49 protein-coding genes and 2 pseudogenes (2 of these 51 cut by a window edge) are annotated in these 57,671 nt (G+C 70.1%); 36 read left to right on the top strand and 15 right to left on the bottom strand.

The annotated features are described in order from the left end of the window. On the top strand, positions 1–58 hold the end of the coding sequence (locus tag WBK31_RS28690; RefSeq protein WP_406673450.1) for a hypothetical protein. 1,304 nt of this gene lie to the left of the window's left edge; 58 of the gene's 1,362 nt are visible here — the last part of the coding sequence; its start codon lies beyond the left edge, outside the window; it ends in the stop codon at positions 56–58. Positions 59–150: 92 nt separating this feature from the next. Here WBK31_RS28690 and WBK31_RS28685 read toward each other — a convergent pair whose 3' ends face one another. The 8 genes and pseudogenes from WBK31_RS28685 to WBK31_RS28650 all read right to left on the bottom strand — a co-directional run bounded on the left by WBK31_RS28685 (position 151) and on the right by WBK31_RS28650 (position 10,453). Further along, positions 151–1,743 carry an FAD-dependent monooxygenase gene (locus tag WBK31_RS28685; RefSeq protein ID WP_406673449.1) on the bottom strand — a complete coding sequence of 531 codons (1,593 nt, stop codon included), beginning with the start codon at positions 1,741–1,743 and terminating at the stop codon, positions 151–153. Positions 1,744–3,128: 1,385 nt separating this feature from the next. Further along, positions 3,129–3,419, bottom strand: coding sequence for an MTH1187 family thiamine-binding protein (locus tag WBK31_RS28680; protein ID WP_364060873.1), 291 nt, complete (start codon positions 3,417–3,419; stop codon positions 3,129–3,131). Positions 3,420–4,074: 655 nt separating this feature from the next. Beyond that, a complete protein-coding gene (locus tag WBK31_RS28675; RefSeq protein WP_364060876.1) occupies positions 4,075–4,401 on the bottom strand; it encodes a hypothetical protein in 327 nt (108 codons plus the stop codon). Positions 4,402–4,411: 10 nt separating this feature from the next. Next, entirely contained in the window at positions 4,412–5,089 is a 678-nt protein-coding gene (locus tag WBK31_RS28670; protein WP_364060879.1) for a uracil-DNA glycosylase, read from the bottom strand. A 488-nt stretch (positions 5,090–5,577) separates the two neighbouring features. Then, on the bottom strand, positions 5,578–6,489 hold the full coding sequence (locus tag WBK31_RS28665) for a carbohydrate ABC transporter permease (protein ID WP_364060882.1): 912 nt from the start codon (positions 6,487–6,489) through the stop codon (positions 5,578–5,580). Then, a pseudogene (locus WBK31_RS28660) lies at positions 6,486–7,861 on the bottom strand (carbohydrate ABC transporter permease). The gene WBK31_RS28665 and the pseudogene WBK31_RS28660 overlap by 4 nt, the downstream one beginning before the upstream one ends. Before the next feature lie 12 nt (positions 7,862–7,873). Then, positions 7,874–9,198, bottom strand: a pseudogene (locus tag WBK31_RS28655) (ABC transporter substrate-binding protein). A 7-nt stretch (positions 9,199–9,205) separates the two neighbouring features. Continuing rightward, on the bottom strand, positions 9,206–10,453 hold the full coding sequence (locus tag WBK31_RS28650; protein WP_364060886.1) for an ABC transporter substrate-binding protein: 1,248 nt from the start codon (positions 10,451–10,453) through the stop codon (positions 9,206–9,208). Positions 10,454–10,583: 130 nt separating this feature from the next. Between WBK31_RS28650 and WBK31_RS28645 the strand changes: the two genes are divergently transcribed. Genes WBK31_RS28645 through WBK31_RS28635 form a run of 3 tightly spaced genes read left to right on the top strand, consistent with a single transcriptional unit; the run spans position 10,584 to position 14,079 of the window. Further along, positions 10,584–11,090 (top strand): PadR family transcriptional regulator, encoded by a 507-nt coding sequence (locus WBK31_RS28645; protein ID WP_364060889.1) that lies wholly within the window; start codon positions 10,584–10,586, stop codon positions 11,088–11,090. Continuing rightward, entirely contained in the window at positions 11,087–11,815 is a 729-nt protein-coding gene (locus WBK31_RS28640) for an ABC transporter ATP-binding protein (protein WP_364060892.1), read from the top strand. The genes WBK31_RS28645 and WBK31_RS28640 overlap by 4 nt, the downstream gene beginning before the upstream one ends. Next, positions 11,812–14,079, top strand: a complete 2,268-nt coding sequence (locus WBK31_RS28635; protein WP_406673448.1) for an FtsX-like permease family protein — start codon at positions 11,812–11,814, stop codon at positions 14,077–14,079. Before WBK31_RS28640 ends, WBK31_RS28635 begins: the two co-directional genes overlap by 4 nt. On the opposite strand, the gene treS is transcribed toward WBK31_RS28635, so the two are convergent. Both treS and WBK31_RS28625 read right to left on the bottom strand, forming a co-directional pair. Then, positions 14,066–15,829 carry a maltose alpha-D-glucosyltransferase gene (treS, locus tag WBK31_RS28630; RefSeq protein WP_378790190.1) on the bottom strand — a complete coding sequence of 588 codons (1,764 nt, stop codon included), beginning with the start codon at positions 15,827–15,829 and terminating at the stop codon, positions 14,066–14,068. The two genes, WBK31_RS28635 and treS, sit on opposite strands and share 14 nt — an antisense overlap. 264 nt (positions 15,830–16,093) lie before the next feature. Beyond that, a complete protein-coding gene (locus WBK31_RS28625; protein WP_406673447.1) occupies positions 16,094–17,731 on the bottom strand; it encodes an asparagine synthetase B family protein in 1,638 nt (545 codons plus the stop codon). Between the two features lie 72 nt (positions 17,732–17,803). Between WBK31_RS28625 and WBK31_RS28620 the strand changes: the two genes are divergently transcribed. The 6 genes from WBK31_RS28620 (at position 17,804) to WBK31_RS28595 (ending at position 26,154) form a co-directional block, all read left to right on the top strand. After that, positions 17,804–19,654 (top strand): glycosyltransferase family A protein, encoded by a 1,851-nt coding sequence (locus WBK31_RS28620; RefSeq protein WP_364060902.1) that lies wholly within the window; start codon positions 17,804–17,806, stop codon positions 19,652–19,654. Positions 19,655–19,928: 274 nt separating this feature from the next. After that, complete coding sequence (locus WBK31_RS28615) at positions 19,929–20,540, top strand: anticodon-binding protein (RefSeq protein ID WP_364060905.1); 612 nt, start codon at positions 19,929–19,931, stop codon at positions 20,538–20,540. Positions 20,541–20,660: 120 nt separating this feature from the next. Next, on the top strand, positions 20,661–22,043 hold the full coding sequence (gene lysA, locus WBK31_RS28610) for a diaminopimelate decarboxylase (protein WP_364060908.1): 1,383 nt from the start codon (positions 20,661–20,663) through the stop codon (positions 22,041–22,043). Beyond that, complete coding sequence (locus tag WBK31_RS28605) at positions 22,040–23,335, top strand: homoserine dehydrogenase (RefSeq protein WP_364060911.1); 1,296 nt, start codon at positions 22,040–22,042, stop codon at positions 23,333–23,335. The genes lysA and WBK31_RS28605 overlap by 4 nt, the downstream gene beginning before the upstream one ends. Before the next feature lie 90 nt (positions 23,336–23,425). After that, positions 23,426–24,517 carry a family 2 glycosyl transferase gene (locus tag WBK31_RS28600; RefSeq protein ID WP_364060914.1) on the top strand — a complete coding sequence of 364 codons (1,092 nt, stop codon included), beginning with the start codon at positions 23,426–23,428 and terminating at the stop codon, positions 24,515–24,517. Next, positions 24,514–26,154, top strand: a complete 1,641-nt coding sequence (locus WBK31_RS28595) for a glycosyltransferase (RefSeq protein ID WP_364060917.1) — start codon at positions 24,514–24,516, stop codon at positions 26,152–26,154. The genes WBK31_RS28600 and WBK31_RS28595 overlap by 4 nt, the downstream gene beginning before the upstream one ends. A gap of 270 nt (positions 26,155–26,424) precedes the next feature. On the opposite strand, the gene WBK31_RS28590 is transcribed toward WBK31_RS28595, so the two are convergent. Further along, a complete protein-coding gene (locus WBK31_RS28590) occupies positions 26,425–27,987 on the bottom strand; it encodes a glycosyltransferase (RefSeq protein ID WP_378786772.1) in 1,563 nt (520 codons plus the stop codon). 211 nt (positions 27,988–28,198) lie between these two features. Between WBK31_RS28590 and thrC the strand changes: the two genes are divergently transcribed. The 22 genes from thrC (at position 28,199) to WBK31_RS28480 (ending at position 50,876) form a co-directional block, all read left to right on the top strand. Further along, a complete protein-coding gene (gene thrC / locus WBK31_RS28585; protein WP_364060923.1) occupies positions 28,199–29,257 on the top strand; it encodes a threonine synthase in 1,059 nt (352 codons plus the stop codon). Positions 29,258–29,284: 27 nt separating this feature from the next. Then, entirely contained in the window at positions 29,285–30,205 is a 921-nt protein-coding gene (gene thrB / locus WBK31_RS28580; RefSeq protein ID WP_364060926.1) for a homoserine kinase, read from the top strand. A 457-nt stretch (positions 30,206–30,662) separates the two neighbouring features. Then, entirely contained in the window at positions 30,663–32,585 is a 1,923-nt protein-coding gene (rho, locus tag WBK31_RS28575; RefSeq protein WP_364060929.1) for a transcription termination factor Rho, read from the top strand. Positions 32,586–32,949: 364 nt separating this feature from the next. Continuing rightward, entirely contained in the window at positions 32,950–33,168 is a 219-nt protein-coding gene (gene rpmE / locus WBK31_RS28570) for a 50S ribosomal protein L31 (protein ID WP_364060932.1), read from the top strand. 89 nt (positions 33,169–33,257) lie between these two features. Next, entirely contained in the window at positions 33,258–34,310 is a 1,053-nt protein-coding gene (gene prfA / locus WBK31_RS28565; protein WP_364060935.1) for a peptide chain release factor 1, read from the top strand. Beyond that, on the top strand, positions 34,307–35,161 hold the full coding sequence (prmC, locus tag WBK31_RS28560) for a peptide chain release factor N(5)-glutamine methyltransferase (RefSeq protein WP_364060938.1): 855 nt from the start codon (positions 34,307–34,309) through the stop codon (positions 35,159–35,161). The genes prfA and prmC overlap by 4 nt, the downstream gene beginning before the upstream one ends. 121 nt (positions 35,162–35,282) lie before the next feature. Next, positions 35,283–35,930: an L-threonylcarbamoyladenylate synthase gene (locus tag WBK31_RS28555; RefSeq protein ID WP_378786777.1), complete on the top strand. Its 648-nt coding sequence runs from the start codon at positions 35,283–35,285 to the stop codon at positions 35,928–35,930. 89 nt (positions 35,931–36,019) lie between these two features. Next, a complete protein-coding gene (locus WBK31_RS28550) occupies positions 36,020–38,941 on the top strand; it encodes a hypothetical protein (RefSeq protein WP_406673446.1) in 2,922 nt (973 codons plus the stop codon). Next, on the top strand, positions 38,941–39,318 hold the full coding sequence (locus tag WBK31_RS28545; protein ID WP_364060947.1) for a hypothetical protein: 378 nt from the start codon (positions 38,941–38,943) through the stop codon (positions 39,316–39,318). Before WBK31_RS28550 ends, WBK31_RS28545 begins: the two co-directional genes overlap by 1 nt. 549 nt (positions 39,319–39,867) lie before the next feature. After that, complete coding sequence (glyA, locus tag WBK31_RS28540; RefSeq protein ID WP_406673445.1) at positions 39,868–41,133, top strand: serine hydroxymethyltransferase; 1,266 nt, start codon at positions 39,868–39,870, stop codon at positions 41,131–41,133. Positions 41,134–41,190: 57 nt separating this feature from the next. Continuing rightward, positions 41,191–42,480: an undecaprenyl/decaprenyl-phosphate alpha-N-acetylglucosaminyl 1-phosphate transferase gene (locus WBK31_RS28535; protein WP_378786783.1), complete on the top strand. Its 1,290-nt coding sequence runs from the start codon at positions 41,191–41,193 to the stop codon at positions 42,478–42,480. A gap of 131 nt (positions 42,481–42,611) precedes the next feature. Next, positions 42,612–43,034: a hypothetical protein gene (locus WBK31_RS28530; protein WP_364060956.1), complete on the top strand. Its 423-nt coding sequence runs from the start codon at positions 42,612–42,614 to the stop codon at positions 43,032–43,034. Positions 43,035–43,100: 66 nt separating this feature from the next. Next, on the top strand, positions 43,101–43,316 hold the full coding sequence (locus tag WBK31_RS28525) for an AtpZ/AtpI family protein (protein WP_355429926.1): 216 nt from the start codon (positions 43,101–43,103) through the stop codon (positions 43,314–43,316). Between the two features lie 67 nt (positions 43,317–43,383). Then, positions 43,384–44,181: a F0F1 ATP synthase subunit A gene (atpB, locus tag WBK31_RS28520; protein ID WP_364060960.1), complete on the top strand. Its 798-nt coding sequence runs from the start codon at positions 43,384–43,386 to the stop codon at positions 44,179–44,181. A gap of 78 nt (positions 44,182–44,259) precedes the next feature. Continuing rightward, entirely contained in the window at positions 44,260–44,490 is a 231-nt protein-coding gene (gene atpE / locus WBK31_RS28515) for an ATP synthase F0 subunit C (RefSeq protein WP_138666586.1), read from the top strand. A 28-nt stretch (positions 44,491–44,518) separates the two neighbouring features. After that, positions 44,519–45,067: a F0F1 ATP synthase subunit B gene (locus tag WBK31_RS28510; protein ID WP_364060963.1), complete on the top strand. Its 549-nt coding sequence runs from the start codon at positions 44,519–44,521 to the stop codon at positions 45,065–45,067. An 88-nt stretch (positions 45,068–45,155) separates the two neighbouring features. After that, the gene (locus WBK31_RS28505; protein ID WP_406673444.1) at positions 45,156–45,965 is read left to right on the top strand and encodes a F0F1 ATP synthase subunit delta; all 810 of its coding nucleotides are present in this window, start codon (positions 45,156–45,158) and stop codon (positions 45,963–45,965) included. Between the two features lie 24 nt (positions 45,966–45,989). Beyond that, the gene (gene atpA / locus WBK31_RS28500; protein WP_364060969.1) at positions 45,990–47,639 is read left to right on the top strand and encodes a F0F1 ATP synthase subunit alpha; all 1,650 of its coding nucleotides are present in this window, start codon (positions 45,990–45,992) and stop codon (positions 47,637–47,639) included. A 3-nt stretch (positions 47,640–47,642) separates the two neighbouring features. After that, a complete protein-coding gene (locus WBK31_RS28495) occupies positions 47,643–48,545 on the top strand; it encodes a F0F1 ATP synthase subunit gamma (protein WP_406673443.1) in 903 nt (300 codons plus the stop codon). A gap of 1 nt (position 48,546) precedes the next feature. Further along, complete coding sequence (gene atpD / locus WBK31_RS28490; protein ID WP_406673442.1) at positions 48,547–49,995, top strand: F0F1 ATP synthase subunit beta; 1,449 nt, start codon at positions 48,547–48,549, stop codon at positions 49,993–49,995. 66 nt (positions 49,996–50,061) lie between these two features. After that, a complete protein-coding gene (locus tag WBK31_RS28485; RefSeq protein WP_127940234.1) occupies positions 50,062–50,463 on the top strand; it encodes a F0F1 ATP synthase subunit epsilon in 402 nt (133 codons plus the stop codon). A 32-nt stretch (positions 50,464–50,495) separates the two neighbouring features. Further along, a complete protein-coding gene (locus tag WBK31_RS28480) occupies positions 50,496–50,876 on the top strand; it encodes a DUF2550 domain-containing protein (RefSeq protein WP_364060979.1) in 381 nt (126 codons plus the stop codon). Positions 50,877–51,037: 161 nt separating this feature from the next. Here the strand turns inward: WBK31_RS28480 and WBK31_RS28475 are convergent, their stop codons facing one another. Then, positions 51,038–51,628 carry a cob(I)yrinic acid a,c-diamide adenosyltransferase gene (locus WBK31_RS28475; protein WP_364060982.1) on the bottom strand — a complete coding sequence of 197 codons (591 nt, stop codon included), beginning with the start codon at positions 51,626–51,628 and terminating at the stop codon, positions 51,038–51,040. Between the two features lie 127 nt (positions 51,629–51,755). Here WBK31_RS28475 and WBK31_RS28470 point away from each other — a divergent pair, with 127 nt between their 5' ends. The 4 genes from WBK31_RS28470 to WBK31_RS28455 all read left to right on the top strand — a co-directional run bounded on the left by WBK31_RS28470 (position 51,756) and on the right by WBK31_RS28455 (position 55,126). Then, on the top strand, positions 51,756–52,652 hold the full coding sequence (locus WBK31_RS28470) for an ATP-binding cassette domain-containing protein (protein WP_364060985.1): 897 nt from the start codon (positions 51,756–51,758) through the stop codon (positions 52,650–52,652). Then, a complete protein-coding gene (locus tag WBK31_RS28465; protein ID WP_364060988.1) occupies positions 52,649–53,758 on the top strand; it encodes an ABC transporter permease in 1,110 nt (369 codons plus the stop codon). Before WBK31_RS28470 ends, WBK31_RS28465 begins: the two co-directional genes overlap by 4 nt. Beyond that, a complete protein-coding gene (locus WBK31_RS28460) occupies positions 53,758–54,729 on the top strand; it encodes a sensor histidine kinase (protein ID WP_406673441.1) in 972 nt (323 codons plus the stop codon). Before WBK31_RS28465 ends, WBK31_RS28460 begins: the two co-directional genes overlap by 1 nt. Positions 54,730–54,808: 79 nt before the next feature. Further along, entirely contained in the window at positions 54,809–55,126 is a 318-nt protein-coding gene (locus WBK31_RS28455) for an STAS domain-containing protein (RefSeq protein WP_364060994.1), read from the top strand. A 114-nt stretch (positions 55,127–55,240) separates the two neighbouring features. Here the strand turns inward: WBK31_RS28455 and WBK31_RS28450 are convergent, their stop codons facing one another. The 3 genes from WBK31_RS28450 to nucS all read right to left on the bottom strand — a co-directional run. Then, entirely contained in the window at positions 55,241–55,783 is a 543-nt protein-coding gene (locus WBK31_RS28450) for a TetR/AcrR family transcriptional regulator (RefSeq protein ID WP_364060997.1), read from the bottom strand. 144 nt (positions 55,784–55,927) lie between these two features. Continuing rightward, a complete protein-coding gene (locus tag WBK31_RS28445; RefSeq protein WP_406673440.1) occupies positions 55,928–57,400 on the bottom strand; it encodes an aldehyde dehydrogenase family protein in 1,473 nt (490 codons plus the stop codon). 142 nt (positions 57,401–57,542) lie between these two features. Beyond that, positions 57,543–57,671: the 3' portion of an endonuclease NucS gene (gene nucS, locus WBK31_RS28440; RefSeq protein WP_364061003.1), read on the bottom strand. It continues 534 nt past the right edge of the window; only the last 129 of its 663 coding nucleotides appear in the window; its start codon lies off the right edge, out of view; the stop codon is at positions 57,543–57,545.

Raw genomic sequence — 57,671 nt, 5'->3', positions numbered from 1 at the left:
CGCATGCGACCTGAGCAGGCTGGATCCTGGCGACTTCGACGCCGCCATGGCCGCATGACCCCCTTGGTGAGGGCCCGAACCTGCCGGTCGGCACCCGCCCGCGCAGGACCCCGCAGAGTCTCCTCGATCAGAGGCCGGGCGAGTCCGGACTCAGCGGCTGAGGATGCGGCGGAGGACGCGTTCCAGAGTGCCCATCGGGTCGGGGCCGGCCTCGGGGGAGCGCCAGGCCACGTACCCGTCCGGCCGGACGAGGACGGCCCCGCTCTCGGTCACGCCGTACCGCTCGGTGAAGCGCCCTTCCACGTCGATCAGCTCGTCACCCACGAGCAGCCGGGTGAGGCGGATCCCGAGCCGCTCCTTGACCAGCCGCCCAGCGTCCATCCACGCCTGACCGCCGGGCTTGGCGGCCAGCAGGACGAACCCGGAGCCGAACAGGTCGATGGTGGAGATCCGCTGGCCGGCCCAGTCGAGCACGACGTGCGGGGCGCGGCTGCCGGGCCGCCCGGTCGGGACGCGCGGGTCCTCAAGAAGCGAGCCGTCGTCGCCGGGCTCGTCGATGATGGCCGTGGAGTGGTAGCGGCGGCCGAGGAGCACGCCGACCGGGTCCTTCAAGGGCTCGGGGTAGCCGACGCGGGCCTCGGGCGGCATGCGGACGCCGAGGTTGGCGAGCTGCGCGTCGGCCATCAGCTCGCCGATGGGACGGCGCTCGGCGTCGTAGGTGTCCAGGAAGTCCGGTCCCGCCTGCCCGGTGAGCACGAGCCAGAGCCGCCAGGCCAGGTCGCAGCCGTCCTCGAGGGCGGTGCTGCCGCCCTGCCCGCCGGTGGGCGGCATGGTGTGGGCGGCGTCGCCGGCGAAGAACACCCGCCCGACGCGATAGGTGTCGGCCAGCACGTGGGAGATGCTGAACACGGGCCGGTCGAGGACGCGTACGTCGAGGTCCGGCCGCCCGGTGGCCAGGCGTACCAGCTCGACGCAGCGTTCGTCGGTGAAGTCGGCCTCGGTCTCGCCCTCCTTGAGGTTGACGCCGAGCACGTGGCACCCGGTCCCGGTGCCGGTGACGATCACGCCGGTGAAGACGTCGTTCTGCAGGTACCAGAGGGTGACCTCGCGGTCCCTGACCAGGCCGGACAGGTCGGCGTCGAACATGATCGAGCACAGCCGGCTCAGCGGGCCCTTGCCGGAGGTCGGGACGTTCAGCGCTTTGCGGAGCGGGCTGCGGGAGCCGTCGGCGGCCACCACGTAGTCGGCCCGTACGAGGCGGTCGCCGTCCTTGTCCCTGATCCGCGCGGTCACGCCGGTGCCGTCCTGCTCGAGGGAGATCAGCTCGGTGGAGAAGCGCAGGTCGGCGCCGAGGTCTTCGGCCTTCCTGCGCAGGATCCGCTCGACCTCCGCCTGCGGCGCGCCCACCCTGGGGGCGGGGCTGAGGTCGGACAGGAAGGCGAGATCCTCATCCTCGTGGATGATCATGTGGGGCTGCGGGTCGGCCAGGCTCGAGGCGATCGCGATGCGCATGTCGTCCCCGATGCCCGCCCAGACGGCGTTCAGCTCCTCCTCGATGCCCGGTACGATGCGCAGGAGTTCGAGCGCCTGCGGCCCCACCCCGAACGCCTTGGGCTGCACGGACGTGCTCGCGTGCCGCTCGACCAGCATGACGGGGATCTCGCGCCAGGCCAGGAGCGTCGCCGCGCTCAAGCCCGCGTACCCGCCGCCGACCACCAGGACCGGCACTCGCTCTTGCTCCATTGCCCGCTACCTCCGAGTCGCGTACTATCGCGTTTACGTGAGTCACGATATGTCGCGTGCATTGCGACAGTCAAGATATATCTCGACTTCGGTCTCTGCGATCTTTGGGGACTGCTCGGTGTCGTACGTGCCGTACGGCCCTGGCGTTCTAGCCAGTCCCTGGGCGGAGCGAGCGGCGCACAGCGTTCCCGAGCCGAGCGGAGGAGGTGGCGGTCGGCCCTCCTGTTCGAGACGGGAGCCCACCGGCGGCTTCACCTCGAAAGTCGCGGCTGCCCTGTTCGCGTCAGGGGCTCACCGACGGTTCCGCCTCGGAGGCCGCGGGGTGCCCGGTTCGCAGCAGTTGACCCATCGACGGCTTCCATCTCGAAGGTCGGTCGCAGCGGTCGCGGAGGGGTGCCCGGCGGCGCGAGTCACCGCAGCGCGTCCGGGCGGTACAACGGGAGGCGACGGCGGTGAAGAACGCCATCCGATTGCGGAACGGCAGCGTCCGGTCGAACCTCACGCCGGCAGGCTCGACGTTCCGGTCTTCGTACAAGGGACCTTGGCCGCCTCCTCCTTCGACGCCCGCGGCACGACGACGCGGTCAGCCGACTGCGGCGGCGCGGCGGTGCGGTCAGCCGACTGGGGCGTGGCGGTGCGGTCAGCCGACTGCGGCGTGGCGGTGCGATTAGTCCACCGCGGTGTGGTGTCGGTGCGTTTAGTCCACGGGGGTGTGGTGGCGGGGTCAGCCGACGACGGCATGGCGGTGCGGCCGGCCGATCGTGGCGTGATGGTGAGGTCAGCCGACGGTGACGCGATGGTGGGGTCGGCCGATCGCGGTGTGTCGGTGCGGCCGGCCCACCGTGACGCGAGGGCATGGCCAGCCGGCTCTGGCGTGACGGCGCGCCATCATGATCGGGACGCCACGATCGCCACCATAGAGCGGGTCTGCTCAACGGCGTGTGTGCGACCCTGCTTGTCCTGCGCCGTCGGCCTTGCGATCAGGTCGGTGGTCCGGTCTGAGCGCTCAGGCTACGACCGGTCCGAGCGGTCGGGTTGAACGACCAGTCCGAGCGGTCGGGCCGAGCGGTCGGGCCGAGCGGTCGGGCTGAACGGTCGGTCCGAGCGTCGGGCTGAACGGCCGGTCCGAGCGGTCGGTCCGAGCGTCGGGCTGAACGGCCGGTCCGAGCGCTCGGAGGGAACGCTGGGCGGTTGAGGTGGGCTGAGGGGGCAGACGGCGGGCGCGAGCCCCGGCCACGTATGCGTTCGGCGCGGAGGCCGGCGCGAGGATGGCGAGCCCTTAGATGGCGGCGGTGCAGGTCAGCGCAGTCCCGGTGCTCAGGGGCCAGCCGGCCGAGGAAGGCGGCGATGGCCGTACCGAGCAGGGCTGAGTGCGAGGCCGGAGATCAGGAGAGGTGGCGTTCGAGGGATTCGAGCTTGGACGTCATGCCGTCCGTGACGCCTTCCCTGATGTCGGCCTTCAGTACGAGGCTGACCCGCGGCGCCACCTCGGCCACCGCGTCCACGGCGCGCTTGACGACGTCCATGACCTCGTCCCACTCGCCTTCGATGGTGGTGAACATCGCGTCCGTACGGTTGGGCAGCCCGCTGTCGCGGACGACCTTGACGGCGCGGGCGACGTGCTCGGCGACTCCCTCGCCGACGCCCAGCGGGGTGATGGAGAATGCGACGATCATGGGAGCTTCCTCTCGGCGATCTCAGAAGCAGATCCTAACCAGCGAGCGCCCATGCCCTTCCTGGGGCCGAGTCCTTCTTGCGGGCCGAGGTGCCTCTGTGGGCCGAGGTGCCTCTGTGGGGTGAGGTGCTTCTATGGGCTGAGGCGTTCCTGTGGGCGACGTGGGAAGGCCGTTGCGTCGCCGCAGACCCTCTTTCCGCCAACCCGTCTTCCGATACCGCCTCCTCCGCACTCCCCTTGCTAACGCCTCCTTCGCAGACCACGCTCCCTCGAATTGCGCTCCTGTAGGCCGTCTCGGGTGGGTCGCCGCGGGCCTGGGCCGTGCTCCTGTGGGCTGTTTTCGCGTGGATGGCGTTAGTGCGGTCGTGCTCGCGTGGATCGCGCTGGTGCGGGTCGTGCTCGCGTGGGTGGTGCTGGACGGGCTGTGCTCGCCTGGGTCGTGCTTGTGTGGACCGCGGGCCGTGGCCGGCGCTCCCGTGAATCTTGAGCTCGGCTGGAGAAGCGCACCAAGGTCAGACGGGTGAAGCCGACACCTGTCCTCAGCCGGCCGTCTTGCCTATGCCGGGGGCGTTCGAGTCGGGAAGGGGGGAGTGGGGGGAGGGTGATCGAGCGAAGAGCCACGACGCTCGGAAAACGCCGTGGCCGCCGCCGTACGGTCACGCGTGGTCGTGCTCTTCCTCGTCCTCTTCCTCGCTCGGCCCCTCGGACGGCTCGACGCCGAGGACGGCTTCGCGAGGTTCGATCTCGTCGATGTGGTCGACGAGCTGCAGCACGTGATCGGGTTCGATCAGCCACTGCAGGGCGGAGGCGCCGCTGTCGTCGGATGCGACCAGTTCGGCCTGCTCCGTGCGCTCCTCCTCGGTCAGGTCGGCGTCGGGGTGCCTGATCTCACGCAGCGCCGCCGCCTGAAGCGCGTCCATGTCGAGCACTTCGACGGTCAGCTCGACCGTGAGGCGCAGGAACTTCGGTTCTTCATCACTCATGGCGACGATGCTAGGGCAGCTTCCACTCGACAGGCGCGGCGCCTTGCTGGATGAGGAGCTCATTGGCACGGCTGAAGGGCCGCGAGCCGAAGAAGCCGCTGCGTGCGGAGAGCGGGGAGGGGTGGGCGGACTCGATGCGCGGGACGTCGCCGAGCATGGGGGCCAGGTTGCGGGCGTCGCGGCCCCACAGGATGGCGACCAGGGGCTTGCCCCGGGCGACGAGGGCGCGGATGGCCTGCTCGGTGACCTCTTCCCAGCCCTTGCCGCGGTGGGAGGCGGGCTTGCCCGGCATGACGGTGAGCACCCTGTTGAGCAGCAGCACACCCTGCTCGGCCCACGGGGTGAGGTCGCCGTTGGAGGGGCGGGGCAGGCCGAGGTCGCTCTCCATCTCCTTGAAGATGTTGACCAGGCTGCCCGGCAGCGGCCTGACGTCGGGGGCGACGGAGAACGACAGCCCGACGGGGTGTCCTGGCGTGGGGTAGGGGTCCTGCCCCACGATCAGCACCTTGACGTCATCGAAGGGCTGGTTGAAGGCGCGCAGGACGTTCGCGCCGGCGGGCAGGTACTGCCTGCCTTCGGCGAGCTCCTTGCGGAGGAAGTCGCCCATCTGGGCGATCCGATCTGCGACGGGCTCCAGCGCGCGGGCCCATCCGGCTTCGACGACTTCGTGCAGTGGACGACCGGCCATGAAGGTTGAGCTTAGTCAGGTCTGGTACGGCTTGCCGCCGAAACGTCTGCCCTGGCCGTACCAGAATGATCACAAGGGAGCCCTGCACCGTCCTGGGCGCCGGCCCATCCTCGCAGGCGGCACATCCCGTGCTGGGGGCGAAGACGAGGGTGGAGGAGGTCCTGCGAGGGGCGCGGGCGGCGGGTGCCGGTGACGTACTGACGTCCCAGCGGTGGGTGCCGGTGACGTGCCGACGTCCCGAGACGAGCGAGCGTCCGTATGCGAACGCGCCAAGACGCACCAAGACGCGCCGAACGCGCCAAGACGCGCCGAACGCGCCAAGAGGCGCCCACGCGCCCGAGGCGCACGAACGCCCACTTGCCGAACGTGCCTAAGACGCGTCCACGCGTCGAGCGCGCCCAAGTCGCGCGCCCACAGCCCTCGAAACGTGCGAGCGCCCGCCCACCCCGAGCGGGTGGGCGGGCGCCTCCGTCAGCCGGCGTGGCCCGTCACTTCACGGAGCCGGCCATCATGCCCTGGACGAAGTACCGCTGGAACGCGAAGAACAAGATCAGCGGAATGATCAGCGACATGAACGCGCCCGACGACAGGATGTCGACGTTCGATCCGAACTGCCGCATCTGAGACTGCAGATACTTGGTCATCGGCTGGTTGCCGGTGTTGGCGAAGACCAGCGCGATGAGCATGTCATTCCACACCCACAGGAACTGGAAGATGCCCAGCGAGGCGATGGCGGGCTTGCCCAGCGGGAAGACGACCGAGCGGAAGATCTTCCACTCGGAGGCGCCGTCCATGCGGGCGGCCTCCAGCAGCGAGGCGGGGATGCCGACGAAGAAGTTCCGCAGCAGGAAGATCGCGAACGGCAGGCCGAACGCGACGTGGAACAGCACCACGCCGGGGATCGAGCCGAAGATCCCGGTGGCGCCGTAGAAGGACGCGATGGGGATCAGCGCGATCTGGATCGGCACGATGAGCAGGCCGACCACGACGAGGAAGGCGAGGTCGCGGCCGGGGAAGTCGACCCAGGCGAAGGCGTACGCCGCCATGGCCGCGATGCCGATCACCAGGATCGTGCTGGGCACCGTGATGAGGACGGTGTTCCAGAACGAGGCGGTGAACCCGCTGCCGAGCAGGTTGGCGTAGTTCTGCAGGGTCAGCTCGGCCGGCTTGGTGAAGATCGTCCACCAGCCTTCGGCGTTGTTGACCTGCGTCGTACGCAGCGAGACGACGAGCAGGCCGAGGGTCGGCACCAGCCAGAACAGGCCGAGCAGGATCATGACGACCTGGACGACTCCGCCGCCCACGCGATCGACGATCTTGCCCAGCGTGCCCCGCTGCGGCGCGCCCGAGGCCACCCCCGACGGCGCGCCGGAGGATGCGGTGGCGGTCGCGGTGGTCATGACTCTCCCCTCCGGAACCGTCGGATGTTCATGATCATGAAGGGAAGGACCAGGATGAGCAGGAAGACGGCCAGTGCGCTGCCCAGCCCCTGGTTGTTACCGCCGCCGAACGACACGCGCCACATCTCGAGCGCGACCACGTTCGCCTGCGGCTGCACCGAGGACGGGGCGATGATGAACACCAGGTCGAACACCTTCAGGGTATTGATGATCATCGTCACGAAGACGACGAGCAGGACCGGCGACAGCAGCGGCACGGTGATCTTGCGGAACACCTGCCACTCCGTGGCGCCGTCGATGCGGGCGGCCTCCAGCGCGTCACGCGGGATGCCCGCGAGGCCGGCGGCGATGAGCACCATGGCGAAGCCGGCCAGACCCAGACGAACGCGCCGATGATCGCCGGGGTGATGAGCGTCGGGCCGAGCCAGGTCAGGCCGTTGTAGGCGGCCTCGAAGTTGTCCTTCGGCAGCCGTACGGTGTAGGCGCCGTCGGCCAGGCCCTCGAAGCGGAAGGTGCCGTCGGCGGCGGTCGTGGCGGTGGCCTTGACCTCGCCGTTCTGCACGGCCTCGACGGTCATGCCGGGCAGGCCCTTCTCGGTGCCGTCCACGACGTTGGTCTGGCCGCCGCCGCCCGGCGTGAAGTCGAACCACACCGTTCCGGACAATCCCGGTCCGGCCGTGGCGGCCTTGGCGGGCTCGGCGTCGGCGGGCAGCACGTCCGGCTTGACGCCGACGATCGGGATCAGCACCGGCTGCCCGGTCTGGACGGGCTGCTTGGTGACGACCGCGCCGTTGTCGGCGGCGACGGGCGACTGGTCGCCCTCGCGCGGACGGGCCTCGGGGTAGCCCTGCGAGGAGGAGAACGTGTCGTGGACGGTGGTGAGGATGGCGTTGGCCAGGCCCTTGTCGGGGTTCTCCTCGTAGACGAGGCGGAAGATGACGCCCGCGGCCATCAGGGAGACGGCCATGGGCATGAACACAATCAGCTTGAACGCGGTGGCCCACTTGATCCGCTCGGTCAGCACCGCGAAGATCAGTCCCAGCGTGGTGACGATGATCGGTGCGACGACGACCCAGATGAGGTTGTTGCGGATCGTGGTGAGCATGCCCGAATCGGTGAAGATCGTGGCGTAGTTGCCCAGGCCCACGAATCCGGTGCCCGCGGCGTCGAAGAGGCTCCGGAAGATGGAGTAGACGATCGGATAGACCACCCAGATGCCCAGCAGCAGCGCCGCTGGGAGGAGGAAGGCGATGGCGACCGCCGGGGAGGGGCCGAGGCGTTGTCTCGTGCGGGGGGTTTCAGCCGGTCCGGTGGGAGGCTCGCCCGCGGTGGCCACGGGCGAGTCCTGCCGGCCGTCCAACCGTTCGGTCACGGCCTTACCTCTTTACTTCCAGGCCTTCTTGGCCTCGGCTTCGAGCGCCTCCTGGGTGCCCTTGACATCGCTGGGGTTGCGCAGGAAGTCCTGCAGGACCTTCCACTCGCCCTTGCCGTCCGTGCCACCGAACGCGCTGGGGGCGAGGTCGGACATGTCGTAGCGGACCGCGTCACCGGCGGAGACGATGGTCTGGCCGAGCTGCTTGGTCAGCGGGTCGGGGTAGTTGTCGGGGGAGACGTTCTTGTTGGGCGACAGGTAGCCGGGGAGCTTGGCCCAGACCTCGCCGCCCTCCTTGGAGGCGAGGAACTGCACCAGCGCCATCGCGCCGGGGCTGTCCTTCATCGCCACGGCGACGTCGCCGCCGAGCACGACCGGGGTGGTGTCACCGGCCTTGGGGAACGGGAAGTACTTCGCCTCCTCGCCGACCTTGGCGCCCGACTGGTCGGCCTCGACGGCCACGAAGTCGGCCTCGATGACCATGGCGGCCTTGTCGGTGCCGTACACCTTGCTGACGCAGGTGGGGAAGTCGGTCTGCATGGTGCCGGAGGTGCCGTCGACCAGGAACTCGCTCTTGGAGACGATCTGCTGGATCTTCTCCAGGGCGGTCTTGACGGAGTCGTCGGTCCACGGGATCTCGTGCTTGGAGAGCTTGTCGTAGTTCTCCGGCCGGCGGTGGACAGGTAGACGTTCTCGAAGAGGTCGGTGAGCGTCCAGCCGGAGGCGCCGCAGAACGAGAACGGCGGGGTGCCGGAGTCGGCCAGCGTCTGCGCGGCCTTGACCATCTCGTCCCAGTTGGTGGGCGGCTGCACGCCGGCGTCCTCGAACGCCTGCGAGCGGTACCAGACCAGCGACTTGTGCGCGGCCTTGACCAGCACGCCGTACACCTTGCCGTCGACGGAGCCGAGCTCCTTCCAGTACGGCGTGTAGTTGGCGTCGATCTCCTTGATGACGTCGTCGGTGAGCGGCTTGAGCGCGCCCTGCTCGGCGTACTGCTGGACCAGGCCCGGCTGCGGCAGGATGGCCACGTCGGGCGGGCTGCCGCCCTGGATGCGCGGGCCGAGGTAGGCGCCGGTGTCCTCACCGGTGGAGGCGTAGGTGACCTCGGCGCCGGTCTTGTCGGAGAAGGCCTTGAGCACCTGCTCGAAGTTCTTCTGCTCCGCCCCGGTCCACTTGGCGGCGACTTCGAGCTTCACGCCCTGGAGCGGCTTGGCGCCGCCGTCGGACGCGGAGGCCGACTCCGACGCCGTGGGCTCCGTGGTGGTCGGCGCGTTGCCGCAGGCGGCGACGGCTACCGCGAGCCCGGCCAGGATCGCTGCTGCTCTGCCTTTTCGCATGGCTGCCTCACTGGGTTCTGATGATCTCTTCGAGTTCGGATTTCATGGAGGCCGCCACGTCGTCTGCGGCCCCGGGGGAGGGATTGCTGAGCGCTTCGGCGACCGAACTGGCGATCACGAGGCTCAGCTGGTTGTAGTTGGCGCTCACCGGCCGTGGCCGGGCGGCGAGAATGCTCTCTTTGAGCACGGGCAGGTAGGGGAAGCGCTTGATCAGCGCGGGGTCGTCGTAGAGCTCGGCCCACACGGGCGGGAACGAGCCCTCGGTGAGGACCCGGCGCTCGTTCTCCAGGCTCGTGAAGTAGCGGATGAACTCCTGCGCGGTCTGCTGGTGCTTGGAGAAGGCGCTGACCGCCAGGTTCGCGCCGCCCAGCGTGCTGGAGCCGGGGCCGTTCAGCCCGGGCAGCCGGGTCACGCCCAGCTTGTCGCCCAGCTTGGCCCTGGCCGGTCCGTACGCGTGCGGCCAGTTGCGGGCGAAGGCCAGCCGTCCCTCCTGGAACGCCAGGCGGGACTCCTCTTCCTTGTAGCTCAGCGACTCCCGGGGGATCCATCCCTCGCGCAGGCCCTGGAGCAGGAACTCGATCGCGGTCGCGCCCTTGGCCGGATCGAGGGTCACCTCGGTGCCGTCGCGGTTGACGATCTCGCCGCCGGCCGACTGGACGGCTTCGGAGAAGTTGACCGTGAGCCCCTCGTAGGCCAGGAACTGCCCGGCATAGCCTCCTATGTTGTGCTTTTTCGTGATTTGGCGGGCCTGGTCGCGTAGCTCGGCCCATGTCCTGGGCGGCTTCTTGACCAGGTCCTTCCGGTAATAGAGCAGCCCCGCGTTACTGGTGAACGGGACGGCCCACAGCTTGTCCTTATAGATCGCCGTCTCCACGACGGGCGGCAGGAACCTGTCGAGCGGGAACAACCCGCGCTCCAGGGGGATGATCCAGCCGTTCTCCGCGAATTCGGCGGTCCAGAAGACGTCAAGCCCGAGCACGTCGTACCGGCTGCTCTGGGCCTGGAGGTTCGCCGCCATCTGAGCGCGTTGCTCGTCGGCGGCTTCGGGCAGCTCCAGCAGCGTCACCTTCTCGGCCGGGTGGGCCTGGTTCCAGCGATCCAGCAGGGGTTGCAGGTACGCCGTGGTGTCGCGTCCGGTGGCGAAGGTGATCGGGCCTGTTCCGCTCGTTCCCTTTTCGCCGCCGCCCGCATCGCCCGTCGCCGCGCAGCCGGCCGCCAGGAGCACGGCCAGGAGCAGCGGCAGCGGACGAAGCACCCTGTTTCCTCCGTGTTCAGAGTGTTTTACATACGTGTTAGGTAGATGGATTCATGTTATGCACACCTGTAATCTGTAGGTCAACGGATTGCTTCGTAACGCCTACGTAACAGGACGCGGGGAGGTGGCGGTGCGGCTTCACCTGCTAGCGCTCCTGGCCAAAGAGCCGGCTCACGGCTACGAGCTCAAACAGGCACTGGAGCAGACCTTCGGCAGTGCCTATCCCTCCCCCAACATCGGCCAGATCTACGTCACCCTCGGCAGGCTGGAGAAGGACGGCCTGGTCCGGTCGGTCGACGTCGAGCAGTCCAACCGGCCCAACAAAAAGGTCTACTATCTGACCGCCAAGGGCCGGGAGGTGCTGGAGGCCTGGGTCGACGAGCCGACCGAGGGTCCCCGGGTGCGCGACGAGTTCTTCATGAAGCTCGTGCTCGCCCCCCTCACCGGCATCGCCGACCGGATGGTCCTGATCAACCGCCAGCGCCGCCACTATCTGTCACTCATGAGCGATCTCAACGACCTCCTGGCCGCCACCTCGCCGACGGACCGCGTGGCGATGCTGCTCATCGAAGGAGCCATGCTGCATCTGCAGGCGGATCTTGACTGGCTCGAGAGGTGCCAGGAGGATCTGGCATGAGCTCGGTTGTGAAAACGGTCAATCTGGTCAAAATCTACCAGGATGGCGCGGTGCCGGTTCCCGCGGTGCGCGGGGTGGACCTCCAGGTCGAGCCGGGCGAGTTCGTCGCCATCATGGGGCCGTCGGGCTCGGGGAAGTCCACGCTCGTCCACATGCTGGGCGGGCTCGACGCGCGTACGAGCGGGGAGATCTGGCTCGACGGCAAGCGCGTCGACACGCTGTCGGAGAGCGCCTGGGCGCTGCTGCGCCGCAAGAAGATCGGCTTCGTCTTCCAGTTCTTCAACCTGGTCGCCAACATGACCGTCGGCGACAACGTCGAGCTGCCCGCGCTGCTGGCCGGGGCCTCGCCCAAGGTCGCGCGCGAGCGCCGCGAGACCCTGCTGACCGCGCTCAACCTCAGCGACAAGGCCGACGCCGCGCCCGCCCAGCTCTCCGGCGGCGAGCAGCAGCGGGTGGCCCTCGCCAGAGCGCTGGCCAACCAGCCCAGCCTGCTGCTGGCCGACGAGCCCACGGGCAACCTCGACAGCCGCAACACCCGTGACGTGCTCAACCTGCTCAGCAAGGTCCACAAGGAGGGACAGACCATCGTCATGGTCACCCACGACGCCCGCGTGGCGAGCCTCGCCGACCGGGTGGTGTCGCTGTTCGACGGCGAGATCGTCGACGACGGCCGCATCGCCCGCCGCCGTACCCGCACCGCGGGCGAGGTGATCGACCTCCGATGAGCGCGTCACTGGCCGGAAGCCGGTGGATCAGGGCCGATCTACGGGCGAGGAAGGGCCAGGCCGCGCTGACCGTGCTGGTCGTGGCCGGCATCGTCGCCGCGCTGATCACCGCGGCGACCCTGCTCGAAGAGGGCACGAACCCGTGGCGCAGCCTGTTCGCCCAGACCGACGGCGCGCACGTGTGGCTCTACACCAAGGACAGCCCCCAGGTCGCCCTGGGCGGCATCGACGGCGTCACCCAGATCGCGGGCCCCTACCGGTCGGCCCCCGTCACCGTGGCGCAGAACGGCAAGAAGGAGCCGGCCGCGCTGCGCGCCATGCCGGCCACCCCGCCCGCCGTCGCGCATCCCGTGGTCTCCGAGGGCAGGTGGCTCGATCCGTCCCAGCCCGACGGGGTGGTGGTCGAGCGCTCCTTCGCCGAGTCGCTGGGGTTGCGCATCGGCGCCCCGTTCACGATCATCGCGCTCAGCGGCGAGCGGCACACCCTGTACGTACGCGGCATCGCCGACTCCGCCGAGCAGGGCTTCTACCCCGAGTGGACGCCGGGCCTGGCGTACGTGCTGCCGCTCATGCTGGACCGCATCGAGCCCATGCTGGGCCGCAGCGAATGGGTGACCGGGCTGCGCCTGGACGACCCTGAAGCCTCCCAGGTGGTCTCCCAGCGCGTCGTGGTCATGCTGGAGGACCGCCTCCAGCGCGTCTACACCTGGCGCGAGGTACGCGCCGCCATGGAGCTGGACAACCGCCTGCTGGGCACGCTGCTCGCGCTCTTCGGCGTGGTGGGCATCGTGGCCGCCGCGCTCGCGCTGGCCAACGCCGCCGGCGGCCGGGTGCTCGGGCAGCTCCGCGACCTCGCCACGCTCAAGTCCATGGGCTTCACCAGGGGCCAGATCGCGCTGCTGCTCCTGGTCGAGCACGGCGCGCTCGGCCTGCTCGGCGTGGCCGTCGGCACGGTGGCGGGCTGGGCGCTGATGGTCGCCCTGCTCGGCCCCACCTCCGTCGCGCCCGTCCCCGTGCTGGCCATCGTGGCGGGCACGGCCCTGCTCGTGCTGGCCGCCGTCGGCGTGCCCGCCTGGCGGGGCGGCCGTACGCCGCCGATCCCCGCCGCGCCCGCGGCACCGCCCCAGGGCCACCTGTCCAGGCTGGCCCGCCTGGCCCTCCTCGTACGCCTCCCGCCCGCCCTCGTGCTCGGCACCCGTGACGCCTTCACCCGCAGGGTGCCCGCGTTCCTGACGGCGTTCGGGCTCGCCGTGCCGATGATGATGATCACCATCGGGCTGGGCGTGTGGGCCACGCTGGACAACTTCCTCGCGCACCCCGAGCAGGTGGGCCAGCACGCCGCGCTCTACGTACGCCCCGGGAAGATGGAGCCCGCCGCGGCCGAGCGGCTGGCGCAGCAGGACCGCGACGTCAGCGCCGTCTACGCGGGCACCGACGTCAACGCGCTCGCCCCCGGAGAGGCCCGCTCGGTCAGGGTGCGGGCGATCGGCAGCTCCACCGACCCCTACCCGTTCCCGGTGGTCGAGGGCCGCATGTACGACCGCCAGGGCGAGGCCGTGGCCGGTCAGGGCCTGCTCGACCTGCTGGGGGTCAAGATCGGCGACCGGGTGCGGCTCACGGTGGGCGGCACCCCGCTGATCGTCAGGATCGTCGGCAGGACCGTCGAGCCCGAACAGGACGGCGAGGTGCTCTCCGTCGGCATCGACAGCCTGGCGGCCAAGGACTCCGTGCCGCCCGAGTACTACGCGCTGGCGCTCAAGCCCGGCGCCGACCCCGGCGAGGTGCGGGGGAGGCTGCTCGCGGAGTCGGGGGAGAGCCTCGACGTGCAGGTGGCCGTCAACCCGGCGGACCGGCTGTCGATCATCCGCGTGGTGATCGTGGCGATGATCGCCGTGCTGGCCCTCATCGGCCTGGCCAACCTCCTCACCGCCAGCGCGCTCGGCCTGCGCGACCACGCCTTCGACCTGGCCGTGCTCAAGGCCATGGGGCTGACCCCGCGCCAGGTCATGGCCACGCTCGTGACCGGCACGGGCCTGCTGGTCGTGCTCGGCGTGGGCGTGGGCGCGGCGGCGGGGGTCAGCGTCGTCACCGGTCTGATCGACCTTCAGGGCCACAACAGCGGCGTCGGCGCGGGCATCGGCCGCGCGCCGTCGCCGCTGACGCTGGCGGTCACCGTACTGGTGGCCGTGGGCACGGCCCTTGCGGTCGCGCTGATCCCTGCGCGCCGCGCGGCCCGTGCCCAGGTGCCGGTCACTTCCCGCTGACCGTCTCCAGCTCGCCCTCACGCGCCTCAGACGCGGACTGCCCTGACTGCGCCGTCTGCTCGTCCTTCTTGAGCGCGAACCAGTAGAAGCCGTGCCCCGGCAGCGTGAGCAGGTAGGGCAGCTCCCCGATGCGCGGGAACTGCACGCCGCCGCGCGCCTCGACCGGGATCCAGCCCTCGAAGCGGCGCAGGTCCAGCTCCACCGGCTGCGGGAACTTCGACAGGTTGTTGACGCACAGCATCACGTCGTCGCCGTCCTCGCGCACGTACGTCAGCACGCACGGGTTGGACGACCACATCTCCGTATACGCCCCCACGCCGAACACCGGGTGCTGCCGCCTGATGGCCAGCATCCTGCGGGTGAAGTGCAGCAGCGACCCCTCGTGCCGCTGCTGGGCCTCCACGTTGACCGCCTGGTACCCGTAGATCGGGTCCATGACCGCGGGCAGGTAGAGGCGGCCAGGGTCGGCCGTGGAGAAGCCGGCGTTGCGGTCGGGGCTCCACTGCATCGGCGTGCGGACCGAGTCGCGGTCCTCCAGCCAGATGTTGTCGCCCATGCCGATCTCGTCGCCGTAGTAGATGATCGGCGAGCCGGGCAGCGACAGCAGCAGCGCCGTGAACAGCTCGATCCGGTCCCGGTCGTTGTCGAGCAACGGGGCGAGACGCCGCCGGATGCCGAGGTAGGCCCGCATGCGCGGGTCCTTGGCGTACTCCTTGTGCATGTAGTCGCGCTCTTCCTCGGTCACCGTCTCGAGCGTCAGCTCGTCGTGGTTGCGCAGGAAGATGCCCCACTGGCCGTTCTCGGGCAGCTTGGGGGTGCGGGACATGATCTCGGAGATCGGCTCGCGGGTCTCCTTCTTCACCGCCATGTAGATACGCGGCATCAACGGGAAGTGGAACGCCATGTGGCACTCGTCGCCGCCCGTCGTCGGGTCGCCGAAGTACTCCACAACGTCCTCAGGCCAGCCGTTGGCCTCGGCCAGCAGCACGCGGTCGGGGTAGAGGCGGTCGACCTCGGCCCGGATCTTCTTCAGGTACGCGTGCGTCTCCGGCAGCCCGGCGCAGGCCGTGCCCTCACGCTCGAACAGGTACGGCACCGCGTCCAGGCGGAACCCGTCGATGCCCAGGTCCAGCCAGAACCGCAAGACCTCGAGCATGGCCTCCTGCACCGCCGGGTTGTCATAGTTCAGGTCCGGCTGGTGGTGGAAGAAACGGTGCCAGTAGTACTGCTTACGCACCGGGTCGTACGTCCAGTTGGACTCCTCGGCGCCGACGAAGATGATCGGCGCGTCAGGGTAGCCGCCGGGGTGGTCGGCCCACACGTAGAAGTCGCCGTACGGCCCTTCGGGGTCATGCCGGGATGCCTGGAACCAGGGATGCCGGTCGCTGGTGTGATTCATCACGAGGTCCGTGATGATCCGCAGGCCGCGGCTGTGGGCGGCCTCGACCAGCTGTACGAAGTCCCCCAGGTCCCCGAAGTCCGGAAGGATCTTCATGTAGTCCGAGATGTCATAACCGCCGTCGCGCAGCGGCGACTCGTACAACGGCAGCAACCACAGGCAGTCGACACCGAGCCACTTGAGGTAGTCAAGCTTCTCGATGAGACCGCGAAGGTCACCGGTCCCGTCGCCGTTGGAGTCCTTGAACCCCCGGACGAGAACCTCGTAAAACACCGCCCGCTTGTACCAGAGCGGATCCTCCGAGATGAAGTCCTCGGAGACCGGCTCCGGCGTTGGGGATGCGTTGATCATGATGTCGCTCACAGGAAGAGATGTGGGCAGGACGAAGTCACCGGTTACCCCGGCGTTGTTGATTGGTGACCGCGCCGCGTGGGGTCGTCATCCCTGCGAACCCCACTGCCCTGGACGGGACCGGATTTGTGATCTGGTGCCCGTTTGTTGCGGCGCTTACGGGCCGAACACTACCAGCCCGTTGGCTTTCCGGAACCCGCTTCTGCTGTGCGACCGTTAATACCCGAGAGATCCGTATGTAATCGCCCTGTTACCCAGAGTTCACTAAAAAGGTGGCGCGAGGTCCGAGAGGTCGTTCTCGAAGTCGCTCAGCCACAGGCCGAACAGCACAAGACCGCGCACCCAGAACCGGTCGTTCCAGCCGTTGAACCTGGTCAGAGCGTCGGGACCACCGGCGATCACCTCGTGCATCTCGTCCGACAGCAGGGCCGGTATCCGGTCGGCCAGAATCTCCAGCATCCGATGCGAGTAGCTCCGGGCGGGAGCCGCCGTCGATCGCAGCGGCACCCTCCTGAGCGGCTGCTTGATCACGTTCGTCGAGGGCAGAGCGGCCACCCTCGGGTTGGCGGCGTGCAGCACCTCGCGGTAGAACTTGCCCTGGTGCTTGCGGGCCACCCCCACCGACAGCGCCGCGTCGAAGAACTCCGGGTGGATGAACGGCGCCAGGAACGACGCCTCGGGCCCCACGAGGTTCACCGCCGAGCGCGCGATGCCCCGCACGGTCCTGGTGTGCAGCACCGACAGCGGCAGCTCCGCCCGGTGGCCGTGGAACATGGAGGTCGTCGCGAGGAACTGCTCGCGTACGGTCTCCTCCATCCACTCCGCCGCCGACTTCGACAGGAACGGCTGCGACGGCCGTCCGAGCGAGAGCGAGCCCAGCACCGCCGCCGACCGCTCGGCCTGCGTCCTCGCCTCCAGCGCGGCCCCGCTGACCATGAAGTTCTTCAGCAGCGGCCCGCCCGCCAGGCCGTCCACCAGGATCCGGCCCGCGCCGTGCACCTCCTTGGCGAAGGGGGCGTACCAGGCGTGGTGCGGCGTCAGGTACTCCAGCCTGCGCGCCACCTCCATCGCGTCGGACGGATAGGAGGCGGGGTCCTGCGGGATCACCCGGTGCGGGATGCCCAGCTCCCTGGTGATCGCCCTGGCGAAGTCGATGTCGGTGTCGGTGCCGTCGTCGGGGCTGGTCGTCCACGACTCGACGTCCGCGCCCCTGGCCTTGGCCACGCTGGCCAGCAGCCGCGAGTCGTAGCCGCCGCTGACCGGCACCAGCAGCGGCAGGCCGTCGTACTCGGAGTAGACGTGGTCGAGCAGGTCGACGATCTCCTGCGGGCTGATCCACCGCTCGTACGGCTCCGTGCGCAGCCAGCGCGGCAGCCTCCGCTCGGTGGTGAGCCTGCCGTGCTCCCACACCAGCGCGCTCGCCCCCGGCAGCCGTTTGACCTCGGTGTACGGCGTCGCCTCGCCCAGCGGGAACGTCACCTGCAGGATCGAGGCCCACGCCGACCAGTCGATCTCGATGGGCACCAGGGTGAGCAGCGGCTGGATGAGCGACGAGAAGTAGACCGCGTCGTCCAGGCGCACGTAGTAGACGTCCACCAGGCCGAGCCCGCCCGTGTGCAGCGCCACCCGGCGGCCGTCGCCGATCAGTCCGGGCGTCTCGTACGTCTCGGCGACCGTGATCCAGTCCTCCTCGGCCGTCTTCGGCCGGCGCTCGCCCCAGGCGAACGCGTACGCGTCACCGGACCTGTGGTACGGCGGCAGCGGGGTGGAGCTGAACAGCGCGGCCTCGTCCGACTGCAACGCCGGCCAGACCTTCGGCCCCGCGGCGGTCAGCTTGCCGAGCAGGGCGGTATCGATCCGGCCGAGAGCGCCGCAGACGTAGGGCCGTACGTTGAACTGCACCGGATCTCATCCCTTCGAGACGCTTCCCGCAAAAGAGTATCCTTTGCCGGGCTGAGAGAGTGGAGGTCCGGTTTGTCGACTGAGCTGGAGAGTACGCGCCGGGCGTTGCGCGACGCGATCGCGCATGCCGAGCGTGCCGCCGAGCTGGCCAGGCTGCTGGACGACGCCCAGGCCAAGCTGGCCGCGGCCGAGGAGCGCGCCGCGCAGGCCGACGCGCTGGCCGAGAAGCTCAGCGAGACGGAGGAACGGCTGGCGGCCGAGCAGGCCGCCGCCGACAAGCTCCGCAAGGAGCTGGCCGAGCAGCGCTTCCAGGCCGAGGTGGCCAACTGGAAGCTCTCGTCGATCAAGGTCGCCCGCTGGAACCGGCTGGGCGACGCCATCAAGAGCGGCAAGAGCAACCCGGTGCGCCTGGCCAAGGGCATCAAGGGCGCGGCCAAGCCGGTCAAGCGCCCGACGGCGCCCAAGCGCAAGCCGGTGGCCACCACCGCGAACAAGCCCAAGGAGGAGCGTCCCGGCGCCGCCTACCAGGCGACCACGTCGACCAGGACGCTCGAAGGCACCTCGTTCAAGCTCAAGCCGTTCCGCGTCCCGACCGGCCCCAACACCCGGCCGCACCTGACCGCCGCGGTGATCGCCGACCCGCACGCCGAGGCGCTGCTGCGCTACGAGTGGCGGCAGACCACCGGCTTCACGCCCCGCGACTTCGCCAGGGTGCTCCCGCTGGAGGTGCCGCACCTGCTGGTCGTGGAGTCGGTCACGCAGGGCCCGTGGGCCGAGGAGATCATCGGCGAGCCCGGCGAAGGGCTCAAGGCGTTGCTCGCCTGGTGCGCCGAGCGCGGCATCCGCACGGTCTTCTGGCACACCAAGGGCGACGTGTCGGCGTACGCGGCGGCGGCCGACCTGTTCGAGCACCGCTTCACCGCCGACCTGACCGTGGCCTGGCCGCGCCTGCAGTTCGGTGTGCAGCCCAGGGTGCACAACCCGCTGCCGCTGTCCGGCGGCCGCATCGACCGGGTGCTCACGCTCGACCAGCTCCTGCCCGAGCACCTGTCGTACCCGGACGTGCTGACCTCCTACCGCTGGCCGGCCGCCGCCGACTGCCCGCCGGGCACCCCGCAGTGGCGGCTCGCCGAGATCGCCGCCTGCGGCACGCCCATCGGCACCGAGCCGGACTCGCGGCGGGCGCACGTGGCGCTGCGGCGGGCGTACTCGATGGGCACGATGAGCGAGCGCATCGACGAGATGCTGGACGCGATCGGCCTGCCCAGCGCGCGGCCCACGCTCAACACCTCGGTGCTGCTGCCGATCCGCGACCCGTACTCGATGGAGCACGCGCTCGCGCAGGTCGCCCGGCAGTCGGGCGTCGACCAGCTCATCATCATCGGGCCGCCGGAGGCCGAGCTGCGGGCCCGCGACGTGCTGCCGGACGTGGAGGTCGTCTACCGCCGCCCGTCGCCGTCCATGACCGAGGGCGCGATGCTCAACGCCGGGCTCGACCTGTGCGAGGCCGATCTCGTCGCGGTCATGGACCCGCGCGACGTCTACGGCCCCCACTACCTGTCCGACCTGCGCAGGGCGTTCCTGTTCACCACCGCCGACATCGTCGGCAAGGCCGCCTTCTACGCCCACCTGCGCAAGCCGCAGGCCACGCTGCTCAAGCAGCCGGAGGCCGAGTACACCTACCTGCCCGAGATCGCCGGCGGCACCCTGCTCGCCCGCCGCAACGCGATGCGCGAGCTGGGCTTCGCCGACCTGACCGAGGGCTGGGACGAGGTGCTCATGCGGCAGTGCCGCGCCGACGGCGTCAAGGTCTTCTCCGCCGACAGGTTCGGGTACGTGCGGGTGCGCGACGAGGACCGCTGGCTGCTCGGCGCGGCCCAGCTCGTCGAGTACGGCTCCGCCGAGCCGCACGCCCTCATCTGAGCCGCACTCAGCCGAGCCAGAGCACCAGCGCCAGGGCCGTCAGCGCGAAGCCGCCGACCACTCCGGCCCCGGTCCTGGCCGCCGTGCCGAGGCGGAACCTCGCCTGGGCGAGGGCTTCGGCGACGACGGCGAGCGCGAGCCACCGACTCCACGCGATGAGCAGCCACGCCCAGACCGATCTCGGCCGCCAAGCCGTCCCCCTTTACCCCGCTTTCCCCTGCAGAGGGAGACGATCCGCCCGCATGCCGCAGTTCCCTCGCGTAAGGTCGTCGCGATGACGCTCGATGAGCTGGCCGCCGCGCTGGGCGAGCCGCCCGTGCCCGACGGCACGTGGGAGCGCGAGTTCGGCTACGTCTCCGCGGCCGCGCTGCGCCGCCGGATGCCGCCCGAGGACCTGGCCGGCAGGGTGCGCGGGATCGACGGCGTGGTCTCCGTCGAGGTGCGGCGGAACGGGTTCCTGCGCATCGTCGTGGACGACCCGTTCGAGCTGGTCGAGGCCGCGCCCGTGCCGTACGAGCCGTCCTGGCCCGACTTTCCCCGCACCTGGGACAACCCGGGCTTCGTCGTGCGCTACGCACGTGCGCGCGCCTGCGCCGTGCTGCGGTGGGCCGCCGATCTCGGGGTGCCGAGGAGCCAGGCGGGCGTGCCAGGCGATCCGGCGCATCGGCAGGTGCTCAGGGTGCTGGCCGAGCTGCCGGGGCGGCGGGGAAGCAGGGATCCGGGGTGGGAGGCGTACCTGCCGCGGCTGGCGCTGGCCTACCACGACGCGCATGAGCGCGCGCCGGCGGTGCCCGTGGGGGACGAGGCGCCCGGGCCCGAGCACGCCGCGAGGGTGCGGGTCGCGGATGTGGTACGGATCGTGCTTCCCGGCCCCGACCGCCTCTGAGCAGAAGATATCCGGTAAAACGGCGAAAAAGAGTAAAAATTACCCTGCCAGAGCTTGATCGCGTCTCGATACGTGGTCACAGGGTCATGGCTTACTTGCGCTTCCGATAGCCTCGATCGGGTGAGTCGATTCGCCCATCCCGCAGGGGACCGGCACGCCGAGATGCTGCCCCAGGAGCGCCCGCCGCAGGCGCCCGCCGACCTCAACCGGATCAACCCCGCGATCTGGCCCCGAACGTCGAGCCGGACCGACGGGGCGCTGACCGTTGGCGGGGTGGACGTACGCGACCTGGCCCGCGAGCACGGCACCCCGCTCTACGTCATCGACGAGGACGACGTGCGCTCGCGCATGCGCGACTACGCCACGGCCTTCGCCGGCTCCGAGGTCCACTACGCAGGCAAGGCGTTCCTGTGCAAGGAGATCGTGCGCTGGCTGATCGACGAGGGCCTCGGCCTCGACGTCGCCAGCAACGGCGAGCTGGCCGTCGCGCTCAGCGTCGGCTTCCCGCCCGAGCGCATCACCATGCACGGCAACAACAAGTCCACCGCCGAGCTGACCAGGGCGCTTGAGGCCGGCGTCGGCATCATCGTCGTCGACTCCTTCGATGAGATCGCCCGCCTCGGCTACCTCGCCGAGCAGCACGGCAAGCGGCCCAAGGTCATGGTCAGGGTCACCACCGGCGTCGAGGCCCACACCCACGAGTTCATCGCCACGGCACACGACGACCAGAAGTTCGGGCTGTCGCTCAGCTCGGGGGCGGCGGCCGAGGCCGTACGCAGGATCCTCGCCCTGCCCCAGCTCCAGCTCGTCGGCCTGCACTCCCACATCGGCTCCCAGATCGTCGACACGGCCGGGTTCGAGGTCGCCGCGCGGCGGCTGGCCGGCCTGCTCGTGCAGATCAAGGAGGAGCACGGCGTCGTGCTGCCCGAGCTCGACCTCGGCGGCGGCTACGGCATCGCGTACGTCGACGACGACGCCGCCCCCGACATCAAGGAGCTGGCCGACGGGCTGCGCGAGATCGTCACCAAGGTCTGCGCCGACGCCGGCCTGCCCGTGCCGCGCCTCACCGTCGAGCCGGGCCGCACCATCGTCGGCCCCGGCGGCATCACGCTCTACGAGGTCGGCACCATCAAGGACGTCGAGGGCCTGCGCACGTACGTGAGCATCGACGGCGGCATGAGCGACAACGTCCGCACCGCGCTCTACGGCGCCGAGTACACCGCCGTGCTGGCCAGCCGCGCAAGCGACGCCCCGCCCATGCTGAGCCGCCTGGTCGGCAAGCACTGCGAGAGCGGCGACATCATCGTGCGCGACTTCCACCTGCCGTCCGACCTCGCGCCGGGCGACCTCATCGCGGTGGCCGCCACCGGCGCCTACTGCCGCTCGCTTGCCAGCAACTACAACTACCTGCCCAGACCCGCCGTGGTGGCCGTCTCGGGCGGCACCTCGCGCGTGATCGTGCGAGGCGAGACCGAAGAAGACCTGTTGAGGGGGCAGCTGTGAAACCGCTGAAGGTGGCTCTGCTGGGCTGCGGCGTCGTCGGCTCCCAGGTCATCAGGCTCATGCACGAGCAGGCCGCCGACCTGGCCGCCCGCGTCGGGGCGCCGCTCGAGCTCGCCGGGGTGGCCGTGCGCAGGCTGGGCCGCAAGCGCGACGTCGAGATCGACCCCGCGCTGCTCACCACCGACGCCGAGTCACTGGTCACCCGCGACGACATCGACATCGTCGTGGAGGTCATCGGCGGCATCGAACCGGCCCGTTCGCTCATCGTCTCCGCCCTGTCCAAGGGCAAGAGCGTGGTCACCGCCAACAAGGCGCTGCTCGCCGAGGACGGCGCCACCCTCCACGAGGCGGCCAGGGCCGGCAACGGCGACCTCTACTTCGAGGCCAGCGTCGCCGGCGCCATCCCGCTGCTGCGCCCGCTGCGCGAGTCGCTGGCCGGCGACCACGTCAAGCGGGTGCTCGGCATCGTCAACGGCACCACCAACTACATCCTCGACAAGATGGACTCCACCGGCGCCTCCTTCACCGACGCGCTGGAGGAGGCCCAGACGCTCGGCTACGCGGAGGCCGACCCGACCGCCGACGTCGAGGGCTTCGACGCCGCCGCCAAGGCCGCCATCCTCGCCTCGCTCGCCTTCCACAGCCGGGTGCGGGCCGAGCAGGTGCACCGCGAGGGCATCACCGAGATCACCGCCACCGACGTCGCCTCCGCCAAGGCCATGGGCTACGTCATCAAGCTGCTGGCCATCTGCGCGCGCTCCGACGACGGCCGCTCGTTCGGCGTGCGGGTGCACCCGGCGATGATCCCGCGGACCCACCCGCTGGCCGGGGTGCGCGAGGCGTACAACGCGGTCTTCGTCGAGGCCGAGTCGGCGGGCCAGCTCATGTTCTACGGCAAGGGCGCGGGCGGCGCCCCCACCGCATCGGCCGTGCTCGGCGACCTGGTGGCCGTGGGCCGCAACCGCCTGGCCGGCACCCGCGGCCCCGAGGAGTCCACCTACGCCGAGCTGACCGTCCACCCCATGGGCGAGACCGTCACGCGCTGCCATGTGGCGCTCGACGTCGCCGACAAGCCGGGCGTGCTGGCCCGGGTGGCCGAGCTGTTCGCCAAGCACGACGTGTCCATCCAGACCGTCCGCCAGGAGGGCCGCGGCGACGACGCCCAGCTCGTCATCGTCACCCACCGCGCCACCGACGCCGCGCTCTCGGCGACCATGGAGGAGCTGCGCGAGCTCGACATCGTCCGCGCGGTGGCCAGTGTGATGCGCGTGGAGGGCGACGACCCGAGCTGAGCCTCCGGAGGGGGAGTAAGCGTCAGATCGCCGTCGAAACGGGCGTAAGGTAGGCGCCGTTCCGTACCCGCGCCCGAGGAGCACCCAGCGATGTCCGAGACCCCCTGTGGCTTCGCGCGTACGCCGGAGAAGGGGCTGGCCCGCCTCCATTGGGCCGCCGGTGACGGCGGCGCGAGCGGCGAGTGGGCGGTCGACGGCGGGCCGCCCGACGTGCCCGCCCTGCGCCCGCTGCGCGGCCTGGAGGTCGAGTGGCCGGACGAGCAGGTGCCGCTCGACGGGCTGATGCGGCTGGCCGCCGCCGGTGTGCCGCTGACCGCCGCGTCCGCGCCCGCGTGGGTGCCCGCCGACCTGGCCGCGCTGCTCACCGACCGCGACTGGCTCGCACACCCGGCCGACGGCACCGCGCGCTCGCTGGCCGACCTGCGGCGCGAGGAGCACAGCGTACGCCTGCGCCGTCTGGCGCACCCGACGCCCGCTCCCCACGTCAGCATCGTCATGGCGACCAAGCGGCCCGCGCTGGTGGGCGCCGCGCTGGCGCAGATGGAGCGGCAGCGCGACGTCACCGCGGAGGTGGTGCTCGGCCTGCACGGGGTGGCCTTCGACGAGGTGCGCGAGGCGGTCGAGTCCTGCTCGCTGCCCGTGCGCTGGGTGGAGGTGGACGCCTCGGTGCCGTTCGGTGAAGTGCTCAACCGGGCGGCGGCCAAGGCCGAGGGCGACCATCTGGCGAAGTGGGACGACGACGACTGGTACGGCCCCCGCCACCTGGCCGATCTGTTCATGGCGATGACGTACGCGAAGGCCGACGTGGTGGGCACCACGGCCGAGTTCTTCTACCTTGAGCCGCTGGAGGCGACCATCAGGCGCACGACGTTCGCGAGCGGGGCGAGCTATCCGAGCGAGGTCTACTCCGATCACGTGGCGGGCGGCACGATCATGGTGCCTCGGTCGAAATTTCATGACATAGGCGGATTCCCTGCGTTGCCACGGGCCGTCGATCTCGAATTTCTCAAGAAGGCCAAGAGCGCGGACGCCACCATCTACCGCACCCACGGCCTCGGCTACATGCTGCGCCGCGGGCTCAGCCGCGACCACACCTGGCAGCTCCCGCTGGCCCACTTCGTCAAGGTGGCCGCCAACCAGTGGCGGGGCTTCCGCCCGAGCCTGCTGATGGAAGCCGCGTGATCCCCCGCGTACGCGGCAACGACTACCGCGTCCTCACCCTCGACGAACCGCTCGACCCGCGGCTCACGGTCAGCGTCGTCGTGCCCGCCTACGGCGGCCAGGACAAGCTCGACCTGGTGCTCGCCGCCCTCGCCAGGCAGACCTACCCGGGCACGCTCACCGAGGTCATCGTCGTCGACAACGGCAGCGAGCCGCCGCTGCGCCTGCCCGGTGAGCGGCCCGAGCTGACCAGGATCGTGCGCTGCGAACGCCCCGGACGCGCCGCCGCCCGCAACGCCGGCCTCGCCGCCGCCACCGGCGAGGTGATCCACTGGCTCGACTCCGATGTGCTGCTCACCCCCGGCGCGCTCGAGGCGCACATGCGCTGGCACCACGCCGCTCCCTACCTCTCCGTCACCGGCTACCTGCGCTTCACCGAGGCCCCCGTGCCCGCCGAGCTGCCCGACGACCTCGAAGCGGCCTTCGAGCCCGCCGAGCCGCACTCCTGGCTGGTCGACCTCGTCGAGCGCACCGACGGGCTCACCGACAACCCGCAGCGCCCGTTCAGCCTCCACGTGGGCGGCGCGACCTCGGTCAACGCCGCGCTCATCAAGGCCGCCGGGCCGATGGACGACGACCTGGTGCTCGGCCAGGACACCGAGATGGGCTACCGGCTGTGGCAGGCGGGCGCGGTCTTCGTGCCCGAGCCGGCCGCCCGTGCCTACCACATCGGGCCGACCATGCGGATGCGCGACAAGGCGCCCATCGACCGGGTGAGCCACGCGTTCGTCGCCGACCGCATCCCCGCCTACCGGTGGCTGCGCGGGCATCCCGGACGGCAGTGGAAGGTGCCGTACGTCACCGCCGTCGTCGAGGCCGCGCCCGGCTACGACGAGGTGCGCGCCACCGTGGACGCGCTGCTCGCCGGCACGGTGCCCGACGTGTCCGTGCTGCTCGTCGGCCCCTGGGACACTCTCGAACGCGACCGCCGCGCGCCGCTCAAGGATCCGTCGCTCGACCTGGTGCTCATCGAGGGCCACTACCGGCACGAGGGCCGGGTACGCCTGGTCACCGCCGCCGAGGCCGACCCCGCCGTGCCGTACACGCTGCGCCTGCCCGCCGGGTGGATCCCCGGCGACGACACCCTCGCCCGGCTGCTCGACCTCGCCCGCGCGCAGGGGCTCGGGCTGGTGAACGTGCTGCTCGACGAGTCCGCCGACGGCGTCGTCGCGGCCCGGCTCGAACGCACCTCCGCCTTCGCCAGGGCCCGCATCGTCGCCGAGGCGGGCGAGAACCTCGACGACGTGGTGGACGACGTCGCGGGCGTGCTCTGGGTCGACGGGGCCGCCTACGGCTTCGCCGCCGAGGCCGAGCCGCCGCAGGGGCGGCGCAGCGCGTACAAGGAACGCAAGGCCGCGCTGGACGAGGCGGCCAGGCTGCGCAAGGAGACCGAGCGGCTGCGGGCGCAGGTGGCCAAGTGGCGCGACGAGGCCGGCAACTGGCGCAAGTCGGCCGTGGAGCTGCGGCGCGAGGTCGGCACGCTGCGGCGGGAGATCGGCACGTTGCGCCGCCGCATCGCCGCCGCCGACCGCGCCCAGAAGAACCTGCGCTCGATCGTCTCGACGACGTTCCGACGCGCGCTGCGCCGCAAACGCTGACCGCCGTCACCCGGGACGGGGCCGAGGTCGTGGCTTCGGCCCCGTCCGGCGGCTTCGTTCGCCCCGCTGTCCACGGCCCCGCTAACCACGGCCCTGCTGTCCACGGCCCTGCCCGTCGCGGTGCCGCCGACGACCTCACCCGCCCAGCGGCACCTTCGGCCCCTGAAGGCGGCCACCCGCCGGCGCGCGCACGCAGCGATGTCCGCGCGGCGCGCTCCCCACACCTGGCGGGTCGGTGCGGGCCGGTGGCCCCCCTTCCAGCGGGCGGAGTCAGTTGTTGCGGAGGGCCGACTTGATGCGGCGCAGCAGGCGCTTCTGCGGCGGCGCGCTCGGAGTCTGCGCGGCGGCCTTCGGCGCGGCAGACGGGGCTGCGGCACCCTGACCGGGCCGCTTCGGCTGCCCGGACTGCTGCGCCTGGCCGGTTTGCTTCTGCTGCTCGGGCTGTTTCGGCTGGTCGGGCTGTTTGGGAGCGGGCCAGAAGCGGTCGGGCGGCTCGTGCCGTACGCCGTGCGTGACGTCGATGATCTTGTCGACGTCGTCCACGCCGCTCAGGTCGGTCACGCCGTCCGCACCGTCCACGACCGCGCCCGCGCCGGTGAGCAGCAGCGCGCGGCCGAGCGCGGAGGTGCGTTCCAGCCGGGCCGTACGCCCGTCGGGCAGGTCCACGACCAGCACCCCGGTCAGGTCCTTCTGCACCGACTCGATCATCCGCTCCAGCGTCACCCGGTGCAGCGGCACGTCCACCGGCCCCCGGTAGCGGAACGGGATCGGCGCGGGCGAAGGCGCGGCCTCGTCGATGAGCCTGATGCGTTCGTCGTGCGCGAACAGATCCCGCAGCAGCCGCAGGTCGAAGTCCGGGTCCGACAGCGAGTGACGCCCGCCGGCCAGCCGCGACCACGGCCCGACCAGCGTCACCACGACGTCCTGCAGCTTGCCGTCCAGCGCGGCGGACACCGCCTGCCGCACCTCCTGCTCTGACGCGCCCGCGATGTCGTACACGATCTCCACGTACGGCACCAGCCACCGCCGCCCGGGCTCCTTGCGCAGGTCGCGGCGGAGCGGGATGCGGTGCGCCAGGTACGGCTCCACCGCCCGCACCGCGCGCTCCCTGTCGCGGTGCTGCGACGGCAGCCCCAGATGCACGGCCTGGGCGTCCATGTCGGGGATGAAGACCACGCCGTGCATGGCCAGCCGGTAGGAGAACTCGGTGTCCTCGCCCCTGGCGACCGTCGGATCGAGACCGCCCACGGCGTGGAAGACCTCCCTGGGAAGGGCGAAGGTCGGCCCGGTGCACACGTGGTACGGATTGCGGCTCTTGCGCAGACCGTCGGTCTTGGCGATCGTGGCCTCCGTTGAGCTGGCCACCGCCGTCTCCAGGTCGAACAGCTCTCCCAGGTGTCCCGCCCGGAAGACCTGCTCAGGGGTGACGGGAGGCGCGTCCACGAACTTCTTCATGCCGATCGTGACCAGGTAGTCGGTCACGTGATGCCAGCGCGCCAGCGCCTCGATGTGCTCCTTGCAGGCCACCATGTCGGAGTCGAGCCGCTGGATGATCTCGCCGTCGGCGGCCTTGACCCCGGTGTTGACCGCGTTGGAGATGCCCCAGCCGTCGCGCACCCGTACCAGGCGGGTGTTGAACGGGCGGATCTCGGGCAGGCGGATGGGCGGGTCGCTGCCGTCGTCGACGACCAGCACCTCCATGAGGTGCTCCGGATACGTCTGGGCCGCCAGCGCCGCCAGCGTCAGGTCGAGCTTGTCCTGCCCTCCGCGCGCGGGAACGACCACGCTGACGGAAAGGGCGGGTGACCAGGCGCCGAGCCGCGGTGCGGACACCGGTGAATAGTCGTTCTGCCTCAGAGCAGGACGCGCGTTCATGGTCGTTGACCCCCTGGCCGAGACCTTATCGGGAGATGCTGAGTATTTCCTGAATAGTGCGACTGTCCAATGCAGAAGTGCGGCGGGTGTCCGACCCGTGGACGCCGCTCCGCGACCGTCCCCGGCACCCCGTACACTCTGTGCCCAACAGCGCAGGTAGGGAGTCACTATGAGCAGGTCATGGCGTGGCCTCATCGAGGAGTACCGCGAGCGTCTTCCGGTCACCGCGAAGACCCCCGTCATCACGCTGCTCGAAGGCGGCACGCCGCTGGTGCCCGCACATCGCGTCTCCGCGCTCACCGGGTGCGAGGTCTACCTGAAGGTCGAGGGGGCCAACCCGACGGGCAGCTTCAAGGACCGCGGCATGACGATGGCCATCAGCAAGGCCGTCGAAGAGGGGGCCAAGGCCGTCATCTGCGCCTCCACCGGCAACACCTCCGCCTCGGCCGCCGCCTACGCCGTGCGCGCCGGGCTGACCTGCGCCGTGCTGGTGCCGCGGGGGAAGATCGCCATGGGCAAGCTGGCCCAGGCGCTCGTGCACGGCGCCACGCTGCTGCAGGTCGAGGGGTCGTTCGACGACTGCCTTGAGATGACGCGCAAGCTGTCGTCCGAATATCCGATCGCGCTGGTCAACTCCGTCAACCCGTTCCGGCTCCAGGGCCAGAAGACCGCCGCGTTCGAGATCGTCGACGCGCTCGGCGACGCCCCCGACATCCACTGCATCCCCGTCGGCAACGCCGGCAACATCTCGGCCTACTGGATGGGCTACTGCGAATACGCCGAGGACGGGGTGGCCACCAAGCGTCCGCGCATGTTCGGCTTCCAGGCCAGCGGCGCCGCGCCGATCGTGCACGGCGCGCCCGTGTCCCACCCCCACACCATCGCCACCGCCATCCGCATCGGCAACCCGGCGTCCTGGTCGCTGGCCACGGCGGCCCGCGACGAGTCGGGCGGCGTCATCCAGGCGGTGACCGACCGGCAGATCGCGGCGGCGTACAAGCTGCTGGCGCAGGAAGAGGGCGTGTTCGTCGAGCTCGCTTCCGCCGCGAGCGTAGCGGGGTTGCTGCACGCCCACGCGCAGGGCATGGTGGAGGCGGGGCAGCGCATCGTCTGCACGGTTACCGGTAACGGGCTCAAAGACCCGGACTGGGCGATCTCGGGGGCGCCCGCGCCGGTGGTCATCCCCATCGACGTCCACGCCGCCGCGGCGGCGCTCAACCTCGCCTGACGGGGGAGTACGAGGAAAAGTGAACGAATGAGGACCGTTGACATCCGCGTGCCCGCGACGTCGGCCAACCTGGGGCCGGGTTACGACGCGCTCGGGCTCGCGCTGAGCCTCCACGACGAGGTCACGGCCACGCTCACCGGGGAGCGCGGCGTCCACGTCGTCGTGGAGGGCGAGGGGGCGGGGGAGGTCGACACCGGCGAGGGGCATCTGGTCGTCAAGGCCATGCGGGTGGCGTTCGACCGCATGGGAGTGCCTCAGCCGGAGGGCATACGCCTGCACTGCCGTAACCGCATCCCGCACGCACGGGGGCTCGGGTCGTCGTCGGCGGCGGTGTGCGCCGGCATTCTCGCCGCGCGCGCCCTGGCAGGTCCCGACCTGCCGCAGACCGCATTGAGCGACGACGACGTCTACGCGCTGGCCACGGAGATGGAAGGGCATCCCGACAATGTGGCGCCCTGTCTTTCCGGTGGGCTGACCGTCGCGTGGTCCGACCACACCGGGCGGCCGCATAGGCTGAAATTGGTCCCCGACCAGCGCATCCGTCCGGTGGTCTGCGTCCCTTCGACGCGGCTGTCCACGGAGGCCGCACGGGGGCTGCTGCCGAAGGACGTGCCCCACGAGGACGCCTCCTTCAACGCCGGCCGGGCCGCGCTGCTGATCGCCGCGCTGACCCAGCGGCCAGAGCGCGGGCTGTTGCTCGCCGCCACAGAAGATCGGCTCCATCAGCAATACCGCGCGCCTGCCATGCGGCAGAGCGCGGATCTGGTAGAACGTCTCCGTGCAGTGGGCGTGCCTGCGGTCGTTTCGGGAGCGGGTCCCACGGTCCTTGCGTTTTCGTCATCGGATTCGCAGGATTTGATCGCGCCAGAAGTGGGTAATGACTGGCACATCCAGCAAATGGACGTCGACCCGGTCGGTGCGAACGTTCAGTTCCCCGAGACACGCTGAAACCTCTTTAGACCTTCAGGGAATAGCCGTGTGCGCTGGTGATGTTAGGCTGATAGCCGCACCAGATGCCCCCTTGGTGGGTGCGTGCTTGTCAGCCATACATCGCTGCATCATGCTTCACGTCGCGAGGCGTGGGCAGCGCGGCTGTCTCCCCGGAATCCGTTGCCTCCGGTTGGCCCACACCCGGTTGGCGCAACGCGAGGTGGCGACGACGGGGACCTGCGCGTTCGAATCATCTCGACATCTGGTTGGCGACAGCAATCTGGGGGGTGTCAGTCACGCGCCAAGGGCCATCGGCGGCGTTGACGAACCCCTCCCCAAGAGTGGCGGCCGTCTCAAGCGACAGCCGAAGATCGCAGAGTGCACCCCGACCCGGTCTGTCCCGCCGGATCGCAAGCACCTCCGGGACGCCCGGAAGAACAAATCCGGCGCCCGACCCCTGGGAAGGACCTTTTAGTTGAGCGACACCACCGAACTCCTCTCCGACGCATCAGGCGCTGAGCCGGCGTCCGGCGACACCCCCACCCGCGCAGCGGCCAAGCCGCGTGCGCGTCGCTCCGGCACCGGCCTGTCCGCCAAGGTGCTGCCCGAGCTGCAGAAGATCGCAGCGGAGCTGGGCATCAGCGGGACCGGGCGCATGCGGAAGAGCCAGCTCATCGCGGCCATCCAGGAGAAGCAGGGTGGCGGTTCCGGAGAAGGCGCAGCGCAGGCCGCGACGGTGGCCGAGGCCCCCGCGGCCGCTCCTGCGGAGGCGCCCGCGGCCGAGCGACCCACCCGTACGCGCAGGGAACGTTCCCGCGCCAAGACCACCACGGAAGAACCCGCGCAGCAGCCCGCCGCAGCCGCGCCCGAGCCCGCGGCCAGCGCGCCGGAGCCGGTCGCCGCGGCCCCGGCGGAGCCCGTCGTGGAGCAGCAGTCGCAGCCCACCGAGGCCGGCCAGGGCGAGTCGCGCTCCGAGCGCGGCGAGAGCCGTCGCGAGCGCCGCAGCCGCGGTGAGCGCCGCGAGCGGGGCGGCGACCGTAACGGTGAGCGCAGCAGCGAGGGAGGCCGCGATGGGGGTCGCGGCGACCAGCGCGAGCGCGCCGCCGCGGCCGAGTCCGGCAGCCGTTCCGAGCAGCGCACCGAGCAGCGCGGCGAGGAGGAAGAGCGCAGCGGGCGCAGCCGCAGGGGACGTTTCAGGGAGCGCAACCGCGGACGCGGCCGCGACCGCTACGACAGCGGCGAGCCCGTCATCAACGAGGACGACGTCCTCATCCCGATCGCCGGCATCCTCGACATCCTCGACAACTACGCGTTCGTCAGGACGAGCGGCTACCTGCCCGGCAGCAACGACGTCTACGTCTCGCTCTCCCAGATCCGCCGCCACGGCCTGCGCAAGGGCGACGTCATCACCGGCGCCGTGCGCCAGCCGCGCGAGGGCGAGCGCCGCGAGAAGTTCAATGCCCTGGTCCGCCTCGACACCGTCAACGGCATGGACCCGGAGCAGGCCCGCAACCGGCCCGACTTCAACAAGCTGACGCCGCTCTACCCGCAGGAGCGCCTGCGCCTGGAGACCGAGCCCAACGTCCTCACCACGAGGATCATCGACCTGGTCTCGCCCATCGGCAAGGGCCAGCGCGGCCTCATCGTCTCGCCGCCCAAGGCCGGTAAGACGATGGTGCTGCAGGCGATCGCCAACGCGATCACCCGCAACAACCCCGAGTGCCACCTCATGGTCGTGCTCGTGGACGAGCGGCCTGAAGAGGTCACCGACATGCAGCGGTCGGTCAAGGGCGAGGTCATCCACTCGACCTTCGACCGTCCCGCCGAAGACCACACCACGGTCGCCGAGCTCGCCATCGAGCGGGCCAAGCGCCTGGTGGAGCTGGGCCACGACGTCGTCGTCCTGCTCGACTCGATCACCCGGCTCGGCCGCGCCTACAACCTCGCGGCCCCCGCGTCCGGGCGCATCCTGTCGGGTGGTGTCGACTCCACGGCGCTCTACCCGCCCAAGCGCTTCTTCGGCGCCGCCCGCAACATCGAGAACGGCGGCTCGCTGACGATCCTCGCCACGGCCCTGGTCGAGACCGGGTCGAAGATGGACGAGGTCATCTTCGAAGAGTTCAAGGGCACCGGCAACATGGAGCTCAAGCTCAACCGGTCCCTGGCCGACAAGCGCATCTTCCCCGCGGTCGACGTCGACGCGTCCGGCACGCGTAAGGAAGAGATCCTCATGGCCAAGGAGGAGCTGCAGATCGTCTGGAAGCTGCGCAGGGTGCTGCACGCGCTCGACATGCAGCAGGCGCTGGAGCTGCTCCTGGAGAAGATGAAGGAGACCAAGTCCAACGCGGAGTTCCTCCTGCAGGTCCAGACGACCACGGTGAGCAACGACCGCGGCTAGCGCGCGCGTCGTGAGGGGTGGCGGGCCATCCGCCACCCCTCACGCGTGTCCGAGATCGGCCCGCACGTGATCTCGCTTGCGGCCCGCACGGTCGGTCCGCAGGTGATCCCGCTTCCGGCCCCGCACGGCCGGGGTCGCACGTGCTTCCGCAGCCGGTTTCCGTACGTTCCCGCTGCCGGCCCGAGCGTGGCGCCGCGCCCGGACCTCGTGCGCTCCCCGCGCGGCCCTTTGATCAGGGGAGCGGGGAATGCGCGATGGCCTGGGATGGTTTCACGATCTGGCACACTGGTAGCTGACCATTTCGCGGCTCCGGTTCACGCCATGCGTGAAGGCGACCCGGCGGCCGCACCCCGAAAGGACAGCAATGAAGCCCGACATCCACCCTGACTACCACGTGACGCAGGTCTCCTGCTCCTGCGGCAACACCTTCGTCACCCGCAGCACGGCGAAGAACGGCGTGATCCACGCCGACGTGTGCTCGGCCTGCCACCCGTTCTACACGGGCAAGCAGAAGATCCTCGACACCGGCGGCCGGGTGGCCCGTTTCGAGCAGCGCTTCGGCAAGAAGTCCACGGGCAAGTAGCTCCACGTACGCCGGCCCGGACGCACACGCGTGCGCCGGGTCGGCGTTGTTGGTGAAGAGCCCGAACCTCGAAACACAAAGGACCCGCGGTGAACCTCGACGAGTTGCTCAAGGAGTATTCCGAGCTGGAGTCGCAGCTCGCCGACCCCGCCGTGCACGCCGATCAGCAGAAGGCCCGCACGCTTGGCAAGCGCTACTCCCAGCTCACTCCCATCATCGCCACCTACCGCGAGCTCGAGTCGGTCCGCGAAGACCTGACGGCCGCCAAGGAGCTGGCCGGCGAGGACGAAGCGTTCGCGGCCGAGGCCGCCGAGCTCGAAGCGCGCATCCCGCAGCTCGAAGAGCGGCTGCGCCACCTGCTCATCCCGCGCGATCCCAACGATGACAAGGACATCATCATGGAGATCAAGGCGGGCGAGGGCGGCGAGGAGTCCGCGCTGTTCGCCGGCGACCTGCTGCGGATGTACCTCCGCTACGCCGAGCGGCTCGGCTGGAAGACCGAGATCATCGACGCCCAGCCGTCCGACCTCGGCGGCTACAAAGACGTCACGGTCGGCATCCGCGCCAAGGGCGAAGAGGGCGTGTGGTCCCGGCTGAAGTACGAAGGCGGCGTCCACCGCGTGCAGAGGGTGCCCGTCACCGAGTCACAGGGCCGCATCCACACCAGCGCGGCGGGCGTGCTCGTCTACCCGGAGGCGGAGGAGGTCGACGTCCAGATCGACCCCAACGATCTGCGCATCGACGTCTATCGCTCCAGCGGTCCCGGCGGCCAGAGCGTCAACACCACCGACTCCGCGGTCCGCATCACCCACATCCCCACCGGCGTCGTCGTCTCCTGCCAGAACGAGAAGAGCCAGCTCCAGAACAAGGAGTCGGCCATGCGCATCCTGCGCGCCCGGCTGCTCGCCATGGCGCAGGAGGAAGCGGAGGCCGCCGCCCAGGCGGAGCGCAAGTCGCAGGTCCGCACCGTCGACCGCTCCGAGCGTGTCCGCACGTACAACTTCCCGGAAAACCGCATCTCCGACCACCGCGTCGGCTTCAAGGCGTATAACCTCGACCAGGTTCTCGACGGCGAGCTCCACGCCGTCACCCAGGCCCTCATCGACGCCGAGATGGCGGAGAAGCTCGCACAACACTCATGACACTGCTGCTGGACGAGATCGCGCTCGCCACCGCCCGGCTCGCCGAGGCAGGCGTTCCTTCGCCGCGCACCGACGCAGAGGAGATCGCGGCATTCGTCCACGGTGTGCGCAGAAGCGAGCTGCACACCGTCAAAGACTCCGACTTCGACGCGCTGTTCTGGGAGGGCATCGCCAGGCGCGAGGCCCGCGAGCCCCTGCAGCACATCACCGGCCACGCCTACTTCCGCTACCTGGAGCTGGCCGTCGGCCCCGGTGTGTTCGTGCCGCGGCCGGAGACCGAGGTGATGGTCGGCTGGGCCATCGAGACGCTGCGCGCCATGGACGTCACCGCGCCCCTCGTCGTCGACCTCGGCACCGGATCCGGCGCCATCGCGCTGTCCATCGCCCAGGAGGTGGCGCTGGCCGAGGTGCACGCCGTGGAGGTCGACCCCGAGGCGTACACGTGGGCCAAGCGCAACATCTCCGAGCTCGGCCAGGGGCGCACCCACCTGCACCCCGAAGACCTCGCCGAGGCGCTGCCCGAGCTCAACGGCAAGGTGGACCTCGTCATCTCCAACCCGCCCTACATCCCGCCGGGCTCCATCCCGCGCGACCCCGAGGTGCGCGACTACGACCCCTCCAGAGCCCTCTACGGCTCAGGTGAGGACGGGCTCGGCGAGGTGCGCGCCGTCGAGCGCACCGCGCGCCGGCTGCTGCGGCCCGGCGGCTGGGTCGCCGTCGAGCACGCCGACGAGCAGGGCAGGGCCGTCTACCTGACGTTCCCCGAGGATCACGGCTGGCGCGACGTCCGCCTGCGGCAGGACCTCACCAGACGAGACCGCTTCGTCACGGCCAGGCTGGGCCAGGACTAGGATGCAGGCGAAACGGCGCTGCCTGCTCCTGACCGCCGGGGTGCCGCGGCGACCGTACGTGGAGGAAGGAGGGCGCCTCGTCAGCGCCGTTCACCGCTGAGCGGAGCGAGGCTTACCAACCGTGGGACGACGTTTTGACTGCTCCGACCCCGACCAGCGGCAGATCGGGCTGATGGAGGCCGCGGCCGCCGTACGCCGTGGCGACCTGCTGGTGCTGCCCACCGACACCGTCTACGGCATCGGCGCCGACGCCTTCACGCCGGAGGCGGTCGCCAAGCTGCTCGAGGCCAAGGGGCGCGGGCGTGACATGCCGCCGCCGGTGCTGGTCGGCACCGTGCGCGCCGCCACCGCACTCGTCGATGACCTGGGGCCGTACGGGCAGGACCTCATCGACGCCTTCTGGCCGGGGCCGCTGACGCTCATCTGCAAGGCCAACAGGGCGCTGTCGTGGGACCTGGGCGACACGAAGGGGACGGTCGCCGTACGCATGCCGCTCCACCCCGTCGCGCTCGACCTGCTCAAGGAGACCGGGCCCATGGCCGTCTCCAGCGCCAACCGGTCGGGCTCGCCCGCCGCCACCACCGTCGCCGAGGCCGAAGAGCAGCTCGGCGACGCCGTCGAGGTCTATCTCGACGGCGGCAAGAGCACCGACAACACCCCGTCCACCATCCTCGACCTCACCACCGCCGTCCCCCGCCTGTTGCGGCGCGGGGCCATCCCGGTGGAGAAGCTGCGCGGCATCATCGGTTACGTCGCCACCGACGATTAGGTCGTATACCCGCTGCTTATTCCGGCTGCCAAGCCGCTCTCGCCGTGGTTACGTGAGGCGCGGAGCGGCTAGACGTCGGGGAGTGGCGCATGGGCAAGTACGACGGCATGGACCCCAAGCTGGTCCGTGACCTGCTGGCCGAGGTGCAGCGGGCGGCGACGCGGATGCGTACCACCGAACAGCGGGTCCGCAACGCCATGCACCAGGCCGGACTGCCCACGCAGACCACGCACCGTCCCGTGCAGGTCGCCGACGCGATCGACGTGATGGTGCGCGACGTCAACAAGCGGCTGGCCACGCTGGAGAAGCGGGTGGACCCGCCGAAGACGGGCTCGGGCACCGCCGGCGACGACTCCGCGAAACCCGCCAAGCCCGGCGTCCCCGACGAGAAGCCCAGTGACAAGCCCGCGAGGCCCGGCGCCTCCGACGAGAAGCCCGACGACAAGCCCGCGAGGTCCGGCGCGCCTGACGACAAGCCCGACGACAAGCCCGCGAGGTCCGGCGCGCCTGACGACAAGCCCGACGACAAGCCCGCGAAGCCCGACGCCCCTGCGGACAAGCCGGACGCGAAGCCTGCCAAGCCCGGCGTCCCCGACGAGAAGCCCGATGCGAGCGGCAAGCCCGAGGGCAGTGGCAAGCCCGACGCCGGGGAGCGTCATGACTCCAACGGGAAGCCGGACTCCAACGGGCGGTCGGACTCGGGTGAGAAACCGGGCACCGGTGACAAGCCGGGTGTCGGGAACAAGCCTGATGTCGGCGACAAGCCGGGCACGGACGGGAAACCGGGCACGGGCGACAAGCCGGATGCCGGCGGTGAGCGTTGCGAGAACGACCAGAACCGGCGCCCGGACCAAGGCACCCGCCCCGACCAGGGCGGCAACACCGGCCGTGACACCGGAACCGGCCAGGACGGTTCGACGGGCCGGGACGGTTCGACCGGCCGGGACACGGGGACCGGCGGCGACGGCAGGACCGGCGACCAAGCCGCTGATCAGCCCAAGGACGACGGTCTGGACAGCCGCCGCGACCGGGGCACCGACGCCGGCACCCGGGACACGGGCACCGGCACAAGCGGCGACGGAACCACGGGCAGAGGCGGCTCGGACAACGGCACTTCCAGCGACGGGACGTCCAGCGATGGGACGGCGACCGGTCAGCCCGTCGGGGACGGTCAGGACGCGAGCAAGCCGCAGGTCGTGGTGGTCGACGGCGTCAAGGTGCTGCAGGTGCCGCTCGACCCGCCGTCCGCCGCGGTCATCGAGGACATGCTGCGCAACCCCGACAAGGTCCAACCGGCGGAGATGCCGAAGGTCGGCGCCGAGAACGTCACCCTTCCGCCGAACGACGGCTCGTCCACCTCGACCGGCACCGGGAACACCTCGACCGGCACCGCGAACGCCAACGGCTACGCGAACGACGGCAGCGACGTCGTCTCGGCCGAGGCCCGCCGCCCGGACGTGGACGCGTACCAGACGATCGTCGACGACCACCGGAACATCGCACCCCAGGACATGCCCGGCGTGCAGGCCCCGGCGGGCGAGTACGGCAGGGGCGAGTGGGCCGAACGCGCCATCCGTCCCGACGGCCCAGCGGGCTCGATCGACCCCGGCAACCCGGCCGGCGGGGCGGATCCCGTGCGTACGCTCCCGCCCGTCGAAGCGGCCTCAGGCGGTTTTGCGGGGGACGGCCACGTGACGTCGGTGGCAGGTGCGGCAGGAAGCGCGTCTCCAGGAGCGGTGACGGGCGGCTATCCACCCACGGACATGCCCACCGCCGACACCGCGAACGGCACCCAATCCGACGGAACGTGCCCGCCCGCCAAGGACGCCACCCCACCCGCAGGCAACCAGCCCGGCACCGACCAAGCCCCAGGCGACCGCGGCACGGGCACCGGGGACCGAGGTGGTCAGGGTTCCGGTAGTGCGGGTGCCGGCGATCAGGGGACCGGCGACCGGCCGAGCGGCGGCCAGGGTTCTGGCGGCGCAGGGGCCGGAGAGCAGGGAACCGGCGGCAGTGCGACCGGCGATCGCGGCGCCGATGGCACTGGCAACGGGGATCGGTCGGCTGGTGGCGGCGGGACCGGCGATGGCGGCACAGGCGACGCAGGGACGGGAAACCGGGGGACTGGCGGGACCGGGTCCGGTGAGCAGGGCGCCGGCCGGGGTGGCGAGCAGGGCGTTGGTGGTGGGAGTGGAGATCGGGGTGCGGGTGGCGAGGGTCAGGGTGCCGATGGGGGCGGGGGACGAGGCGAGCCGGGTGGTCAGGGTGTCGGTGCCGGGGCTGACGGCCAGAGTGCGGATGGCCGGGGCAGGCCCGTCACGATCCCGCCGACCAACCCGTCCGTCGAACCCCCCAACGGCACCGCCACCGACCCTCCGGGCACAACGTCCGACCGAGGGACCGGTGGCGCACCGCAGGGAAGCGGCCAGAACGGGACAGGACAGGGCTCCAACGCGGGCTCCGCAACGGCACCGGACTCGAACGCGGGGTCCGGCACGGCGTCGGGAGCGGGCGCAGGGGCCGGGGCGGTACCGGGCTCGGACCCGGTACCGGGCTCTGGTGCAGGGGCCGGGGCCGCGACGGGCACCGGGTACGGCTCCGTGGTGGCCCAGGAGGCGAATTACGGCCTCGGCGCAGGTCAAGGGGTCGGTCACGGGGCGGAGGCGGTCTACGACGCTCTGGGACGGGACAGCGAGGGTGCCGGCCAACACCGCGGGGCCGGTGCGTACGACGTGCTGATCGCGTACGACGTCGAACCCGGCCAGGACACCACGGCCGGCCGGCACGGCGGCGGACGGGCGGGTGACGGGGACGAGGCCGTGTCGATCGACGTACGTCCGCCGGACCTGGAGGCCATCGGGACCGTGATCGACCACCACCGCGACATCCGGCCCCAGGAGATGCCGTCCGTGCAGGTCCCGCCCGGCGAGTACGGCAAGGGAGCCTGGGCCCCCGAGGACATCAGGCCGGACGGCCCGCCCGGTGCGGTGGCCCCGGAGAGGAGAGCGTGATGTACGTCGACCCGCCGGCACCCAAGCCGAAGGGGCCTCACGAGACGCCCCCGATCAACACCACCGGCCCGCTCGAGGACCCGCAGCGCGCCTGGCGCTTCAACCCCGACTACGAACGCCTGGTCGTCGCCTGGCAGACGGTCAAGCCGCAGCTCGATGAGCTCAGGACCGTGCTGGACAAGGCGTACCAGCTGGCGACGAGCCCCCAGACGTGGGACGCGCCGGTGGGGAAGCGCTACGTCGAGGACATCAGGGAGTGGCGCAACCGCCTGGCCCTCTACCGGCACGCCGTGCTGACCACGATCAGCGACGAGGCCGCCGACACCCCGCGCTGGCTCCCGACCACCGCCAACGCCCCTCACGCCTACCCGTCCTGACCCGCAGGCAACCGGCTCGGACAGGCACGCGGGGGCACACCCACCACCAGGCGGGGGACACCCACCACACCGCTGGCGGGGCCCACCGCCTTCGAGCCTTCGCCGATGGCCGCGCCTTCGGCGGGTACGCCTCTCGCGCCTTCGACGAACGGCCGTACATCCCGCGCCTCCAACGGAAGCCGCGTCCCCTGCATCTTCCGCGTGCCCCCTGCGCGGGCAGGTGTTCAGCGCGGTGCGAAGGATCCGGACGCCCGTCACGTGCGGGGCGGCCGGAGGGCGCAGCGGTCGTGAGCCCGGTGGCCGGTCTGAGCTGCCGATAAGCGTGTTGCGGGTGGGGGACTGCCGGTGGTCGGGTGGCGGCAGGTGGGACAGCACCGGGCAGGGCAACGCCGGGTGAGGCGGTGCCGGACGAGGCAAGCGGGGCCGGGGCAGCGCCGAGTGGGCGGTGCCGGACGAGGCGAGCGGGGGTGGGGTGGGTTGTCATGAGGGCGGTTTTCGGGGCAGCCATCGTGTATGGGAAAAACGGACATCCGGTCGTACAGTGGGGAAATGGGTGCGGAGCCCTACTACGGCCCGGACTTCGGGCTGCTGCGGGAGCGCGATCCCGAGATCGCGCAGGTGCTGCTCGACGAGCTGGACCGGGTGCGCGGCGGCATCCAGCTCATCGCCAGTGAGAATTTCACCTCGCCCGCGGTGCTGGCCGCCCTGGGCTCCACGTTGACCAACAAGTACGCCGAGGGCTATCCGGGCCGGCGCTATTACGGCGGTTGCGAGGTCGTGGACCGGGCGGAGCACCTGGCGGTGGAGCGGGCCAGGAGGTTGTTCGGGGCGGAGCACGCGAACGTGCAGCCTCATTCGGGGGCGTCGGCGAACCTTGCCGCGTACGCGGCGCTGCTGCAGCCGGGCAACACGATGCTGGCGATGGCGCTGCCGCACGGCGGCCATCTGACGCACGGCTCGAAGGTGAATTTCTCGGGACGCTGGTTCGACGTGGTGTCGTACGGCGTGCGTCGCGACACCGAACTGATCGACTATGACGAGGTGCGTGATCTGGCGTTGCGACGCCGGCCGAAGCTGATCGTGTGCGGGGCGACGGCGTACCCGAGGTTGATCGACTACTCGATTTTCCGCTGCATCGCCGACGAGGTGGGGGCGTGGCTGCTGGCCGATGTGGCGCATCCTGCCGGGTTGATGGCGGGCGGCGCGATCCCGTCGGCGGTGCCGCACGCGGACGTCGTCACGTTCACCACGCACAAGACGCTGAGGGGCCCGCGCGGCGGCGCGATCTTGTGCACGTCGGAGCTGGCCAAGCGGATCGACCGGGCGGTGTTCCCGTTCGTGCAGGGCGGGCCGCTGATGCACGTGGTGGCGGCCAAGGCGGTGGCGTTCGGCGAGGCGATGCGGCAGGAGTTCGCGCGTTACGCGGAGAAGGTGGTGGCGAACGCGCGGGCGCTGGCGGCGTCGCTCGCGGCGGAGGGGCTGCGGCCGGTGTCCGGCGGCACGGACACGCACCTGGCGCTCATCGACCTGCGCGAGGCGGGCGTGACGGGGGCAGAGGCGGAGCGCAGGTGCGCGGCCGCGGGGATCACGCTGAACAGGAACGCGGTCCCGTACGATCCCGAACCCCCGGCGGTGACGTCGGGCATCAGGGTGGGGACGCCGTGCGTGACCACGCAGGGCATGGGCGAGGACGAGCTGGCCGAGGTGGGCAGGCTGGTGGCGTCGGCGGTGCGCAGGCCGAGCACGGCGGGGGAGGTCAGGGAAAGAGTTGCGGCACTTCTGGCCATACATCGCCCATATCTCGGCGAATATTAAGCTGGTCTGTGTCGTTTTCCGGTCACAGCTGGCCGGTGGATCCGGGAAACTAGGGTCGTGCGCGAATACCTGTTCATGGCGCTCATCTCAGCGGCGGTGACCTACCTGCTGGTGCCGTTGGTACGCCGCTTCGCCATCCGCATCGGCGCCATGCCCGAGGTTCGCGAGCGAGATGTGCACACCACACCGACGCCCAGGCTCGGCGGCTTGGCGATGTACGGCGGCCTGGTGGTGGGCCTGCTGGTCGCGAGCCGGCTGCCGCACAGCGGCGCGGCGCTGTCGGAGTACGACGCGAACGTGGTCACGGCGCTCATCGTGGCCGGCGCCCTCATCACGGTCACGGGCTTCCTCGACGACTGGTGGGGCATGGACGCCTTCATCAAGCTCGGCGGGCAGATCGCGGCGGCCGGCGTGCTCGTTGCCTACAACCTGCGGTTGCTGTACATCCCGCTGCCGAAGGACTGGGGCGGCTCGACCAGCCTCGACTACACGCTCAGCACGATCATTACCATCCTGGTGGTGGTGGTGACCATCAACGCGGTCAACTTCGTCGACGGGCTCGACGGTCTCGCGGCCGGCATCGTCGGCATCGCGGCCCTGGCGACCTGGGCCTACTCGATCTTCCTCGCGCAGAGCATGAGCGTGGGCAACATCACCACGACCGCCGCCATCGCGGCCGTGCTCATCGGCACCTGCGTGGGCTTCCTGCCGCACAACTTCCACCCGGCGAAGATCTTCATGGGCGACACGGGCGCCATGCTGATCGGCCTGGTGCTGGCCTCGTCGATCGTCACGGTGACCCCGCTCGACCCGGCGGCCATCGAGAACATGAACAAGTTCGGCGTGCTGCTGCCGCTGATCCTGCCGGCCGCGATCCTGGTGCTGCCGCTGGTCGACCTGATCACCGCGGTGGTGCGGCGCACGTCGCAGGGCCTGTCGCCGTTCGCGCCCGACCGCGGTCACCTGCACCACCGGCTGCTCGACATCGGTCACTCGCAGCGCCGCTCGGTCCTGATCATGTACGCGTGGGCGTTCCTGTTCGCCTTCGTCGTGGTGCTGATGTCCCGCCAGGGTGTGCCGGTGCTGCTGTTCCCGGTCTTCATCGTGCTGGCGCTGGCCGTTCTGGTGCTGATGGCGGCCCCGCGCTGGCGCGGCAGGGGCGGCTCCCGGCCGGCGCCGCGAGGCGACGAGCCGGACGGCGACGACGGCCCGCCCACCGGCCCGATGCCGCCGATCCTTCCAGATCCGCAGGTCAGGCGGCAGATGCCGCCGCCGGGCGGCGCCGCTCAGGAAAAAACGACAGAAGACGGCAATGCGGTCATCACCGCATTTCCGCATCGTTCATGATCGTGAACTAGAAACGGCAGGTAAAAGCGGTCTTCCGTGAGCTTGTGATATCTTTCACGAGCAGGGGCCTCCAGATGCACCGGTTCTGGAGGTAGCAAACGCTCGCTTGATAACTTGCCGATGGAGCATTGATGCAGGCCAACGACGTGCGCGTACTCAAGAGCGCCGCGCTTCCGACTCTCGCGGTCGGGGTGGTCGCCGTGCTCGTGTCCCTCGTGGTGGCAGGTGGCAAGGGAGCGCTCGGCGCAGCCCTCGGCACTGCGCTCGTCGGGGTCTTCTTCAGCATCAGCGTGGTGGTGGTGTCGTACGCCGCCCGCATCTCTCCCCAGATGATGGCGATCGCCGCGATGCTGAGTTACCTCGTCAAGGTCGTCGTCATCATGGTCGTGCTCAACGCGTTCCGTGACACCACGGCGTGGAACACGCTCGCTTTCGCATGGTCGGTGGTGATCTGCACTCTCGTGTGGACCGGCTTCGAGGCCCGCGCCTTCATGAAGACCAAGATGCTGTACGTCGACCCCGAGGCCCGGGTGCCTGGTAGGGGCGACTCATGAACCCTGTTGACCGGGCGGGGTCCGATATGACTAGCCCTCCGTCCGCCTGCTATCGTCGGGGCCGCGATGAGCGCACAGGAACGCCGACCGGAAGAAGACGGTCGCGACTTCGCCGACGCCATGTGGTCAGTCCCCAGCTATCTGCTCGCGGGGATGGCCGTCTACGGCGGTCTCGGGTGGTTGCTGGACCGGTGGTTGGACATGTCCGCGTTCTTCCCCATAGGCGTGGTTCTGGGGGTTGTGCTCGCCGGCTATCTGGCCTACCGCAAGTTCAGTCGCTAACCCGGCGCAGCGATCACTTCGCCGAGGTAACTCTTGTGATCCACTACGACGTTGAAGGGAACGCCGCGTGAGTGCGCTGACGGTCCTCGCTCCACATGGCGATCAGTTCGGGGCGCCTACGCCTGAAGAGCTGTTCGACCTGCCCCCCATCATCGCGGGTGTCGACTGGTTCACCAAGCCGGTCCTGCTCGCGATCCTCACGTCGATCGTCGTGATCGCCGTGTGCTGGGGCGCCTTCGGCAACCCGAAGGTCGTGCCCAGGGGCCTGCAGAACGTCGTCGAGTACGGCTACATGTTCGTCCGCGACCAGGTCGCCCGGCCCTTCCTGGGCAAGGACGCCGACCAGTGGATGGGGCTGCTCGTCTCGATCTTCTTCGTGGTCCTGCTGTGGAACCTCATGGGCGTCATCCCCATCCTGCAGTTCCCGGTGGCCTCGCACATCGCCTTCCCGGCCGTCCTCGCCGGTCTGATCTACATCCTCAAGATCTACCTCGGCATGAAGCACCAGGGTGCGGTCGGCTACTTCAAGAACATGATGTTCCCTCCGGGGCTGCCGAAGTTCATCTACGTCCTGCTTGCCCCGATCGAGTTCCTGTCGAACCTCATCATCGCCCCCTTCACGCACGCTGTCCGACTCTTCGCGAACATGTTCGCCGGCCACATGCTGCTGGCCTTCTTCAGCATGGTCGGCTTCTGGTTCCTGTTCGAGAAGCTGACGCCGCTGGGCGCCCCCGTCGGCGTGATCGGCGTGGTGATGACGATCATCCTGACCGGCTTCGAGATGTTCATCCAGTTCCTGCAGGCCTTCCTGTTCGCGATGCTGGCGGCGATGTACATCGGCAACTCGCTCCACCCGGAGCACTGAGAACCACCGCACGACTCACGGAATGTCCATGACCGGTGATACCCAATCCACCGGCCGTTAAGTAAAGGAATACGAACAATGAGCGTTCTCGCTGAGGTCTCCGGCAACGTCACCGCCATCGGTTACGGTCTCGCCGCCATCGGCCCCGGCATCGGCGTCGGCATCATCTTCGGTCAGGGCGTGCAGGCCATCGCCCGCCAGCCGGAGGCTTACGGCCTGATCCGCCAGAACATGCTCCTCGGCTTCGTCCTCACCGAGGCCCTCGCCCTGATCGGCCTGGTGGCGCCGTTCATCTTCCAGGGCATCTGATCGCCCCTAACTGACGGAAGGCTGCAACATGGTCATCAAGGCAGCTACGCTCCTTGCGGCGGAGTCGAGTCCGCTCATGCCGCACAAGTACGAGCTCGTCGTCGGTATCTTCGCGTTCCTCGTCGTCTTCCTCGTCGTCGGCAAGCTGCTCGTCCCGCGCATCCAGAAGACGCTGGCCGAGCGCACCGACGCCATCGAGGGTGGCATCAAGCGGGCGGAGGAGGCGCAGGCCGAGGCACAGGCCCTGCAGAAGCGCTACCAGGAGCAGCTCGAGGAGGCCCGTCGCGAGGCCGCCAGGCTGCGCGAGGAGGCGCGTGAGCAGGCCGCGCAGATCAAGGCCGAGCTCCGCGAGGAGGCGCAGGCCGAGGCCCGCCGTCTCGTGGAGGCCGCGCACGCCCAGATCGAGGCCGACCGCCAGGCGGCCTTCGCCCAGCTCCGCGCCGAGATCGGCCGTCTGTCGACCGAGCTGGCCGGCCGCATCGTCGGCGAGTCCCTGGAGGACGAGGTCCGCCAGAGCCGCATCGTGGACCGGTTCCTCGACGAGCTGGAGAACAGCAACGCGCAGGCGGTGCGCTGATGCTGGAGCGAACCCCCCGCGGTGAGCGGAGCGGACACGCGCGCGGCGTGCGCGTCCGCGCGGCGAACGAGGAGCGGGTGAGCGATCGATGAGGGGTTTGAGCAGGGCCTCGCTTGTCGAGGTCGAAGAGCGGTTCAACTCGGTCGCGGGCAGCGCCGACCTCGGCGCGCTCTCTGACGAGCTGTTCGCGATCGCGGACCTGCTCGACCGCGAGCACGGCCTGCGCCGTGCCCTGTCCGACCCGGCCAGGCCGGCCGAGCAGAAGGCGGGCGTGCTGCGCTCGCTGCTGCAGGGCAAGGTCGGCGAGGCCGCCCTGGCCACGGCCGAGGCCGCGGTCTCGGCGCGCTGGTCGCGTACGGGCGACCTGGCCGACGTGCTCGAGCGGCTCGGTGTCGTGGCCGCGGCGGCGGAGGCGGAGAGCCAGCGCAGGCTCGACGATGTGGAGGACGAGATCTTCCGCTTCGGCCGCATCGTCGCCGCCAACCCCGACCTGCGCAGGGCGCTCGCCGACGCGTCCGCTCCCGAGGAGGGCAAGCGCGCGCTGCTGCGCGGCCTCCTTGAGGGCAAGGTCGCGCCGACCAGCCTGCGCCTGATCACGCAGCTCGTTGTGCATCCGCGAGGACGTAGTCTGGAAGCCGGCCTGGAAGAAGTCGGCCGACTGGTCGCCCAGCAGCGCCAGCGCCTGGTGGCGGTGGTGCGCAGCGCGGTCGAGCTGACCGACGCGCAGAAGCAGCGCCTGACGGCGTGGCTGCGCGCCTCGTACGGGCGGGACGTGCACCTGAACGTCGAGGTGGACAAGCGAGTGCTCGGTGGGTTCTCGGTCCGCATCGGCGACGAGATCATCGACACCACCATTGTGGGACGAATCGAAGAAGTCCGCCGCCGGTTGGCCGGCTGAGGCGAATAGGGAGACAGAGTAGAGATGGCGGAGCTTACGATCCGGCCGGACGAGATCCGGGACGCGCTTGAGCGCTTCGTCCAGGCGTACGAACCGGAAGGCGCCGCGCGCGAGGAGATCGGGACCGTCGTCGACGCCGGCGACGGCATTGCCCATGTCTCCGGCCTTCCCTCGGCGATGGCGAACGAGCTGCTGGAGTTCGAGAACGGCACGCGCGGCCTGGCACTGAACCTCGACACCCGCGAGATCGGTGCCGTTATCCTGGGCGAGTTCGCCGGCATCGAGGAGGGCCAGACGGTCCGCAGGACGGGCGAGGTCCTGTCCGTGCCCGTCGGCGACAACTTCCTCGGCCGCGTGGTCGACCCCCTGGGCAACCCGCTCGACGGCAAGGGTGCCATCGAGGCCGAGGGCATCCGCGCCCTCGAGCTGCAGGCCCCCTCCGTCGTGCAGCGGCAGCCGGTGAAGCAGCCGCTGCAGACCGGCATCAAGGCGATCGACGCCATGACGCCGATCGGCCGCGGCCAGCGCCAGCTGATCATCGGTGACCGTGGCACCGGCAAGACCGCGATCGCCGTGGACACCATCCTCAACCAGCGCGAGGGCTGGCTCTCGGGCGACCCCGAGCAGCAGGTCCGCTGCGTCTACGTCGCCGTCGGCCAGAAGGGCTCGACGATCGCGCAGGTGAGGGCCCGCCTCGAGGAGGCAGGCGCGATGGAGTACACCACCATCGTCGCCGCCCCGGCCTCCGACCCGGCCGGCTTCAAGTACCTCGCCCCGTACACCGGTTCGGCCATCGGCCAGCACTGGATGTACCAGGGCAAGCACGTTCTGATCGTCTTCGACGACCTGACCAAGCAGGCCGACGCCTACCGCGCCGTGTCCCTGCTGCTGCGTCGCCCGCCGGGCCGTGAGGCCTTCCCCGGCGACGTCTTCTACCTCCACTCCCGGCTGCTGGAGCGCTGCGCGAAGCTCTCCGACGACATGGGCGGTGGCTCGATGACGGGTCTGCCGGTCATCGAGACCAAGGGCAACGACGTGTCGGCGTTCATCCCGACCAACGTCATCTCCATCACCGACGGCCAGTGCTTCCTGGAGACCGACCTGTTCAACGCCGGTGTCCGCCCGGCGATCAACGTCGGTATCTCGGTCTCCCGCGTCGGTGGCTCGGCGCAGGTCAAGGCCATGCGCAAGGTCGCCGGTACGCTGAAGCTGTCGCTGTCGCAGTACCGCGACCTGGAGGCGTTCGCCGCGTTCGCCTCCGACCTCGACGCCGCCTCGCTCGCCCAGCTGGAGCGCGGTCAGCGACTGGTCGAGCTGCTCAAGCAGCCCCAGTACAAGCCGTTCCCCGTCGAGCACCAGGTCGTGTCGGTGTGGTCCGGCACCACCGGTGAGCTCGACGAGGTGCCGGTCGAGGACATCCGCCGGTTCGAGGCCGAGTTCCTCGACTACCTGCAGTCCTCGCACAAGGGCATCCTCGACACCATCCGCGAGACGGGCGAGCTGTCCGACGACACGGTGACCGCTCTGAAGGACGCCATCACGGAGTTCAAGAAGGGCTTCACCACCTCCTCGGGTGAGCTGCTGGTCAAGGACGAGCCGGTCGCTCCGCTGGCCTCCGACGAGGTCGGCCAGGAGAAGATCAAGAAGGTCGTCCGTCCGGCGGAGAAGAAGTAGCAGATGGGTGCCCAGCTAAGGCAGCTGCGGCGGCGGATCAACTCGGTGAAGTCCACCGCGAAGATCACGCGCGCGCAGGAGCTCATCGCCTCTTCACGGATCGTCCGGGCGCAGCAGCGGATGCAGGCGGCGCTGCCGTACGAGCGCGAGATCACGCGCGCCGTCACGGGCGTCGTCAGCAACGCGGCCAGCATCGACCATCCGCTGATCGTGGCGAAGGAGAACCCCGCCAAGGCGGGCGTGCTCATCGTCACCAGCGACAGCGGATTCTGCGGCGGCTTCAACGCCAACGTGCTGCGCGAGGCCGAGGCCCTGCGCGGGCTGCTGGAGGGCCGCGGCATCGAGGCCGTGCCGTTCGTGACCGGTCAGAAGGGCGTCACCTGGCACACCTTCCGCAACAGGGAGATGGGCGGCAGCTGGACCGGCTTCACCCGTAAGCCGTCCTACGCCGACGCCAAGGAGATCGCCGGCACGCTGATCGAGTCGTTCAAGGACGACAACGGCATCGACGAGATCCACATCGTCTCGACCGAGTTCGTCTCGATGCTGTCGCAGAACGTCGTGGTCAAGCGCATCCTCCCGCTGGAGATCGAGGAGACCGAGGCGACGGAGTCCACCGTGATCCCGCCGTACTTCGAGTTCGAACCGACCGCCGGCGATGTGCTGGAGTCGCTGCTGCCGCGCTACGTGGAGTCGCGCATCTTCACGGCGCTGCTGCAGTCCGCCGCCTCGGAGGAGGCCGCGCGGCGGCGTGCGATGAAGTCGGCGACCGACAACGCCAACGAGCTGATGCGGGTGCTCACCCAGCAGATGAACCAGGCTCGCCAGGCCGAGATCACCCAGGAAATCAGCGAGATCGTCGGTGGCGCCAACGCGCTCGCTGACGCCGCAGCGGGGAAAGAGTGAAATGACTGCAGAGGCTGTAGAAACTACCGAAGCCCCCGCGGCCGGCACTGGCCGCGTGGCACGTGTCACCGGCGCCGTCGTCGACGTGGAGTTCCCCGTCGATGCGATGCCCGACATCTACAACGCGCTCAAAGTCGAGGTGACCCTCGGTGGCGAGACCAAGACCCTGACGCTCGAGGTCGCCCAGCACCTGGGTGACAACGTCGTCCGCGCCATCTCCATGCAGCCCACCGACGGCCTGGTCCGCGGCCAGGCGGTCGTCGACACCGGCGCCCCGATCTCGGTGCCGGTGGGCGACGTCGTCAAGGGCCACGTGTGGAACGCGCTCGGCGAGACGCTCGACGTCCCGACCTCCACGCTGAAGGTCGAGGAGCGCTGGCCGATCCACCGGCCGTCGCCCTCCTTCGACCAGCTGGAGTCCCGCACGGAGCTGCTGGTCACCGGCATCAAGGTCATCGACCTGCTCACCCCGTACGTGCAGGGTGGCAAGATCGGCCTGTTCGGTGGCGCCGGCGTGGGCAAGACGGTGCTCATCCAGGAGATGATCCGCCGCGTCGCCCGTAACTTCGGTGGTACGTCCTGCTTCGCCGGCGTGGGCGAGCGCACCCGTGAGGGCAACGACCTCTGGCTGGAGATGGCCGAGGCCGGCGTTCTCAAGGACACCGCGCTCGTCTTCGGTCAGATGGACGAGCCGCCGGGCACCCGTCTGCGCGTGGCGCTGTCGGCGCTGACGATGGCGGAGTACTTCCGCGATGTGCAGAAGCAGGACGTGCTGCTGTTCATCGACAACATCTTCCGCTTCACGCAGGCCGGTTCCGAGGTCTCGACGCTGCTCGGCCGTATGCCGTCCGCCGTGGGTTACCAGCCCACGCTGGCCGACGAGATGGGTGTGCTCCAGGAGCGCATCACCTCGACCCGCGGTCACTCGATCACCTCCATGCAGGCGATCTACGTCCCCGCGGACGACATCACCGACCCGGCGCCGCACAACGCGTTCGCGCACCTCGACGCGCAGACCGTGCTCTCGCGGCCCATCTCCGAGAAGGGCATCTACCCCGCGGTGGACCCGCTCGACTCCTCCTCCCGGATCCTCGACCCGCAGATCGTGGGCGAGGAGCACTACCAGGTGGCCCAGGAGACCAAGCGGATCCTGCAGAAGTACCGCGAGCTCCAGGACATCATCGCGATCCTCGGTATCGACGAGCTGTCCGAGGAGGACAAGGTCATCGTTCAGCGCGCCCGCCGCATCGAGCGCTTCCTGTCGCACCCGATGTACGCGGCCGAGGCCTTCACCGGCCAGCCCGGCGAGACCGTGCCGCTGGACGAGACCATCGCCTCCTTCAAGGGTCTGTGCGCCGGTGAGTACGACCACCTGCCCGAGCAGGCGTTCTTCATGGTCGGTGGCATCGATCAGGCCATCGCCAAGGCCAAGGAACTCGAGCGTCGCTAATCGCCCCACGGTGGTGGCGCGGCATGCGTGTCGTGCCACCACCTGATCGGAAAGGAACCTACACAAGTGGCGAAGCTACGCGTAGGGGTTGTCTCACCCGAGCGTGAGATCTGGTCGGGCGAGGCCGACATGGTGATTGCCAAGACCGTGGACGGCGAGATCGGTATTATGCCGCAACACGCACCTGTGCTCGGCGTTCTCGTCGAGGGCGGGGTGCTGCGCGTGAAGCGGGAAGGCGAGCCGGAGCTGGTCGCCGCGGTGCACGGGGGCTTCATCTCCGTCGCCGACGACGAGGTCTCCGTGCTGGCCGAGGTGGCCGAGCTCGGCTCCGAGGTCGACGTCGCCGCGGCTCGTGACGCTCTCGACCGGGCCCAGGCCTCGATCGAGGCCAACCAGGAGGACGCCGACGCGGCCCTCGAGGCCAAGCGTGCCAGGGCCCGCCTGCGCGCGGCGGGCGAAGAGGTTTAATAGCACCTATCAAGCGGGCTCAGGGGGGCGGCATGGTGGCGACGGTTGTGATTCTCGTAGTGCTACTTGCCGCCCTCATCGTCGTTCGTGGCGTCATGCTCTCCCGTGCCCGCGGGAGCGTACCCTGTCGGCTGCGCGTGGGGGAGCGCGGCTGGCAGAGCGGGGTGGCCCGCTATGCCGACGGTGAGCTCCACTGGATTCCGCTGCTGGGCGTCCGACTCAGGCCGCGTCACGCTATTGCGAGGCGCGGCCTTGTCGTATCCGCTCGCAGGGAGATCGACGGCGGGCTGTACGCCGTCGACTGCTCCGGCAGCACGCAGAACATCTCGCTGGCGATGAGCGCCGACGCGATGACCGGCTTTCTGGCCTGGCTGGAGTCGGCACCGCCGAGCGCCTATCTGGACGTCGCCTGAGCCCTGGAAACCCCGCTCGGACGGTGAGCCCGGAAGCGTCTGCCCGGACGGCTCTTGAGCCCTGGAAGCGCCTGGACGGACGGCTCTTCAGCCCCGGCAGTGCCGGCCGTCCGGGCGCCTTGGCGCTGAAAGGCGCCCGGACGGCCAGGAAAGGGGTCCTGTCAGCGCGTGCCGCCGGGCTTCCAGAGGATCTCCTTGCCGGCGTGCGCGACTCGGCAGGCGATGAAGAGCAGGTCCGACAGGCGGTTGAGGTATTTCGCGGTCAGCGGGTTGGTGTCGTCGTGCGCCTCGATGGCCGCCCACGCTGAGCGTTCGGCCCGGCGTACGGTGACGCGGGCCACGTGCAGCGCGGCCGTGGCGGGATCGCCGCCCGGCAGGATGAAGCTCCGCAGCGGCTTGAGCCCCGCGTTGAAGCGATCGCACTGCTCCTCGAGCCAGGTGATGTACGACGCCTCCACGCGCAGGGGCGGGAACTCGGGGTTCTCCACGACCGGCGTCGCCAGGTCGGCCCCCACGTCGAACAGCTCGTTCTGCACCCTGCCCAGCACCTCGGCCAGCTCGGCCGGCAGCGTGCCGTACGACAGCGCGAGGCCCAGGTGGGCGTTGGCCTCCTCGACGTCGGCGTAGGCGACGAGCCTGGGGTCGGTCTTCGCGGTACGGCTCCCGTCGACCAGCGCGGTGGTGCCGTCGTCACCGGTGCGGGTGTAGATGCGAGAGAGAACGACCGGTTTGTCCTTATCGGCGCGCGTCATGGGCTCAGCGTAATGACAAATGTCATCGGGAACGGACGCGGGATTCATATCGAGCCGGTGATTTCTCCGACTACAAGGACCAATGGGGCGAAGGCCACCATGGACGCATGACGAAGGAGATGACCTGATGCTCGAGATCAGCGAGCTGCGCAAGCGCTTCTCGGGCGGTGCCGGCGCCCCTGACGGCAAGCTCGCCCTGGACGGCATCAGCTTCACCGTGCGGCCCGGCGAGATGTACGGCTTCGTCGGCGCGAACGGCGCCGGCAAGACCACGACGATGCGCATCGTGATGGGCGTGCTCCAGGCGGACTCGGGCACGGTGAGCTGGCAGGGCAAGCCGCTCACCTACGACGCCCGCCAGCGCTTCGGCTACATGCCGGAGGAGCGCGGGCTGTACCAGAAGATGCGGGTGGGCGAGCAGATCGAGTACTTCGGCCGGCTGCACGGCCTGAGCGCCCCGGCCGCCAGGAAGGCCACCGACGACCTGCTCGAACGCCTCGGCCTGACCGAGCGCAGGAACGACGCCGTGCAGGCACTGTCGCTGGGCAACCAGCAGCGCGTGCAGCTCGCGGTGGCACTGGTGCACGACCCCGAGGTGCTGATCCTCGACGAGCCGTTCTCCGGGCTCGACCCGATCGCGGTGGACGCGCTCGCCGCGGCGCTGCAGGAGCGGTGCAGGAGCGGCGTACCGGTGATCTTCTCCAGTCACCAGCTCGAACTGGTGGAGCGGCTGTGCGACTCGGTGGGCATCGTCTCGGGCGGCCGCATGGTGGCCACGGGGACGGTGGAGGAGCTGCGCGCCGCCGAGGGCGGAACGCTGGTGGTGGTCGTCCGCGATCCGGCCCCCGGCTGGGCCGACGGCATCCCCGGCACGGTCACCGTGGACGGCGACCGGCACACCCTGCGTACGAGCGGCGTGGACGGCCAGGAGATCCTGCGCCGGGCCATGAAGGCGGGCGAGGTCGAGCGCTTCGGCGCCGAGCAGCCGTCGCTCACCGAGATCTTCAAGGAGGCCGTGGCGTGAACGGACTGATGCTGGTCGCCGGGCGCGAGATCAGCACCCAGGTCAAGAGCAAGGCGTTCGTGATCGGCCTGCTGATCACGGTGGTGCTGGTGGGGGCGCTGTCGTTCGCGCCGAAGGTGTTCGGCGGCGGCGACTCGTACGCGCTGGGCACCGTCAACTCCCAGCGGCTCCCGCTGGATCAGGCGGCGCCGGACATCGAGTTCGAGTGGCGCGAGTTCCCCGACGAGGCGGCGGCCAAGAAGGCCGTGCTGGACGGCGACGTGGACGCGGTGCTGGTGAACGGCACCAAGGTGCTCACGGACGGCGAGATCGACCAGCAGCTCGGCGTGCTCATGCAGAGCGTGAACCGGGAGGTCAAGCTCGGCGCGGCCGGCGTGCACATCGAGCCGCTCCAGATGCAGTCGGTGGGCGCGGACACGCGCTATCAGGCGGCCAGGACGGCCATCGCGACGATCCTCGTCTTCGTGCTCTTCTTCATGATCTTCGGTCAGGTCGTGATGGTGGCCATGGGCGTGGTCGAGGAGAAGGGCAGCCGCATCGTCGAGATCCTGCTGGCCTCGGTGCGGCCGTGGCAGCTGCTCGGCGGCAAGATCGTCGGTCTGGGTGTGGTCGGCCTGATCAACCTCGGGGCGATCCTCGTCGTCGGGCTGGGCGCGGCGGCGGCCTCGGGCCTGTCGGCCGACTTCCCGCCCGGCATGGCCGGGCTCGTCGTGGCGGTCGTGGTCTGGTTCGTGCTCGGCTACGCCTTCTTCGCCACGCTGGCGGCGGCCTCGGGCTCGCTGGTCTCGCGCCAGGAAGAGGTCAACACCGTGATGACGCCGCTCACCATGGTCATCATGGGCACGTACTTCGTGGCCTTCTACGCCGGCAACGAGCCCACGGGCACGCTGGCCACGGTCGGGTCGTTCCTCCCGCCGTTCTCCTCCATGATCATGCCGGTACGGATGGCCGCGACCGAGGTGCCGCTGTGGCAGGTGCTCGTGTCGATGGGGCTCATGGCGGCGGGCGTGGTGGCCGTGCTGGCCTTCGGGGCGACGGTGTACCGGCGGGCGGTGCTGCGGACGGGGGCGCGGCTCAAGCTCATGGAAGTCCTCCGCTCGCGCTGATGGACACGGTAGAACGCGCGCGGTCGGCCGCCAGGAAGGTGCTCGGGTTCGGGCTCCTCGCCGGGTGGGCCCTCATCGCGCTGAGCGTGGTCGCAGACCCCGCCGACGGCCGGATCGCCCTGTGGCGGGCGCTGCTCGGGGCGGTCACCGCGGCCGGCTTCACCTGGATGGCCTGGCAGGTCGTGGACGAGCTGCTGGACCGCCGCCGCTACCCCGCCTGGCGGGTGGTGGCGGCTGCGGTCCTCGTCGTGGCCACGGCGCTCGCGGGCGGGACGGATCCCCTGGGATGGGGCGTGCTGCTCCTGTGCCTGCTGGGGGCGGCCGCGCTGCTGCGCAGGCTCGCCGTGGAGGCGCACCGGGCCGGCGAGGCGGGCACGCGGCTGGCGCTGGCCGAGGAGCGGCTGCGTTCCTCCCGCGAGGTGCACGACCTCGTGGGACACCAGCTCTCGGCCATCGCGGTCAAGACCGAGCTCGCGGTACGGCTGTCGGATAAGGACACCGAGGCGGCCAGGGCCGAGATGGCCGAGGTGAACGCGCTGACCAGGAAGGCGCTCAAGGAGGTGCGGCAGGCCGTACGCGGGCTGCGCGAGCTTGACTTGGCCGCCGAGCTGAATAGCGTGAAGAGTGTGCTCGAAGCGGCGGGGGTCCGCTGCGAGGTGGGCCTGCCCCACCGCGAGATGCCGGACGGCGTGGCGCCGGTGTTCGCCTTCGCGGTGCGCGAGGCGGTGACGAACGTGCTCAAGCACAGCACGGCGACATTCTGCGACATCTCCTTCCGGTTCACCGCGGACGAGGCCGAGCTGACCGTGCGCAACGACGGGGTGGCGCGCAGGAAGGCGGCCGATCTGGGCAGCGGTCTGGCAGGGCTGAGCGAGCGGCTGGCGGCCGTCGGGGGCTCGATGACGGCCCAGCCGACCGAAGACGGACATTTCCTGCTCCGCGCGGTCGTGTCACTCCCGATGGCTGGGTAGGGGAAGGTCAGAGGTTTTACCTCGTCAAGCGCTGTCCGCAGCGCTGTGACCACGCCGAGTGCGTGACTGAGGAGGTGGCATGCGCGTCCGGGGCAATCCGGGGTCCCAGGTGGCGATGATCGGCGCCCGGCTCGACGCCGGCACGTCGGCAGGGGTGCGCGAGCGCCTGCACGAGGCGCTCGACTCCGGCGAAGGGGATCTGATTCTCGATCTTTCGAAGCTGGAGATGATCGACGCGACCGGGCTCGGTGTGCTCGTGGGCGCTCATCGGCGCGCGATCAGCGTGCGACGCCGCCTCGTTCTTCGGGGGGTGCCCCCGCGGATCATGCGGATCCTGGCGGTGACCCGGCTGAATCGGGTGCTGAACGTGGAGGTTCCGGCGGCCGCGGTGGCCTGAGGTGTCATATCGGAGAGCGGGCGACGATCAGCCGTCGCCCGCTCTTTTTGCTTTCACGAAATCGAGTTTTCGGCCGGGCCGCTCTCCAGCGAAATGTGCATGGTATTGAGGCGATCAGGCGGGGCCGAGCGCGCGGTTGAAGATGTGCACCGCGACGTCCACGAGTTCGTCGATGTCCGGCTTATCGTCGCCCAGCAGCCATTCGATGAGCAGCTCTTGTAAGGCCCCTATGGCGCCCAGCGCCACCAGCCGGCGATTGAGGCCCGTGGCGAGCGGGAAATCGGCTGAGGCGTCCTCCACGATCCGGGCGAAGGCGTCGATGGCGCGCTGCCGCGACATCGCCAGAACGTCGCCGGATCGGCGTACCTCGACATGCATGATCCGCGCCCGCCGCCAGTCGGCCGTGGCGAACTCGATATATGCGCGAATGCCGGCCTTGATCCTGCCGTCGAGCGTCGCAGGGGCCTCCTGCACGGCCTTCGCGACGACGGCCAGGCTCTCGTCCACGCAGCGCTCATGCAGCGCCTGCAGCAGCTCTTCGCGGCCGCCGAAACATTCGTAGAAGGCCCGGTTGGAGATCCTGGCCTCCGAACACAGCCTTTCGATCGTCGTCGACGCGAATCCGGGCTTCGCGTATAGCGTGTACGCGGCCGTCATCAGCCGCTCTCGTCTGTCTGCCAGCCTTTGCTCAGCCGACATTCCCCGGTAAGACCGGTTCACATTCCACCCGTCCAACATGATCGTGGCCCCCAGAGCACACAATTATGGACGGATGATCGCCTAAGGAAAAGGGCAAGAAGATTACCTTTTGCGTCTTCCGTGCAAGAACGTGATAAGTCTGACCAGCCGCTCAAGTTCTTCGGGCCCCCGATTGAACGACGTGAGGTTCATCCCGGGCATCGCGAAGCGCTGCCGCGAGATGGCCTTCGGCCTGGCGAACTCCCGCAATCCGTCGGCCCCGTGGATGCGGCCGAACCCCGAATCGCCGACCCCGCCGAACGGCAGCGCGGGCACCCCGGCGAAGGAGATGACCGAGTTGATCGCCGTCATGCCGCTGCGCATCAGCCGGGCCAGCTCGGTGGCGCGGCGGGCGTTGCGGCTGAAGATCGTGCCGCCCAGCCCGTACGCCGAGGCGTTGGCCAGCTCCAGCGCCTCCTGCGCGTCGCGGGTGCGGCGCACGGTGATGGTCGGGCCGAACGTCTCCTCGCGCACCGCCGGCGAGTCCTCGGGCACGTCTTCGACGATCACAGGATCGACGTAGGGCGGCCGGACCGCGTCGGGGCCGCCGGTGACCGCCTTGCCCGCCTTGGTGGCGTCGTCGATGTGCCGCTTGATGATCTCCACCTGGCCCGGCATGGTGATCGGGCCGTAGTCCTCGCCGGCCTTGAGCCTGGCCGCCCGCTCGGTCAGCTCGCGCATGAAGCCGTCGTAGACGGCGTCCACCACGTAGACCCGCTCCACGCCCACGCAGGTCTGCCCGGCGTTCGACATCGCGCCCCACAGGCAGGCGTCCGCGGCGGCGGCGAGGTCGGCGTCGGCGTCCACGATGAAGGCGTCCTTGCCGCCGCACTCGGCCACGATCGGGGTGAGGTTCTCGGCGCAGGCGGCCATCACCCGCTTGGCCGTGGCGGTCGAGCCGGTGAAGGCCACCTTCTTCACCCGGGGGTCGCCGGCCAGTGCCGCGCCCGTCTCGCCCAGGCCGGTGATGGTCTGGAACACCTCGTGCTCGGGGACCGACTCCTTGAACAGCTCGGCCAGCCGCACGCCGATGCCGGGGGTCAGCTCGCTCGGCTTGAACACCACGGCGTTGCCGGCCGCCAGCGCGTACGCGATGGAGCCCATGGGGGTGAAGACGGGGTAGTTCCACGGCCCGATGACGCCGACGACGCCGAGCGGCAGGTATTCGAGGGTGGCGGCCAGGTTGAGGCCGATCATGCCGGTGTTGACGCGGCGGCGGCCGAGCACCTTGGCGGCGTTGCGCGCCGCCCAGTCGAGGTGGGTGATCGCGAGGACCAGCTCCAGCGTGGCGTCGCCCACCGGCTTGCCGTTCTCCTCGTGCACGAGCGCGGCCAGCTCCCTGATGTGCTGGGTGAGCACCGCCTTGTAGTCGAGCAGCCGGCGCTTGCGCTCGGCGTGGCCCAGCGCGCCCCACCACGCGGCGGCCGTCTGCGCCCGGCCCACCGCCTCGTGAACGGCCTCAGGGCTCGCCTTGGGGTGGGTGCCGACGACCGCGCCGGTCGCCGGGTTGAGTGAGTCGAACGTCACGGTGCTCATGGCGTCACGATAGACCGGTAAGGCACCGCTTACCAGAATTGTCCGAGGCGTCCCTAGAGGAGCCGGCGCGGCCGCCGCGACCATCAAGGCCCCAAGGAGGCCGTTCGGGCCGCAGCGCGGCATGCAGCGCCGCGCAGCGGGTTCAGAACAGGGTCGGGTTCTCCGGCTCGATGCCGCGCAGCGCGTCGTAGTCGAGCGTGACGCAGTCGATGCCGCGATCGGCGGCCAGCACCCGGGCCTGCGGCTTGATCTCCTGGGCCGCGAAGATCCC

This window comes from Nonomuraea sp. N2-4H (assembly GCF_045291505.1).
Taxonomy (GTDB): Bacteria; Actinomycetota; Actinomycetes; order Streptosporangiales; family Streptosporangiaceae; genus Nonomuraea; species Nonomuraea fastidiosa.
Note: the sequence above shows the minus strand (reverse complement) of the source record. Positions and strands in the feature narration are given on the sequence as shown.

Bases quoted from the DNA above. Each gene is read 5' to 3' on its own strand.
- WBK31_RS28685 (WP_406673449.1), bottom strand. From the start codon at position 1,743: ATGGAGCAAGAGCGAGTGCCGGTCCTGGTGGTCGGCGGCGGGTACGCG.
- WBK31_RS28680 (WP_364060873.1), bottom strand. From the start codon at position 3,419: ATGATCGTCGCATTCTCCATCACCCCGCTGGGCGTCGGCGAGGGAGTC.
- WBK31_RS28675 (WP_364060876.1), bottom strand. From the start codon at position 4,401: ATGAGTGATGAAGAACCGAAGTTCCTGCGCCTCACGGTCGAGCTGACC.
- WBK31_RS28670 (WP_364060879.1), bottom strand. From the start codon at position 5,089: ATGGCCGGTCGTCCACTGCACGAAGTCGTCGAAGCCGGATGGGCCCGC.
- WBK31_RS28665 (WP_364060882.1), bottom strand. From the start codon at position 6,489: ATGACCACCGCGACCGCCACCGCATCCTCCGGCGCGCCGTCGGGGGTG.
- WBK31_RS28640 (WP_364060892.1), top strand. From the start codon at position 11,087: ATGAGCTCGGTTGTGAAAACGGTCAATCTGGTCAAAATCTACCAGGAT.
- WBK31_RS28635 (WP_406673448.1), top strand. From the start codon at position 11,812: ATGAGCGCGTCACTGGCCGGAAGCCGGTGGATCAGGGCCGATCTACGG.
- treS (WP_378790190.1), bottom strand. From the start codon at position 15,829: ATGATCAACGCATCCCCAACGCCGGAGCCGGTCTCCGAGGACTTCATC.
- WBK31_RS28615 (WP_364060905.1), top strand. From the start codon at position 19,929: ATGACGCTCGATGAGCTGGCCGCCGCGCTGGGCGAGCCGCCCGTGCCC.
- WBK31_RS28600 (WP_364060914.1), top strand. From the start codon at position 23,426: ATGTCCGAGACCCCCTGTGGCTTCGCGCGTACGCCGGAGAAGGGGCTG.
- thrC (WP_364060923.1), top strand. From the start codon at position 28,199: ATGAGCAGGTCATGGCGTGGCCTCATCGAGGAGTACCGCGAGCGTCTT.
- thrB (WP_364060926.1), top strand. From the start codon at position 29,285: ATGAGGACCGTTGACATCCGCGTGCCCGCGACGTCGGCCAACCTGGGG.
- rpmE (WP_364060932.1), top strand. From the start codon at position 32,950: ATGAAGCCCGACATCCACCCTGACTACCACGTGACGCAGGTCTCCTGC.
- prmC (WP_364060938.1), top strand. From the start codon at position 34,307: ATGACACTGCTGCTGGACGAGATCGCGCTCGCCACCGCCCGGCTCGCC.
- WBK31_RS28550 (WP_406673446.1), top strand. From the start codon at position 36,020: ATGGGCAAGTACGACGGCATGGACCCCAAGCTGGTCCGTGACCTGCTG.
- WBK31_RS28545 (WP_364060947.1), top strand. From the start codon at position 38,941: ATGTACGTCGACCCGCCGGCACCCAAGCCGAAGGGGCCTCACGAGACG.
- glyA (WP_406673445.1), top strand. From the start codon at position 39,868: ATGGGTGCGGAGCCCTACTACGGCCCGGACTTCGGGCTGCTGCGGGAG.
- WBK31_RS28530 (WP_364060956.1), top strand. From the start codon at position 42,612: ATGCAGGCCAACGACGTGCGCGTACTCAAGAGCGCCGCGCTTCCGACT.
- WBK31_RS28525 (WP_355429926.1), top strand. From the start codon at position 43,101: ATGAGCGCACAGGAACGCCGACCGGAAGAAGACGGTCGCGACTTCGCC.
- atpE (WP_138666586.1), top strand. From the start codon at position 44,260: ATGAGCGTTCTCGCTGAGGTCTCCGGCAACGTCACCGCCATCGGTTAC.
- WBK31_RS28510 (WP_364060963.1), top strand. From the start codon at position 44,519: ATGGTCATCAAGGCAGCTACGCTCCTTGCGGCGGAGTCGAGTCCGCTC.
- WBK31_RS28505 (WP_406673444.1), top strand. From the start codon at position 45,156: ATGAGGGGTTTGAGCAGGGCCTCGCTTGTCGAGGTCGAAGAGCGGTTC.
- atpA (WP_364060969.1), top strand. From the start codon at position 45,990: ATGGCGGAGCTTACGATCCGGCCGGACGAGATCCGGGACGCGCTTGAG.
- WBK31_RS28495 (WP_406673443.1), top strand. From the start codon at position 47,643: ATGGGTGCCCAGCTAAGGCAGCTGCGGCGGCGGATCAACTCGGTGAAG.
- atpD (WP_406673442.1), top strand. From the start codon at position 48,547: ATGACTGCAGAGGCTGTAGAAACTACCGAAGCCCCCGCGGCCGGCACT.
- WBK31_RS28480 (WP_364060979.1), top strand. From the start codon at position 50,496: ATGGTGGCGACGGTTGTGATTCTCGTAGTGCTACTTGCCGCCCTCATC.
- WBK31_RS28475 (WP_364060982.1), bottom strand. From the start codon at position 51,628: ATGACGCGCGCCGATAAGGACAAACCGGTCGTTCTCTCTCGCATCTAC.
- WBK31_RS28470 (WP_364060985.1), top strand. From the start codon at position 51,756: ATGCTCGAGATCAGCGAGCTGCGCAAGCGCTTCTCGGGCGGTGCCGGC.
- WBK31_RS28460 (WP_406673441.1), top strand. From the start codon at position 53,758: ATGGACACGGTAGAACGCGCGCGGTCGGCCGCCAGGAAGGTGCTCGGG.
- WBK31_RS28455 (WP_364060994.1), top strand. From the start codon at position 54,809: ATGCGCGTCCGGGGCAATCCGGGGTCCCAGGTGGCGATGATCGGCGCC.
- WBK31_RS28450 (WP_364060997.1), bottom strand. From the start codon at position 55,783: ATGACGGCCGCGTACACGCTATACGCGAAGCCCGGATTCGCGTCGACG.
- WBK31_RS28445 (WP_406673440.1), bottom strand. From the start codon at position 57,400: ATGAGCACCGTGACGTTCGACTCACTCAACCCGGCGACCGGCGCGGTC.